This is a genomic window from Mesorhizobium helmanticense (assembly GCF_003034915.1).
GTDB classification, from domain to species: domain Bacteria; phylum Pseudomonadota; class Alphaproteobacteria; order Rhizobiales; family Rhizobiaceae; genus Mesorhizobium; species Mesorhizobium helmanticense.
The window spans coordinates 1-57,671 of record NZ_PZJX01000014.1 but is presented as its reverse complement, the minus strand read 5'-3'; the positions used below and the strand labels follow the sequence as shown (position 1 = coordinate 57,671).

The following is a 57,671-nucleotide window of genomic DNA, read 5'->3' as shown; positions in this document are numbered from 1 at the left end:
TGCTTGTTCATCAAACCCTTGGTCACGAAGAACATGACCTCCTTTTCGCGAGAAGTCAGTGTTTTGTAGAGGGCTGATAGCGTTGCCGCTTCCTGGTCGGTTTCCCACCTTATGCGGTCGTTCTCGAGTGCGCCGAAGACCGCATCAAGCATGTCCTGTTCACGGAACGGCTTGGTCAGAAAATCGATTGCCCCGGCTTTCATCGCGCGCACCGACATCGGGACATCGCCGTGGCCCGTCATAAAGACAATCGGCATTTGAATGTCCGACTTTGCAAGATGAGCCTGGAAATCGAGTCCGCTTACGCCGGGCAACCGGATATCGAGCACGAGGCAGCTTGGCGTTTCCGGCAGTTTGCCCTGTAGGAATTGGCTGGTGGAGGCGAACAGTTCGACATGCAGCCCCACAGATCTGAACAGGCCGCTCAGGGCATCCCGCACAGCGTCATCATCATCGATGACATAGACGGTCGACGCAAAAGCGGTCGACGCGGATGGGCCTGGATTGGAACCTGCTGTCACGATAGCAATACGCCTCTCACGATTCCGGCCGCGGATGGCACAGCGCCATCTTAGCATATTAATTTGGCAACGAGACCCGCCAGGGCAAGACGTAGGCGATCCTCGAAACCCACCTGGAATTCAACCGCACAGGTTGGCGGTAATCTTCCTGGAACGAACGCAAGTGCCGATTGGGAACGTGAGCGACTTTGCTCCAGGAGCATGGAGATGGCAGCGCTTGGATAACCACGAAGAGGTCATTCCGGCTTGTTTTCGCGTTACCAGTTTATCGCGTCGGCTATGCACCGGATCATGGCGCGGCGTCAGAGGCTTGTAGAAGACGCTGCCGCCGCCAAGCGGCCTCCCTGCCCAAGATTGCTGTGATCGCCAGAGCGCCGAAGGCGCCGCCGCCAATAGTTGATACCATCGTATGCGCCGCATAGCTGATGATATGATTCATTCAGACTGCCATTTAATGGAGCAGTTTTCCCACCCGTGTACCTTGGCCCGGCAAGCAGAGGAAAACTCTGAAGGCAGAGGAGCATGGTCCAATGCAGTTCGACTCATCGTCTGAATCCGAACGTGACGATCGGCGGCCGGGAGAGGATCGGCCCGTCCTCCCTCGACGCAAAGGCATAGCGCAAGCGATACAAGCCGACGGTCAGCACCGAACGTCCGAATTCGGCTCGTCATTGTTCGACCCATTCGACGCAAGGCGCGACGCTTATCCGATGGCGCCAGATTCCGGCATGATTTCGATCCCCCTCACTCATATGAATGTCGTTCTCTCGGTGTCCGCCGCAGCGATGCAACGACCGCTTCGCGGTGGTCTGATGATGCATGCAAATGCCGCGGCAGACCCTGATCCCGCGGCGGTACCCGCCTTGGCACAATGCACCGAAGCAGACCGAAACGCGATCGACGGGCTGAGTATCTCGGACACGCCCCGGGATCTCGGCCTTGCCGAACTGGTCCCGCAACGGCATTCCTCTGATCCGGTCGTCGAGCGTCTTTCCCGAGCGCTCGAGGCGGCTGAAGGCAGTCATGATGGATTTGGCGACCTCTATGCCGACGCAGTCCGCCTTGCTATCGTAACCCGCTTGCTCACGCTGCGCTCAAATCCAGACCCAGACCTGAGGGCACGCGCTACGGCCGCCCTGCCGAGATGGCGGTGGAAGCGGGTCGTCGAATACGTCGATTCACATCTCGATGAGACGATTACGCTCGCCGACATGGCAGCAGTGGCGGGGCTCAGCCGAATGTATTTCGCCGCACAGTTCCGGGCGGCCACCGGCATTCGCCCGCATGAATTCCTGCTGCGGCGACGTATTGACCGCGCCAAGCAGATGCTCATCGAGACCGACATGACACTGGTCGATGTGGCGCTGAGCGTGGGCTTTCAGAACCAAGCCCATTTCACCACCGTCTTCAGACGTTTCGTTGGCGAGACACCCTATCGCTGGCGTTGCGGCAATCGCACGGATGTTGCAGATCGCCCTTCCGACAGCGATCCCGCCTGTTGGCGCTCCCCGCCTCGTGGGTTGGATACGCGGCCCATTCAGCTGGCATCTCCGGGAGAGTTGCCACTCCGCAGCGCTGCCGGCGCAACATAGTCGACATCGCTGGCAACACCACAGCGATGGAAACATGTTGCTTGCCGGAATGCTCCTTGCCCCGGGAGGATTCTTCATCTCTCTGCAAAGGCATCTCCAATGACCAATGATATCCGTCCCTACAATGCCCCGGCCGGCGGATGGGGAGCGCTCAAGGCGCTGGGCGAACACCTTGTCGAGCAGGGAATCCCGATCAAGGGGGCGGTCACTCTGGGGCGCATGAACCAGCCGGAGGGATTTGATTGCCCCGGCTGCGCCTGGCCGGACCCCAAGCACACTTCATCCTTCGAGTTTTGCGAGAACGGGGGCAAGGCGGTTGCCTGGGAAGCTACGGCGAAACGCTGCACGCCGGAGTTTTTCGCTGCCCATACCGTTGCCGAGCTTTCAAGCTGGAGCGATTTCGATCTCGAGATGGTGGGGCGACTGACGCATCCGATGGCCTACGACGCCGCATCCGACCACTACGTGCCGGTCGGTTGGGACGAGGCCTTTGCAACCGTTGCCCGCCACCTCAACGGGTTGCCGGATCCCAACATGGCCGAGTTCTACACATCCGGCCGCACCTCGAACGAGGCAGCCTTCCTCTACCAGCTCTTCGTGCGCGAGTTCGGCACCAACAATTTCCCTGATTGCTCGAACATGTGCCACGAGGCTACCAGCGTCGGCCTGCCGCACTCGCTCGGCGTCGGCAAGGGTACCTGCCTGCTTTCCGATTTCGACAAGACGGACTGCATCTTCATCTTCGGACAGAATCCGGGCACGAACAGTCCTCGCATGATGACGAGCCTGCGCAACGCCTCGCGGCGCGGCGCAACCATCATGTCCTTCAATCCGTTCCGCGAGCGCGCCCTGGAGCGATTCCAGTCGCCCCAGAGTCCGGTCGAAATGGCAACGCTTACGTCGACGCCGATCAGCGCCAAACTTTATCAGGTGCGTGTCGGCGGCGATGTCGCGGTCGTCAAGGGACTCATGAAAGTTCTCATGGAGGCTGACGATGCGGCGCGCGCAGACGAACTGCCGGCTGTCCTCGACTGGGACTTCATCAAGGGCCATACGACGGGTATCGAAGCGCTCACCGCCGACCTGCGGGCGACGCGATGGGAGGACATCGTGTCTCAGTCGGGGCTCGCTCGCGACGACATCGAATACGCCGCTCGCGCCTATATGCAGGCCGAACGAGCGATCGTTGTCTATGGCATGGGCATCACGCAGCATCGGCGGGGCGCGCAAAGCGTGCAGCAGCTGGCCAACCTCACGCTGCTGCGCGGTCATATCGGCCGTGAGGGCGCCGGGCTTTGCCCCGTACGCGGCCATTCCAACGTCCAGGGCGATCGCACGGTCGGCATCACCGAAACGCCGACAAGGGAATTTCTCGATCGGCTTGAGCGCCGCTTCGGCTTCAAGCCGCCGTCCCAGCACGGCCACAACGTCGTGACCGCACTGGAGGCCATGAAAGACGGCAAGGTAAAAGTGTTCTTCGCCATAGGTGGCAACTTCGTGTCCGCCATCCCCGACTGGGAGGTGACACGCGCTGCCTTGCGCAAGCTCGACCTGACAGTCCAAGTGTCGACCAAGCTCAATCGCAGCCATCTGGTACACGGGCGCGACGCGCTGATCCTGCCTTGCCTCGGGCGCACCGAAATCGACGTCCAGGCAACAGGGCCGCAGTCGGTCACGGTCGAGGATTCGATGTCGATGGTGCACGCCTCGGCGGGCCGCAATGCTCCGGCGTCAGAGCACCTGAGGAGCGAACCTGCAATCGTCGCCGGCATTGCGCGGGCAACGCTGGGTGCACGTTCCGTCGTCGACTGGGAAAGCTTTGCCGCCGACTACGACCTTATCCGCGACGCGATCGAAGACGTGTTCCCGATCTTCCAGGGCTACAATGCCCGCATTCGCATCCCGGGCGGCTTCCATCTGACGTCAAACGCGCGCGAACGCATCTGGGCGACAGCTTCCGGCAAGGCGAATTTCCTTGTCTTCGACGGTCTCGGCGAGGATCCGCCCCAGGACGGTCTCGACGTATTATGGCTGACGACGGTGCGCAGTCATGATCAGTACAACACCACGATATATTCGATGTCCGACCGCTATCGCGGTGTCTTCGGTCAGCGCGACGTGGTCTTCCTCAACGAACAGGAGATGGAAAGGCGTGGTCTCCAGGCCGACGACCGCGTCGACTTGATCACTCAGTCCACCGACGGCGTTGAGCGCCGCCTGTCCAATTTCCGGATCGTCCCGTATGCGTTCCCGAATGGCAGCTGTGCTGCCTACTATCCCGAGGCAAACCCTCTCGTGCCGCTCTATTCGCACGATCCGATGAGCTTCACGCCCTCCTTCAAAGCAATTCCAATTCGCATTTCGCGCTCGTGTGCCGAGGCGGTTTGACCATCGGCGCGGTCGAACTCGCGTGCCTTCAGTCCTCACCATGGGCTTTTTCCTGCCGTTTCGATGCCGTGTGCTTCTCGTTGACGAACGTTCCTTCACGAAAGAGAGCGGGCTCAATCGCAATACTTTTCGAGGCGTTCGTTGTTCACTGGCATCTACGAGATTTACTGCGAAAGCAACCGGAGTGGCAAAATGATTTCCCATGACCAATGCCGATCTGCCCCCAGGAGGCTCCGCAGTAGCGACCTTGGAGTCGCGTCGCGCTGGGTCGCAGCCAAGTGGCTGGATGGGTTCCGTCGCGGCACCGATGGCGCGAGCGGCAGTGTCCAGTTGGCCCAGTTTGGGGTTTTGGAACCCTATCTTGCCGAAGCAATCGTGCTGGAGCGGGGAGCTGACTTCGTGTTCGCGAAATGGGGCGCGGCGCTAGGCACGCTTTGTGGGGGGGACCGTAGCGGTCACAAGCTGTCCGCGCTCCCTCAGCCCAGCCGCGGGCAGCTCCGCCGCCTGTGTGTGCGGGCCGCTGCGGAGCAGTTGCCGCAAGCGCGACACGCGACCTGGGCGCTCGATGGGCGGATTTGGCAGTGTGCCATGCTGGCGCTGCCGACGGCCGGCGACGAGCTCTCCGCCACGCGACTTCTCGTCGCCCTGTTCTTTGCCCCTCACCCAATGTTTGCCGCCCAACCTGTTCCGCGCGGCGAAGCGTTGCGTTGGAGGCGAAGCTCCCATGCACGCCGCGCACGCGCCATTCTGCCGAACTCCTGAGGCGCTCGTCCGCTCCTCCCGCGGGCGCCCGAACTGGCGGTGGGTCGCATCGGCGATCCCCGCCCTTTTTTGGCTTCTAGGACGGCTGGCGCGCCCGTCACGTTCGCCACCGGACCTGTCCGTGCGGGGCGAGAAAGGCAGGGGCGTTTCTGAAAGACGCCGAACCGCGAAATCGGGATTGTCGCAACGAGCTGCCTCCGCCAACGCCCCCGGCAACGGAGCCGGCCGCAGGATTTGCTACCGCATCGCCGGCCCTCATCTCGGTCATCGGCGCGTTCAATTGTTTGAAAAAACGGAAGGAAGAGACCCGTGCGCGCGATCATCAATGCCATCGCAATTGCCATCATTCTCGGCCTGTCGGGGGTCACCGTGGCGGATGCCGCCGACAATCCCAGGCCCGCGCCCAAGCCCGCGCATACCGTGGCGCGCAACGTCGTGCTCGTGCACGGAGCGTGGGCGGACGGATCGAGCTGGGCCGAGGTGATCCCGCTCCTTCAGGCAGCCGGCCTGAAAGTGACCGCGGTGCAGAATCCGCTGACGTCGCTGGCGGACTCGGTCGCGGAGACGCGCCGGGCGCTGGCGCTGCAGGATGGGCCGACCGTGCTGGTAGCGCATTCCTGGGGCGGCACCGTCATCAGCGAAGCGGGGACGGATCCCAAGATCACATCGCTGGTCTATGTGGCTGCGCGAGCGCCGGATGCCGGTGAGGATTTCGTCGCTCTCTCCGCAAAATTTCCCGCAGGACCCGTCCGGGCCGGCATCCAGGTGAATGATGGTTTCTCCAGATTGTCCGAAGAATCATTCCTGAAATACTTCGCGAACGGTGTCGCACCCAGGCAAGCGAAGGTCCTGTATGCGGTTCAGGAACCCACCGCGGCGACTATCTTCGGCGGACGAACCACCGAAGCTGCATGGCATTCCAAGCCATCGTTCTATGCGGTGTCGAAGCAGGACAAGACGATCAACCCTGACCTCGAACGGTTTCTCGCAAAACGCATGCACGCGACAACGGTGGAGATCGATGCGGGCCACCTGTCGCTGGTTTCCCATCCCAAGGAGGTCGCCGACCTCATTCTGGCTGCCGCGGGCCGATGACATTGGATTTGAAACCGCCCCGGCGAAGCGATGCGGACGGGCCTGACGGCCTGGGCGGGCCGTCCCGGCGACGACCCGCCCGCTGCCCGCTGCATCCACACGCTGGCAGGATTGGTCTCGCTCGCAGCACTGATGTGCCCAAACCGGTCCGTGCCCGGCAAACTGACGATGACTGACCAGTCGCGCCCGCCGGGGCGGATTGCGTCCAGCCATGAGCCTGGCGGCGTCACAGGGCAACGCTCGGTGCAGACGCTTTTTGGGCGCAAGCACCGGACATTCAAAGCAATGGGCGCAAAGCCATTTTGCAGACACTCACTAAAATCCGGCAACACGGCGACGTTCATCGCTCGAGCCGTTCCGACTAACGTCGCCAGGAAGGTCATCGGCTGAGACATGGGCATCGTTCGGTTCGCGCTGCGATTTCCGCACACGTTCTATGTGCTGGCTGCCTTGATTCTCTTTCTCGGCGCCGTCGCAAGTCGCGAGATGCGGTTGGACGTCTTTCCGGAAATCAACATTCCGGTGGTGACTGTAATCTGGAGCTATAGCGGCCTCAGCACGCCAGAAATGGAACAGCGCGTCACCACGTACAGCCAGTATGCGATCAGCTCCAACGTCAATGGCATCAAGAACATCGAGGCGCAGACCTTAGGGGGGCTGTCGGTCCAGAAGATCTATTTTCAACAGGATGTGAATCTCGACCTCGCAATCGCGCAGATCGTTTCGGCGACAAACGCCATTCGCGCCCTCCTGCCACCGGGAATCCAGGCACCGCTCGTGGTGCAGTTCAACGCCTCTAGCGTGCCGGTCCTGCAGATCAGCCTGAGCTCCGACACCCTCAACGAACAGCAGCTCTACGACTACGGCATCTATCGGATCCGCCAGCAACTGGCCCCGATCCCGGGTGTCACGCTGCCAACACCCGCGGGCGGAAAATATCGCCAGATCATGGTCGACCTCGACCCGTCGAAGCTCCTGGCCAAGGGCCTGACGCCGCTCGACGTCGTCAGCGCGGTCAACGCCCAGAACCTGACCTTGCCGTCGGGCACCGCCAAGATCGGCAACACACAGTATGTCGTGCGCACCAACGCCACGCCGGCAACCATCGACGAGCTCAACAATATTCCGGTCAAGGTCGTGAATGGCGCCACGGTGTTCGTCAAGGATGTCGGCCAGGTCCATGACGGATGGCTCGTTCAGCAGAACATCGTTCGCGAGAACGGCCGGCATTCGGTTCTGCTCAGCATCATCAAGAACGGCAATGCCTCGACGCTGGAGGTGGTCGATGCCGTTCGGGATGCCTTGAAGACGGCGCGTGCCGCGGCGCCTCCCGGCATGGAAATCAGAGAGCTCTTCGACCAGTCGGTGTTCGTCAAGCAATCGATCGCCGGCGTGCTGCGGGAGGGCGTGATCGCGGCCGCGCTCACCGCCTTGATGATCCTGCTGTTTCTCGGATCGTGGCGATCGACGCTGGTCGTCATGATCTCGATCCCGCTTGCGATCCTGTCGTCGGTCGTGGCGCTGTATTTCCTGGGCGAAACGCTCAACACGATGACGCTGGGGGGCCTGGCGCTGGCGATTGGCATCCTCGTCGACGATTCGACGGTGACGCTCGAGAACACCCATCGCCTGCTCACCGAGGAAGGACAGACGCTGCCGCAGGCGACACTGCATGGAGCCGCCGGCATCGCCGTGCCGACCCTGGTGTCGACGCTGGCGATAAGCTGCGTGTTCACATCGGTGGTCTTTCTGGAAGGTCCGGCAAAATATCTGTTCACGCCGCTCGGTCTTGCCGTCGTGTTCGCGATGCTCGCATCCTATGGACTTTCGAGGACGCTCACCCCAATCACCATCGGGTTGCTGCTAAAAAGAGAGCGCCACGACGCCTCGACGGGCTGGTTCGGCAGGTTTCACGCCAGGTTCGAACGTGGTTTCGAGGCCATGCGCCTGCACTATGCCGAGCTGCTGGCCGTACTCCTCAGGCGCCGGTTCATCGTTCCCGTCATTGCAGCCCTGGTGGTCGCATTGGGCGCTGTGCTGTCGACGCTCGTCGGTCGCGATTTCTTTCCCGCGATCGACGGCGGCCAGATCCAACTCCATGTGCGGGCCCCCGCGGGAACCCGGATCGAGGAGACGGAGAAGATCTTCCAGGCTGTCGAGGACAAGATCCGCGAAATCGTTCCCGATCGCGACCTGGAGCTTGTCGTCGACAATATCGGCCTGCCGGCGCGTGCCTACAATTTGGCGTTCACGGATGGATCGACTATCGGCGTGAATGATGGCGTGATCCAAGTCGCATTGAAAGACGGCCACGCGCCGACTGCCGACTATGTGCGCAAGTTGCGCGCCGCGCTGCCCAGCGCCTTTCCGGACGTTCTGTTCTACTTCCAATCGGCCGATATCGTCACGCAGATCCTCAATTTCGGACTGCCGGCACAGATCGATGTCCGTACGGTCGGCTATGACCGGGCTACCAATCTGCGGATCGCGATGGAACTGCGGCGCCGCATCGCAGCCATTCCCGGTGTAGTCGACGCACACCTGCAGCAGGAAGTCGACGCGCCGGCGTTCTATGCCGATATCGATCGCACGCGGGCCGCGCAGCTCGGCCTCGATGCCAGCACGATCGCCAACAACATCAATGTGAGCCTGAGTTCCTCCGAGCAGGTGTCGCCGAACTTCTGGACCGACCCGACCACGGGCATTCCCTACTATCTCGCCGTTCAGACGCCGGAAAACAAGATCGCGTCACTGAACGATCTCGGCAACACGCCCGTGTCCTCAACCATCAACACCGCCGGTGCACAGGTTCCTGGGCAGCTCAGCAACGTCGCGACGTTCAAGCGCGACAGTCTCCCGACCAACGCCAACCAGGCGAACGTCCAGCCGGTCTACGAAGTCTATGCAAGCGTCCAGGGCCGTGATCTGGGAAGTGTCTCCACTCAGATCAGCGCGGTCGTTGCCGACCTGCAGAAGCAGCTTTCGCCTGGAAACAACATCCAGGTCATAGGCCAGATCCAGAGCATGAACGACGCCTTCTGGGATCTCGGCGTCGGCATCCTGTTCGCCGCCGTGTTCGTCTATCTGCTGATGGTCGTGAACTATCAGAACTTCGGCGACCCCTTCGTCGTCATCCTTGCCTTGCCTGCGACCTTGTGCGGTATCGTGACGATGCTGTTCATCACGGGCACGACGCTCAACGTGCCTTCACTGATGGGAGCGATCATGGCGGTCGGGGTCGCTTCGGCCAACTCCATCCTGCTCGTGACCTTCGCCCGGGACCAGCAGTTGGCGGGCAAGTCCGCGTTCGACGCGGCGATCGAAGCCGGTCATACCCGGATCAGGCCCGTGCTCATGACCGCGGCCGCGATGATCGTCGGCATGGTCCCCATGGCGATCGGCGGAGCGGGCGAAGAGCAGAATGCCGCGCTGGCGCGCGCGGTCATCGGGGGACTTTTGTTTGCAACGCCCACGACGCTCCTCGTCGTGCCGTACCTGTTCGCGATGCTGCGCAGCGGACAGGACGGCAAGACGGCTCACGGCGTCTTCGACGAGGAAATCGCATGAAACCGAGGGACCATCTGGATCAGCCCGACGACACGGTGAGGGATGGCGCAACGGAGCGGCCGCCGCGGCGAGGCGGAGGCTGGCTGCTAGCATTGGGCGCGCTGACCCTGCTGACGACGGGACTGGCCTATGGCGTCCAGGGATACTATTCGCGCAACCGCGAGCTCGCGGCGGCCGCCGAACAGGCGCGTGACTTCGTCCCGCAGGTGCGTGTTGCGGCGGTAAGGCCGAGCGACGACATCGTGCAAGTCAGTCTGCCCGCCACCACAACGGCCTACGACGTCGCCGACATCTTCGCACGGGCCAGCGGCTATATCGAGACGCGTGCGGTCGATATCGGGGACAAGGTCAAGAAGGGACAGTTGCTGGCCAAGATTGCGGTGCCGGAACTCGATGACCAGATTTTGCAGGCCCAGGCAACCTTGGGACAGCTCCAGGCGGCGCTGCAACAGGCACAAGCCAATCTAGATCTTGCCAAGGTGACGTGGCAAAGGGACAAACCCCTGGTGGACCAGGGCTGGATCACCAAGCAGCAGGGTACGATCGACGTTCAAAGCCTCAAGGCACAGGAGGCGGCTGTCGGCGTTGCGCAGGCCAATGTGAATGCACAGCAGGACCAGCTGCGTGTGCTCGACCAGCAACAGGCCTACCAGCAGGTCGTCGCCCCGTTCGACGGCGTCATCACTCAACGCAATGTCGATATCGGCAGCCTGGTGCAGGCCGACACGACCAACAGCACTTTCCTGTTCGCCATCATGCAGGGGGATGTGATCCGTGCCCAGGTTTACGTCCCCCAGGACCAGGCCTTTGGACTGACCCCGGGGGTCAAGGCTGTGCTCCAGGTCCCCGAAATCCCCGGCCGTACCTTCCCGGGCACGGTGACGCGGATTGCCGATGCGCTGGCACCGGGCACGCGGACCTTGCTGACCGAAATCGACATTCCTAACCCTGACGGTGTCCTCACGCCCGGCACCTACTGCACGGTCGAACTCCAGATCCCGCGCAAGACGCCCAGCTTCTCCGTGTCGGCAGATGCGATCATCTTCAACGCCGATGGGTTGCAGGTTGCCGTGGTCGAGGGCGGCGTTGCGCATATTCGAAAGATATCGGTGGCGCGCGATCTCGGAACGGAGGTCGAGGTCCGTGACGGCGTCAAACAGGGCGACCTGGTGATCCTGAATCCGCCGGTCGAACTTGCCGAGGGCAGCAAGGTGCAGATCAGTCCTGCAGCCGTCGGAACACCCTAGTTCCGTTCACCCTGGTTCAGTTCAAGGGCGCTCGGCGTGAAAATCGCGACCATCGTCCTTGGCGCCATATATACGGGCCGAACGCCAGCACTCCATACTACATTATACATGCATGATACCTTGATATACTATGTATTACTTCTGATCGTTGCTAAATAACTGATGCAGGCCGAGAACAGCAGAGGCGAGACGAACATCGCAGCCCGAAGGTTCCCGAGTGCCTGTAGCCGGAATGCGCGGTGGACAAATGGCCGCCTTCCTCAACGAAAAGGAGATCTAATCATGCGTTCTATCCCTCTGAAGGCGGCGCTTGCCGCGATGATCGTCGCCATCCCACTCACCGGCGCCTTTGCCGCCTCGTCGCACGGCGGCCGCGATGGCGATCACGGCCGTAACGAAGGGCGTGGTAGCAGCGAATACGGCGACTTCTCGCAGAATGGATGGTTTGACGGTATCAACTCGTTCAAGGCCCATCCGACTGCGGGCAAGAACCTCCTCCAGCAGTTCATGGGTGAATGAGAAGGCCCTACCGTCTCGCCGCAGCCCCGCCGTCTCTCAGGGAACGGCGGGGTCTGCAGCATGAGGCCTACGCATGCCAAAGGCGCGCCTGCAGGAAAGCCTGGCTACCTGGAGTATTCCTCAAACCAGGCATGTTTTCGACTTCTCATGCCGCCGAACGAGATCATGAACATGCAGCGCCGCTGACAAACCTTTCGACCTGGCGGTTCGTTCGCATCGTCTGCCGGCATCGACTTGGCGCAACTGTTTTTGACCCAACCGTGCTTGGGACGACGAAGCGGAAAATGCTGCCGTGCGGAAGATTGGGCGTGGCCCACAGCCGGCCGCCGTGGGCCGTGACGATAGAGCGGCATATCCACAGTCCCAAACCCATGCCCTCGCATTTGGTCGTGAACAGGGGATCGAAGATGCGCTCGACAAGCGCCGGATCGAGCCCAGTGCCGGTGTCCTCGACCGCAACCTGCACATCGCCATTTTTGTCGAGCCGGGTGCTGATCCGCAGTCTTCGCTGTCGATCCTGCACCGTGCTCATCGCCTCGATGCCGTTCGCGATCAGGTTAGCAACCACCCGTTCCAATTGACCGTGATCGCCTCTGATCGGTTCCAGGTTCTCAGCGAGTTCGACCTCGACCGCGATGTGGTGAAGGCGCAGATCGAGGCTGACGAGATTGAGGAGGTCCTTGATCAAGTCGTTGATGTCGAGGTTAGCCGCCATGGGCGGGGATTTTCGGACCAGATCCCGAACACCTCTGACGACATCGGCGGCGCGAAGGGTATTGCCGATGATCCGTTCGATCGCCTGTGTCGCCTCATCGAGATCCATCGGATCTCTCTTCAACCACAGGAGAGCGGTTTCCGCATTGGTCAGAATGGCGGTAAGCGGCTGGTTCACTTCATGGGCGATGCACACCGCGCGATTGCTTAGTGTTGTCGATTGTTTGCCATACATGCGGTACGGGCTCCTGCGGCAAGAGGATGCGATCTGGTCGTTTTGCGATACCGAGGGCTGCAGAAGATCAATTCAGCCTGACCTTGCGAATGGACACCACAAGACTATTCCTCTGGGGCGGAGGAAGTCTGCCGGAGAGTTAGGTGCAATGAAGCTATGCAATATCCCAACATCATCACCCCCCTTCAGCGTGGCGATTGCCTGGAATTTCATGCCATGGATTATGCGCCCTATGAGCCATGACGCGAGTTTAGCGTTGCAAATAGCTGTAAATATTCACGGCCAAGACAGACCGTAAATAGGCACATGGAGGATCGCTCCAGACGCTTGGCGGTAGACATGAAAGAGGTTGAAGGCGAGACGCGACTGGTTTGCCGAGTTCAGTCGCTCGAACTCAGCTCTTCGAGAAATCGGCGCGCGGTAACGAGGTCTCGCGTTTCAAATCCCTCTGTAAATCGCTGATAGATGTCTTCGAGCATAGAGCGGGCGTCCTTGCCCCGGTCGTGCTCCTTCCACATGCGCGCCAGCGGGATTGCGGCTTTCAGCTGCCAGCTCAAGGCCGATTGCTTGTGGGCACAATCGAGCGAGCGAAGCAGTATACGCTCAGCCGTCGCAAGGTCAGGTCGCGGCTGCATCAGTAGGATTTCGCCTTGGGCCCGCAGCAAGTCGGGCAGCCACAATATCTCGCCAACCTGCTCAGCACGCGCCACAGCCTCGCCTATCGTGGCCAACGCTTCGTCCGACTGTCCGGAATGGGCCAGTCCTTCAGCCAAGGCGCGCCGCGTCGGCAGCGTCACGATCCGGTACTGATCGGCATCCATCGCCTTCAAGGCCGCCCGCAAGGTCGCAACGCCGGACGACGCTTCGCCGTGCGCGACCATGAGTTCACCTTTCAGCGCGAGGCCGACTGCGCGATAGGGAGCAAGGGAGTATTTGGTAGCCTGCTCGAATACGATTTCAGTATACTCCTGCGCTGCTCTAAAGTCGCCACTCCAGTGGAAAACAGGGACGAGATAGATGAGAGCAATGCAACTTGAGACTGGGTGATCGTGGCTCTGCGCCGTTTTGATTCCCTGACGTGCGACTTTGCAACCCTGATCCGCGAAGCCACACAGCCACAGGGACCTGGCGAGCGTCGCGAGCCCCGATACATGGTGGTCGTGGCCAAAGAAGCTCACCCTCCCCAGCCTGAAATCCGACGCCAGCTTCGAGCCTTGCTTGCAGTGTCGTAGCGCTGCCGCCTGATTGCCGGTCAGGTGATATGATCCACCTAACATCCATTCCGTCATTGCGTTTTCGATCGGACCTCCGCTGGCCTTGGCAACGGCAGCGTTCCGTTTGGCGGCCGCCAACGCGCCGCTGAAGTCCCCCTGGCGCATGAGGAAGATGTAGAGTCCGGAAAGCAGCTGGAGTTGATGCCTTCCATCCTGCAAAATCTCGGAGAGTTCCAGTCCGCGCTCGATCCCGGCCCTGACTTCCAGGCTGTTGCCGCGGGAGTACATGGATGACATCGCCAATGCTCCCTGGAGTTCCAGTTCCCATTGCGTCCCGTGATCCTCTTCCAGCAGCGCGCGCAGGGCTCGCCGGCACCATTGCTGACACTCATCCAGCAGGGAAAGTCCCAGAAATAGCGGGGCCGCATGGGCAGCCAGCTCAATGGCGAGGGACCGGTCATCCAAGCTCGAAAAACTCCATGCGAGCGCTTTGCGAACGTTATCGATGTGCGGAGCGTGAACGGCAACGTTGTGGCCATCAAAAGCCGACCCTTTGGCCATGCCCTGCTTGAGAAGGCCGGTGAAGTAGCCTGCGTGACGTCGTTCGGCGGCTACCGCTTGCCCGTCTTCGGCGAGCTTGGCCGCAGCATAAGCGCGTGTGGTATCTAGTAACCGGTAATGAGTAAGTCCGCTCGTCGGCTCGACCCGCATGAGTGACTTGTCGACCAGGCTGGCGATCGCGGAGGTCACCGTCTGTATCTTACCCCCCGCGTCCCCGACGACCGCATGCGCCGCCGCCAGCGTGAAATTGCCAACGAACACGGACAGCCTGCAGAGAACTCTCTGCTCGTCCGCCGGCAGGAGCCTGAAACTCCAGTCGAACATGGCCTGCAACGTTTGATGCCGAGGCAATGCACTGCGCCAGCCTGGCAGGAACATCCCGGCGCCGCTGTCCAGCAGTCCGGCGGTTCCTTGAATGCCGTGAGTACCCACACGACTGGCGACAAGCTCTATTGCCAAAGCGATCCCGTCTAGCCGACGGCAGATATTCGCAACAATTGGAGCATCGGTGTCGCTGAGCTGGGCATGGTGCCCACTCGCTGCTGCCCGCTCCATGAAGAGCCGAACGGCGGGCGAGGCCAGCGCTTGAACGGCGGATGGCGTTTCGTCAGGAGGACTGTCGAGAGGCATCAGCAACTGCACATGCTCGCCCTCAACACGCAACGCCTCGCGACTCGTCGCCAATATGTGCACCGACGGCGCTGCGTGAAGGAGGCGTACGCAGAGCGGGGCGACCGTCTCGATCACATGCTCGCAATTATCGAGAACGACGAGAATCCGCTTGTCAGCCAGGAAGGCGCGTATGTACGGCTCGTGATGCGGGCCTTGGACAAAGCAGCCGAGTGCCGAAGCCACGGCACTTGGTACGTCAGCCGGGTCGGTGAGCGATCCAAGGTCGACAAAGCAAACCGCATCGTCGCCAAATTCCCGGCGCAGTGCGTTGCCGACCGCCACAGCGACGGTCGTCTTGCCTATCCCACCTGGTCCGACCACACTGATAAAGCGCTGCGACAAAAGCAGCGTGCACATTGTGGCCACGGTCTCGGTGCGGCCGACGAGCAGTTGCAATGGCGTCGGGAAATTCGGGGATCGCGCGGGACTTGCAGAAACAGCAATTGACGCAGTGCCGCCGCCCGCGCCGGAACGCCGGACCGGTGCAACGAAGGTGTAGCCCCGGCCGGGAACATTGACGATGTAGCGGACATTATCCTTGCCGTCCCCCATCACCTTGCGAAGGGCGGCGATGTGCACGCGAAGATTGGCTTCCCCTACGAAGACGGCCGGCCAAACGAGATCGATCAGTTCTCGCCCGCTCACGACCTCGCCCGGTCGGCCGGTCAACGCAATCAGCACGTCGAGAGCGCGGCCGCCGATGGCAACAGGTTTGCCATCCCTGACCAGCATCCGCTCTGCCCCGATCAAGCGAAAGGGGCCGAAAGACAGGACTTCACCCGTCTCTGTCTGGTCGCTACTTGTGACGACAGCCGAACCGGTTCCCGGCACTCTGATGCTCAAAGATCCGGTCGGCCTTGTTTGCATCTTTTCACGACCTTTAGCTTGTCAAGACCCGCCATGCGGTGTCATGTCGAGCGGCGTCCGAAGGAAGTAGCGAACGAGAGCCACCAACCGGGGCTGCGCCGCGCGCCGCGAAGAAACTACAATTCGTAGGCGGCAATGGAATCCATGCGCAAGCCCTTGTTGAGGAGGCTTGGGACCGAGGTCCGTTCAAAGCTGAAAGGCGAGTCGAAGGTAAGAGATTTTCCTCGCGCAAATCCGTATTGCATTTGACGCTGGCAAGCCCTCTTTCTGATCGTCGCATTGGAAATGCTCCTGTGGCAGCTGGGAATGGACCGCCCGCTCAAACTCGCCGTAGCGCTTCATGCAACGGTTCCACGAAGGGCAGCGACTGGGCCATGAACGGAGCGAACGCCATTTCGGTCAGCCGCCATGCCGACAACGAAGGGCAAATCTCCTTCGGCCACGCTCCAGTCGAGAATGTCATGCACTCCGACATCGATGACCCCGCTCCAGGTTCCCTCGACAGCGATCGGGCAGAATGTCGTTCCACGCTCTGCCGGAGAGACAGAGCGCAAGGATAAAGGAAGTGTGTCCGAGCCTCCATTCTGGCTTGGTACAGATCCGTATCCAATCGGCGGGTTGGACTACCACTTAAGTCTATCCGCCATAACCCCGAGGCTGGTTATGGGAGCCGGTGCCGAGCGCAGCAGCTCGGCCATCCTGACCAGGTCTGCCAGGGATTGCGCGCGCATCCTTCTCATGACTTGAGCACGATAGATCTTAACCGTGGATTCTACCACGCCAATCCTTCCGGCAACCTGCTTGTTCATCAATCCTGCCGTCACGAGATCCATCACCTCGCGTTCGCGCTCGCTTAGCGTCTGAAATCGGGCGAAGGTCTCGATCGCCTGCCGATCGCTATCGAGGCGCATGCCGTCCAGCTCGATGGCCCTTGTGACGGCATCCAGCATTTCCTGTTCGCGAAACGGCTTCGTCAGAAAGTCGACTGCACCTGCCTTCATGGCCTTCACCGCCATCGGAACGTCGGCGTGGCCGGTCATGAATATGATTGGAATACGGACGCCGGCTGCGACAAGGCGGGCCTGAAAGTCGAGACCGCTGATGCCGGGCAGACGAATATCCAGCACGAAACAGCCCGCAAGGTCCGGCAGTTCCATATTCAACAGCTCGGTCGGAGACGAAAATGCCCGGCTCTGCAAACCGACGGATTCCAACAAATCGACCAGCCCTTCGCGCATCGAAAGATCGTCCTCGACGATGAAGACAAACGCATCTTGGGTAGCCCGAGCATAAATGGGAGCAGCCACCGGACGAGCGTATGACTGCGTCGGCCGCAGCAGCAAGCGTTCATATTTCCGGCTCATCAGATCACTTGTCATCGCTATTCCCCTCGGGATGAGGCCAAAACGGCCAGGGCGACCGCCGCAAGCAGGGCTGAAGCATCGAAGGGCTTTCGAAAGAAGCCATGATGACTCTCAGCAGCAGCGCGCCTTTGGTCTGTGGCTTCATGGCGCGCCGTAATGAAAATGACGGGCAAGTCCGGGCGCACATTTCGCGCTCGCCGGCGAAGCTCGAAGCCGTCGACAACTGGCATGCCGATATCGGCAATCAGGCAATCTATCTTACGCAACACGTCGTGTTCGAGGAGAGACTGAGGAGATGAGAACAAACGAACCGAGTGTCCCGCCGACTCCAGGAGGTCCTCGATCGACTCGAGGACCCGAACGTCGTCATCGACAACCGCGATCGTTGATTTCCGTGCAGCGTTCATTTCGAAGATGTTCCCGCGCGCCGAGAATGGGTTACTGGTACTTGCAGCCTTTCGGCGATCCTCACGAGATCGGCCAGCGATGCAGCCTGCATCTTGTGCATGATCTTGCTGCGGTGGATTTGCAGCGTCACCTCACTGATCCCAAGTTCCGCAGCCGCCTGCTTGTTGAGCAGACCGCTGACGACCAGCGGCAGAACCTGCCGTTCGCGGGAGGTCAGGGAGGAAAGGCGGCGCTTTAGCGTCATAAGCTCGGCCCGCTCCAGGCGGGCGTCGCAATCCCGATCGATGGCCGTGTGGATGGACTTGATCAACTCGGTTTCGCTGAACGGTTTGGTGAGGAAGTCCACGGCGCCGCGCTGGATGGCACGTACAGAAGATGGAATATCGCCGTGTCCTGTGATGAAGACGATAGGCGGATGTTGATCGTGGTCGGTCTGTTTCTGGAATTCCAGCCCGTTGATATCAGGGAGTTCGATATCGAGGATCAGGCAACCGGGCAGGTCCGGTCGGGGAAAAGCCAGATAATCGGCAATCGAGTTGAAGGCGACGGACGCCAGGCTTCTTGCCGCCAGAAGTTCGCTCAGCGCCTCGCATATGCGCTGGTCGTCATCAACGATGAAAACGATGCAGTCGTCCTGGGTCATGCCGCGTCGCCCGATTGGATCGGCAGCGTAAACGAGAACATCGTTCCCCTTGGCTCGATGTTCTCTGCCCAAAGCCGGCCGTCGTGTGACTCCAGTATCGAGCGACAGATTGCCAGGCCCATGCCCATCCCCCCCGCCTTCGTCGTGAAGAACGGATCGAAAATTCGCTCTGGTTCGGCAATTCCGTCGCCGTTGTCGCGGACGTCGACCAGGATAGCATTCTCTCCATGGCGGCGGGATCCAAACTTCAGTGATTTCGACACGTCGATTGTCGACTTCATTGCGTCGATCCCGTTGCGGACCAGATTGACCAACACCTGCTGCATCTGTACGCGGTCCGCGAGCACCGGCGGCAGGGCCGCATCGAGATCCGTTTCAACGAAGATGCCCTGCGAGATTATTTCATCGAACATCAGCTGACGCACCTCGCTGATCACCTCGTTGAGATTGATTGAAGTTCTGGACGAAGCGGTCTGTTTGAACAGTGCTCGTATTCGGCTGACGACCTCGGCCGCTGCCATGGAATCGCGAACCATTCGCTCCGCGGTAATGCGTGCCCGCTGCAGGTTTGGAGGATCCGCCGACAGCCAGCGTTGGCAGGCGTGACTGTTGGTGATGACAGCCGCCAAGGGCTGATTGACCTCATGCGCGATCGAGGCCGACAGCTCGGCGAGGCTGGCAAGCTGCGAAGCGCGCGAAAGCTTGTCCTGCGTCGCGCGAACGATGTCATGGGCTCTCATCTCGTCATCGATGTCGATGATGACGCCATACCATTTCACGATGCGGCCATCGTCGTCCCGTAGCGGCTGGGCGCGATTATCAACCCAGCGATAGATGCCATCGCCCCGGCGGTTGCGGTACCGCATGGCGAAAGGCTCCCCGGTCTTCAATGAGTGGATCAGGCTTCTCTTCACAGCCTCCAAGTCATCGGGATGCATAAGGCGTCCAAGTGCCCCGTCCAGCTTGGTACCCTCCTTGGGCTCGCTGTGGTCGATCTTGCGGCCATAGTAGGCTTCCAACTGCTTGTTGATGTAGGCTGGTTCACCCTCGGGAGTGACGGACCAGACGAGTGTCGGTATGGTGTCGACAAGCTGCTGGAGTTCATACTGTCTGGCTCGCAGCGCCTCCTCGGCCAGCTTGCGATCGTCGATATCGGTGTTACTCCCGAACCAATGGATCACAATGCCGGAGGCATCGAGCACTGGTTCGCCTTGGAAAAGGAACCAGCGGTATTGGCCATCGAAGCGGCGCAGCCGTGCCTCGATCTCGCCCGGCGCACCCGTTGCCAGGAGAGATCGCCAGTATTCGACAAGCCGGTCCCGATCGTCCGAGTGTATGGCGGCAATCCAACCCCAGTCGCTTGCCTGCTCCTGAGACAGGCCCGTGTATTCGAGCCATCTCCGGCTTAGGAATTCGGTGGACCCGTCTGGGTGGGCGGACCAGACCAGTGTCGGAAGAGCGTCGATCAGCCGCTGGAGCTGAAGCTCTTTGGCCTCCAAAGCCTGTTCCGCTCTCTTGAGGTCATCGATGTCGGTGAACAGGCCGTACCAGCGTATGACTTTGCCATCCTCGTCGAAAATTGGTTCGAGGCGCGCATGGAACCAGCGGTATACGCCATCGTGTCGCCGCATGCGGTACGCGCGGTCCATTGGCTCGCCGGTTTGAATGCAACGCTGTCGCGCTGCCGCAACGCTGTCGCGTTCGTCGGGATGAATGATGCTGAGAAAGCCCAGCCCACTCAGTTCGAGGAGGTCCAGTCCAAAATAATCCCTTTGCGTCTTGTTGGCGTAGTCTTGATTGCCTTCGGAGTCAGCGGTTGCGATCATCCCCGGGATGTTGTCGAGTATTGACCGGACGCTGTGCTCGCTCGCGCGCAGAGCTTCCTCCTGGACCTTCTGGTCATCGATATCGAGCAAGATTCCATACCACCCGTTGAACTTGCCGTTCCGATCGTGCCTGGGGCAGGCCGCGACACGGAACCAGCGATAGGTGCCATCGTGGCGACGAAGCCGGTACGCGCCATGAAATTCCTGGCCATTCTCCAGGCATTGCGACATGAGGCCTGCAGTTCGGTCGAAGTCCTCCGGATGAATAACCTGCCGACAATGGAGATTACCGGTGTCGCCGGTGCCGAGATAATCCCGAAGGCTCGTGTTCACCTTGGCCAACCGGCCTTCCGTGTCGACGATCCATGCCAGTCCGGGAATGCGCTCCACGGATTCACGCGCGTCACACACGGCGCGATCCAACGCAGCCTTTTGAATAAGAAAGCCGGTCACGATCGCAATTGCGGCAAGGAAGGCCAAACGCATGTAAGTATGGCGTACGGTGATTTCTTCCTGTTCGCCGACCAGCCAGAACACCAACAAGCCGACGCCGGAAATGGCTATGGCCAAGCCATATGTCCGCAGCGGCGACATTGCTTTCATTTTCGGATACTCCCGACGCGGCTCCTGCTGCCGCGCGAGCGACCTCAGGGCCTCGCCCCACAAGAAGGCAACATGATCGGTCCCCCGAGATGTCGGACTTCCACCGCACTATATCAGAATAGAATGCCGCCCAGGCATAATGGAAAGACGTGATGGACAGCCGGTCGCCCGCCGCTGCCGTTGCACCGTGAACTGAGCGGACGGCAGCGGGTGACGCTCAAATATGTGTATCCCCGGCGCACCGGCCGACTGACACCGGTCTGCCGAGCATCCCCTCGGGACCGACAGGCCCGGACTGGACATGCAGCGTCCATCGACAGGTACACGCTGCAACCTCAGGACTGATAACCGCAAGGAAGGACCAGTGGCCGCAAAGCAGACAAAGCCGTTCCACAAGCCAGCCTGTATGCTGCTGTCGAACCTGATCGAAGGCGGCCCAAGGTCACGATGTGACCGTCTGCGATGTACGGCTTCCAAGGTCGAAGCCGCCGATTTTCCGCGGTAGCGGTTGCCGGTGAAATAAGACGAGGAGACTACAATGAACTGCAATCGAGCGCTGCTGCAGATTTCATCGATTGGCGCCGGCGTTTTCGTGTCGATCTGTCTCGCCAGTACCGTAGCGACCGCCACAGCCAAAAACCAGGACACCGCGGCAAGCGTCGTTGCCGACCAAGTGCGAAGCCAAGGCTTCCCTTGCAAAAATCCGAGTTCTGCGGAGCGCATTGAGGCCGAGTCCGCCCCCAATCAGACCGTCTACCTGCTCACGTGCGAGGACATGACCTACCGGGTGCTCTTGATTCCAGATCAGGCAGCTGAAGTGGCCAAAGTTGACTGAAGCCCAATGCGGGGCCTGGCGAGGAGACACTTCCATGCGAAATGGTCGGTCTTTCTCGAAAGAAACTGCGCCGTCCCGCAAGTAACCGCCACAGCCTTGCAAACAAAACACAACCCGGAAGCGGCCAGTACCAGCTTAAGTAAATCGGTTCGATCGGAAGTCCATCAGCGAGGCTAGCGCATCCGATCGGCCATACGCCGGATAGACGGTTCCGCACGGGGAACACGCCACGGCGCCAGGACCAAGGCCTCGCACGGATCGCGACCATGTCAACTTTCAATATCCTCCGCAGACACCGCGCCGTGCTGCTTTTCTCCGCCGTCATCGTAGCGCCGCTCGCTGCTGGAGCTGTCCTGGATGCGGGTTGGGCCGATACGCAAGCAGGCCCGTTTCCGGTTGCCTCCGCCATGCCCGCTTCGGTCACCTCCTATGCTCCGATCGTTGCGGCCGACAAGCCGGCGGTTGTGACGATCACGTCGATCGTGAAAACTTCATCGGCGCCCGATGATCAAATTCAGCCCTCAGACAGCGGTCTGTCGTCCGATGAGCGGTTGCCTCAATTCTTCGGTAATCGGGGAATCCCGGCACCCAAGACACCACCGCAAGGAGCGACGCAACTGGCAGAGGCCCTCGGTTCCGGCTTCATCATCAGCTCGGACGGCATCATCGTCACCAACAACCACGTCATCGACGGAGCTTCCGCTATCAAGGTGACGCTTGACAATGGGACCGAGCTGCCGGCGACCCTTGTCGGCCATGACGCAAAGTCGGACCTTGCGGTCCTCAAAGTAAAGGCTGGGAAGCTCCTTCCCACTGTTGCCTGGGGTAATTCCGACGGACTGAGGGCAGGCGACCCGATTCTGGCAATTGGCAATCCGTTCGGCATCGGAACGACAGTCACTGCGGGAATCGTTTCCGCCCGCGGGCGCGATCTCAACAGTGGTCCCTACGACGATTTCCTTCAGATCGACGCGCCGATCAACCACGGCAACTCGGGTGGACCTCTTGTCGACACCAGCGGCGCTGTCGTGGGTATCAACACCGCGATCTACTCGCCCAATGGCGGCAGCGTCGGCGTCGGATTTGCGATCCCTTCCAATGAGGCCAAACTGATCGTCGCCAAGCTGGTGAAGAACGGTTCGATCGAACATGGGCTGCTCGGCATCGAGATGCAGCCGATTACAACGGACCTCGCCAACGCCCTCGGTCTGCCGACGCCTGAAGGTGCTTTGGTCGCTCATGTCGGCGATGGATCGCCCGCCGCTCATGCGGGCATCGAGACCGGCGACGTCATCACCGGATTTGCCGGTCAAACCATCAAGGAGCCCAAGACCCTGTCTCGAGCCGTGGCGGATCTCTCGCCGGGAAAAAGGGAGACGCTGTCAGTTTGGCGCAATGGGAAGACAGTTGCGTTGTCGGTGGTCGTCGGCGGCAATGAAGACAGCGTCAAACAGGTGGCCGCAGTCAACTCTTCCCAGCCGGTGCATTCCAGTTTTCCAACACTCGGCCTGGCGCTTGGTGACCTCGATCAAACCGTCCGCCAGGCCCTGAATGTGCCTTCGCAGGTGCATGGTGCCATGGTCGAGGGTGTCGATCCAGACCAGCCGGCCGCCACCTCCGGCATCGAATTGGGCGACATCATCGTCTCGGTCAATCGCGTGCCGGTACAGACTGCCAAGGAGGCGAGCCAGGCCATCAGCGCCGCAACAAAATCCAGCAAGAAGTCGGTGCTGCTGCTGATCAAGCGCGGCGAACAGCAGACCTTCATCGCCGTGCCATACGGCAATGGTTGACATGAAACATAAGGCGCCCGCCAATTGCGCCAGAAGCCAGATCTCCGATCAAGGGTAGAGAAGGTGAGAGCCAGCACAAAATCTCGATCGAAGAGCGCTGGCTTCACCGGGGGCGAGTTTCACGAACTGCCAGATTCCCAGCCAGACCGGGCTTTTCAGGGCCTATCCGAGGCTCCGCTGGTAAGCACTCGGCGTCAGGCCGGTCGCCTTGCGAAAAGCGGCCGTGAATGAGCTGGTTTCGCTGTATCCGATAGTCAATCCGATGTCGGTCACCGAATGAGCGCGCGTGGCGAGGAGACCTTTGGCATGCTCGATTCGACGGCTGGTGAGGTACCGATGCGGAGGCATCCCAAAAGACAGCTTGAAGGCGCGGCAAAAATAGCATGGGCTCAACCTGGCAAGCTGCGCGAGAGTGGCGAGCGGTACCAGTTCGCCCAAATGCGCCTCGATATGCGCCGTGACTATCCGCTGCTGCCAAGCTGCAAGCCCGCCTCGAAGCTGGGGTTCGGCTCTCGGCGTCCCCTCGTGGAAACGGATCAGCTCATGAGCCAGGACGATACCCAGTGCTTCCAGGTAGTACCGATTCTCCGGGGTTGGACTTTCGAGCGACCTCATGAGTTTGAGGGCCGTGCCTAAAAGCGTCGCGTCCTCAAAGAAAAGCTTCGCCGCGAACGCCACATCTGTCATGCCGGCGTTGAAAGGAACTTGCAGCTTGGCAGGATCGAGATAGACAAACATGAGACGCGCAAACGTCCGCGGCGCATGCCATTCAAGATATTCGCGACCGGCGGGCACCAAGGTCAGCCGGCGGCCAAAATCCCGCAGTTTCGATCGGGGTAAACCTTCGACGAAGGTATCACCGTCTTGCCGCGTGCCCTGCTCGTAGACCACCAGCAAGTGCATGGGCGCGCGAAACCGGAATTCGAATTTGTCACGACCGGCGGCTTGGACCACCTCGGCAACGATCCCATCCGAAATCGCCGTGCGATTGCTCACGGCGTCGGCTGAGGATATCTCGACACGGTAATCGGCAGCCTCGGCGCTCCGGCGTCGGAACTGCGCATGCGCCACGGAGTTGGTGCGTTGTGCCTTTCCTCCGTTGAACGGAGCACGCCAATCCGCCGACAGGAATGATCCCGTTTGCTCCGGTCGCCGAGCATTGGCCGCGAAGGCAGCAATCGCGAGTGTATCGATGTCACTGGAGGCCGGATTCATCAACATGGCTTGGCGCACATCCTTCGGGTTATCCCAATCGGATGTTAGCGTAAGGCACCGGCTATGATTTATCCCATTCTACATCCGTCGGTGGGTATAGAGTATTGGTTTGAACTACTCATACCTTGGTTTGTGATTGGGCGTCACAATCGATAGTAATGGTATTTGTGCCGCACGGACCAATTGGCTGCTTCTTCAATTGCGGCCGATCCCAGGTGACTGGTCGATTTGGCGCTACTGGATGTCACGCCTTGATGATCTTGAACGAGGTTCCCTGCATGGCTTGGGCTTTTGACGTTTCGCGCGAAATCCGCAAGCTGGATGCAAAGCCGGCAAGAATGACGAAGCACCGGCGGCAAAAAGCACTAGGTTGCAGGTCGGCGCTGCGGTCGGTGGTTTCGATCCCATTTCCGTCCACCATCGTGGCAGCGCTCCAACTCGTGCCAGATTGATCCTGCGGGCCCCTCCCCTCCCTCGCCCGCTGATCGATTGTGAAGGCGCTCTTCCCCCCGGGAGCGTTTCTCGCCGTTCGAGTTCTTGGGCCGATGACATGCTGTCATCGGCCCATTTTTCCTCCTGCCTCCCGAGCAGAACCGGTTCACGGTCACCGAAGCGTTGCCGGCGTCGGCACCCTTGGCGATGCATCTTGCTTGCGGCGCGATGCATCGCGCGATTTCACAAGGATCCGACGTCGCAACTGGCGCTCGACCGCCTCATCGCGACGTCCTGGACAGGAAGGAATGGACAGCGCTGTCGGCGTTCGCCAAGCTTTGTCACAGCTGGGGCCAACTCAAGTCGACGGCGTGGTCAAGGCAGCCTCAACCGCAATCACCGCGTCGTGTGAGGCCTTGTCAATCAAAACCCGTTAATGCCCGAAAACAGGCCGGAATCGGCCGAGGGATACTCGTCCCCGTTGTTATCGGGCTGCGATACGGGCTTCTTGGCCGATCTGGTTGTCGGTACTTGAACGTGCCTCGGCAACAATGAGTGGTTGCTGTTCGTTTCTCGTTCGACATGATCGAACTTCGCCTGCGTGTGTCCAGGAGGCGAACCTGCTGCAGCGGCCCAAGCGGTCGACAGGAGGACTGCCGCGACTGCAGCCGCGATTGAGAGAGAGCTCATGTGTTTCACCTGTTGTTCTGTTGCTCAGCCGGAGAAACTCGAATTGGCGACAGAATTGTCGCTCATGCCGGCGGTGTTTATATAGGTTTCGAAACACGTCTTGAGGCACTATACGAAACTCATCCAACGTGGCTGCAATTGTTTATCTTCATAGCCTTGGAGTATAATTCCGCTAGCAAGAGGCTATGCGGCGCGTAAGACCAGGCGTTCCTCTCACGATTGGTCCGCATGGCGGCCTCGCCTCCCGCGAAGGACCCTGGTCATGTTGATACACAACGCGGGCGCGGTCAGTCGAAGATCGGCTTTCCGATCGCGTTCGAAAAGATGTTGCCGAGATAGAAGTGAAGCTGTGCACGCACGCCGATGTCGCGGCCCGAGCTCTCATTGATGGGAATGATCGCCTCCACCCCGAGTTGGGCGTACTCGCCCACCCAGATGACGCCAGGATTGATCGTGCCCGTGGTCTCTCCAGCCGACGGCCCGTTCAGCGGCGTCTGCATCGCAAATTCCACCAGCGGCACCAAACCCTCGGCGAAGCGATGAGCATTCCCCTTGCCTACGGAATGCGAATTGGTGAGCAGGCTGTATTCCAGGGCAAAGCCCCATTGCAGGATGTCTGGGTTGTCGACCGAGGTGGCACCGGTCACGGTGGTGGATTCGGTTGGCAGTGCGACACCGAGGGTCGCGGTGACATTGACCGGGCGCAGCCATGCCATCGAGTCCGACAGATCGCCGAAGCCCTTGCCCACGTAAACGGTCGGCGTCAGCGTGGAGAACGACTTGGCAATGTCGGACGACCCGGTACCGCCCAGCGCCAGAGTGCCGCCTGCCGAGAGCACGAACTCGTGCTCGGCGCTGGAATAGAGTTCGTACTGTGTGCCAAGCACCAGATTGTCGAAGCCCGCCCGTGTGCTCCCCTGATCGATCATGCGGTAGTTCGCGGTGAACGAGACCGACCAATCCGGGGTGATGAGCTTGCTGTAGGAGAAAGGAAAGTCGACCTCGCGCGAAGCGGTGTCAGGCAACTGCGTCAATTGGGGAAAATTGATGAAGTCGGCCGGGGTGGGAACGACGGTCGCCAGGGTGGAGGGAAAGAAACGGTCCCCAACGTAGGACGCCGACGCTTCCGAACTTGCAACGAGAGAGAATAAGAAGCTGGGCACCGTCAGGTGCCAGGCCCGGTTAGCCATAACACTCTCCTACCGAAAAATTCACCCTTCAGGCCAGGCGCTCACAATTGAAGGCGACGGTGATCAGGATTGGGCCTCGATCACCTCGAAGCGCCCGATGCCGAGCGCTTCGTCGTCCATGGGTTTTCGCTACAGCCACTGGCTGCAGGAATTGCGGACGATCATCCCCTTGGCCCCTCACGCATCGGACCGTCCGCCAGGGGCGCGGATGACACGGGAGCGGTTCAATCTGGGCATCGTCTTTCTCTACAAACCAAAGCAAGGCGATCAACGCATCCGAATAGATGGCGAGGCAGATCAAAAACGATCTGGCGCCTGCGTCCGTGGTCCAGCCCGCGAGCACGGCGAAAAGACAGGGCGGTGCCATCAGGGCGAAGAGTTCGAACCAGCGCGACTTACCGAGACACCCGCGCCATGACAACGCATCGACGATCGGCGAGTCGAGCGGGCCTATGCCGGCAGCAACTGCGGAGGACTTGTAGGGTCGCATCGACTTCCTGGACGCCATGCATTGAAATCCTCGTGGTCGAGCGTCGAGTGTTGCGCTCAAGCAAGGAAATATCTTTCGCAAACGCCGCTCTGGTTCGAGTTTCGCCCGTTGCGTTCCCTGTCTTCAATCGGCTTCCAAGCAAAGCCGACGTGTCGAGCGCTGATCGCGCGCGGCTCTAGCAGTGTTCGCCGTTCTTGCCATGAGTACCCGTCCTACCTACTCGATAAGACGCCATAAGTAGCCGTTTCACCAATTGGCTTACCCAGCCATACCAATGGATGATTCAAGTCGATGGCAAAACCTATGCATGCTTCCAGAAGGAGAAGGAGCAACGAATGAAATGCCTAAGCTGCGTGCGTGAGGTGAAAATACCTCATCAGTACTACTTTTGCTCTCTGGAATGTTTCGACGAGACAACCCGCAACACCAAATGGAGGATGCTGAGCGATGGACTTCCGCCTACTGGTTTTCCTGCTGGTGGCCAGCCCCGCACTGGCTCAGGACCACACTTCCCACGTTCCGGCTGGCCCTCCCGAGGGCAACTACGGCCAGGGGCACGAGAAGTGGCACGACATCTACATGGGGATGCGTAACACGCTGGGTGGCTCATGCTGCCACGGCGGCGACTGTCGGCCAACGGTCGCCAAGTTCGAGGGTGGAAAGTGGTGGGGTAAACTCAACGGAGTATGGACGCCGATCGAGCCGTCCAGAAGGGTGCCTGAACACCCCTACTCATGGAACGAAACAGCCCACATTTGCGCGGCTGGGAAAAACGTCTACTGCTTCATACCCTCTGACAACGGGACCTGAACCTCCCCCGCTGAGCCGCGAACCAAGCTCATCGTACTGTCTCGCGTCGGCGGATCGGACGAGCCGCGCAGGTCTGCCCCCGGACCGCGCGCAGTGACTTGACGCCGGGCAATCTATGAGAACATGACCGGGGCAATCACCACCAATCACCGCTTGGAGCCTGTTCCATCCCGAGGAATCGGGACGGGCCCTATCTCAATGTTTGACCATGATCTTATCCTGAAACCGGTTACCACTGTCGGGATCGTGGTCTAGCCGGCTGGGGGCGTCGTTTCGGAGAAGAGTTCGCCTTGCTCGGGTTCAATAGGCGGTGTTTTTGCGCCTCGCAAGCCACCCAGGAATTTGCCGAGCCGCTCAAGATACAGGTAGACCACCGGCGTCGTGTAGAGCGTGAGAACTTGCGACAGCACCAAGCCACCCACGATCGTGTAGCCGAGCGGCTGGCGGATTTCCGATCCGGCGCCGGTGCCCAGCATCAACGGCACGCCGCCCAGCATCGCCGCCATGGTGGTCATCAGGATCGGCCTGAAACGTATGGTGCAAGCCCGGTAGATCGCCTCCTGCGGACTCACACCTTCGTTCCTCTCGACCTGGAGCGCAAAGTCGACAAGCATGATGCCGTTCTTCTTGACGATGCCGATCAGCAGGATAACGCCGATCAGCGCTATCACGCTGAAGTCCATATGGACCGCCATCAGCAACAACAAGGCGCCGATAGCGGCTGAAGGCAGCGTCGACAGAATGGTAATCGGATGGATCAGGCTCTCATAGAGCACTCCGAGGATGATGTAGATCACCACCAGCGACACTCCGATCAGGATTGGTGTGCCTGACAGCGCCGACTGAAAGGCTTGCGCATTGCCCTGGAGGCTGGTCGCAAGCGAAGCGGGCTTTCCGGCATCGCGTTCGAACTGCTGGATAGCGGCGACCGCATTTCCGAGCGCCGCCCCGGGTTTTAGATTGAAGGAGATCGTGACCGCCGGAAACATGCCCTGATGATTGATCACGATCGGCGCGGCCTTCGTCACGCTGGTCACCAGGGCGCTCAACGGCACCTGCTGCCCTGTCGAGGAATTCAGATAGATATCCTTGAGCGCTTCGGGACCGTACTGGAATTCCGGGCTGACCTCGAGAACGACGTGATACTGGTTGAGCTGTGTGAACATCGTGGAGACGATGCGCTGGCCGAAGGCATCGTCGAGCGTGTTGTCGATCGTCGATGGAAGGATACCGAAACTCGATGCGACTTCGCGATTGACGGTCACGTCGAGCAGTGGTCCGGCATTCTCCTGATCGGTGGCCACGTCAACGATTCCTGGTATTCCTCTAAGCTTGTCGAGGAAGATCGGCGCCCAATGGTTGAGCTCGTTGGAATCGGCATCGGCCAGAGTATATTGATACTGCGTCTTCGAAACCCGACCGCCGACAGTGATGTCCTGCGCCGCTTGCATGTAAAGCGCTATGCCTTGGGTCTTGGCGAGTTGGGATGACAGCCGGCTGATCACCTGATCGGCGCTGACATCACGCTGGTTGTTGGGCTTCAAGGCAATGTACATCGTCCCTCGATTGAGTGTGCTCCCGCCAGTTGCTCCTATCGAGGCTCCGACTGACGCTACCGCCGGATCCTTCAGCACAACGTCGGTTATCGCCTGCTGGCGCTCGGCCATAGCCGGGAACGAGATATCCTGATCGGCCTCTGTGACGCCGATAATCAGGCCGGTGTCTTGTTGCGGGAAAAAGCCCTTCGGGATGACAACGTAGAGATAGCCGGTGACGGCAATCGTTCCGAGCATGACGAGCAGCGTAATGAAAGTGTGCCGCAGGACGATCTTTAGGCCCCGCTCATACAATCCAAGCAGCGCGTCGAAGCCGCTTTCGCAAATATTGTAGAGCCGCCCGTGCCTGACGTTGGCCTCATTCTTGAGCAGACGCGCACACATCATTGGCGTCAGCGTGAGCGAGATCACCAGCGACAGGATCAGTGAGACGCTCACCGTCACGGCGAATTCCTGGAAGAGTTCGCCGACATAGCCTCCCATCAGAAATAGTGGAATGAATACGGCGATAAGCGACAGCGTAATCGAAATGATGGTGAAGCCGATCTCGCTCGAGCCCTTCAGCGCAGCCTCCATGGGGGTAAGGCCTTCTTCGACGTGGCGGACGATGTTCTCGATCACGACGACTGCATCATCGACGACGAAGCCGACTGCGATCGACAAGGCCATGAGCGACAGATTGTCGAGGCTGTAACCAAGCGCATAGAGCACGGCAAAGGTGCCGACGAGCGAAAGGGGCACGGTTACTGCGGGAATGACTGTGGCCCAGAAATTGCGCAGGAACAGGAAGATCACCATCACCACCAGAGCGACGGTCAGCATCAACGTGAACTGAACGTCCGCGACCGAGGCACGGATGGTTTGTGTGCGGTCCGAAACGACCGATACCTTGACGCCGGGCGGGATCGAGGCTTGCAGTTGGGGCAACAGAGCCTGGATGCGGCCGACCGTCTCGATCACATTGGCACCGGGCAGGCGTCGGATGGCCAGCAAGATAGCGGGCTTCTTGTCGAACCAGGCTGCTACAAAGTGGTTCTCCGGCCCGTCGATCGCGATGCCGATGTCGCGGATGCGGACAGGCGAGCCATTGCGATAGGCGACGATAATATCGTTGTAGGGGTCAGGCTTGAGCAGTTGATCGTTGGTGTTGAGCGTGAAGGTTTGACGCGGGCTATTGAGCGTGCCCTTCGCAATATCAACATTGGCCTCGCCAAGCACGTTGCGAACATCTTCAAGCCCAATGCCGCGGGCCGCGGCGGCTTGCGGATTGATCTGCACACGGATCGCCGGCTTCTGCTGGCCGCCAATGCCGACAAGACCGACACCGGAGATTTGCGAGATCTTCGGCAGCAGGATGTTTTCCGCATAGGCATCGACCGTCGTCAGCGGCAGGGTGTCGGATGTCAGTGCGAGCACCAGGATCGGCGTATCGGCCGGATTAACCTTGCGGATGGTCGGCGGATAGGGGATGCCCAGCGGCAGATCGGGGCTGGCGGCGTTGATTGCCGACAGCACGTCAACCGCTGCACTGTCGACGCTCCGGCTGAGGTCGAACTGAACGGTGAGCTGTGTGCTGCCAAGCGCGCTGGTCGAAGTCAGCTGGGTCACGCCGGGGAGCTGGCTTATCTGTTGCTCAAGCGGGGTGGCTACCGACGACGCCATGGTTTCCGGATCGGCGCCGGGCAACTGCGCTGATACCTGAATCGTAGGAAAGTTGACATTCGGCAAGGATGCGACCGGCAGAAGCTGATAGGTAGCGAGCCCACACAGCAGCAGACCCACCATCAGCAGGCCTGTCGCGATCGGCCGGTGAATAAAAGGGGCCGAGATGTTCACGGGATTGCTTGCTGCACTGCGCTTTGCAGGGCGGCTTCATCAGCGGCTTTGCCCTGGAGCACTTGGACGGGGGTGCCCTGCGCGAGCCTGTACTGTCCGTCGACCACGACAGTTTCGTTCGCCTTGAGACCCGAATCGATGAGAGCTTGTCCCCCGGTCAGCTGTGCGACAGTGACAGGCCGCATCTGCGCGGTTCCGTCAGGTGCGATCACGTAAACATAGGAGCCATTCGGACCTTGCTGCACCGCCGACCCGGCGATCGTCAGCCCCCCTTTGCGGGTATCAACAAGCAACCGCGCATTCACGAGCGCACCCGGCCAGAGTTGCTTCCCAGCGTTCGGAAACGTGGCCCGGAGGCGGATCGTACCCGTCGTCTGGACGATCTGGTTGTCGACAAGCAGGAGTTTGCCTTCGTCGAGCTTGGTCTTGTCGTCCTGGCTGTACGCAAAGACCGTAAGCGGCCCCTTGGCCATCTGCTGCTGGATTTGAGGGAAGGTTTCCTCGGGCAGCGTGAAGATCAACGAGATCGGTTGGACCTGTGCAACGTCGACCAGACCAAAAGTATCGGTCGGATGAATGATGTTGCCTTCGTCGATCTGCCGGATACCCGTTACACCGTCGATCGGCGAGGTCAGGCGGGTGTAGCTCAGATTGATCTGAGCGGCCTGTAACAGAGCCTCGTCTGCCTTGATTGTCGCCTGGAGCTGGATGACCTGAGCCTTCTGCGTGGCCACCAGCTGGGAAGTGGCAAAGCCTTTCGCCAGCAGTGGCATGTAGCGATCCAGATTTGCCTGCGCGTTGACGAGTTGCGCCTTGTCGCGATCACGGGTCGCGGTAATCTGGTCGATTTGTGCCTGATAGGGATCCGGGTCGATCTGCGCCAGCAGATCGCCCTTTTTCACTGTCTGACCTTGCGTGAATGCGATCTTCGTAATCGGTCCTGAAATCAGGCTGTGCACCACCACGTTGTTGTAGGCGATCACCGTTCCCACTCCGCGAAGGTAGATAGGCACGTCGTGACTGGCCACTTTTCCGGCAACGACCGGAACCGCCGGCGCAGGAACAGAGGCCGCCGCAGGCTCGGAAGGATCGTAGACATGCTTGGCTGCGAACCCAACGCCGCCGATCAAGATCAGCAGCGCGGCAACAATGACGGGTCGCTTGCGCATCGAGGGCTCCTACAAAGACGGGATCGCTTTTTTCAGCAACCGGAAGCCGACAACGTGTCTGTGCCTGTCACACCCGTGCTACCGCAGGTTGGAACCGTTACCAGTGGACTTGTCACCGGATCGGCTAAATCGGGTGCCGGAATGCTAATTATCGGGCTCACTCCCAAATTGCTGAGTTCCGAAGACCCCAGCGGAATCCCAACCGGGGTCCCAAGACCCGTGGACGATGTGCCAGTGGTGGTGGACAGTATCGATGTGGTGCCGGGAGGCGACGCGCTCGACGCCGTCGAGCCGCAGGTGTCCAATGCTGTTGAAGGCATCGGGTTCACAGACGACGTCCCACTCATGGTCGTGGTTCCGTCAACGCCTCCGCCATCGAAAGTGGAGAGGGCGGAGGTCGTTCCGGCAACTTCGGAAGGTGACGCCAGAACACCAGGCGCCAGGACATTGGTACACCCGGAATTGCTCGTGCCTATGGAGCCAGATGTCGTTGGCGAGCCAGGCGTGGTCAAGCCACCAGGATCGAGTTCGACCGCGCCCAGAGGAATACCAACCGGATTGAGGGGCGAACCAACGGCAGAGAGGGGCGAAGTCATTCCTATTGCGGGCGTGCTGACCTGCGCCAGGCTCGGTCCGCTGAACAACAGAGCGGCTACAATTGCGGTCAGCAAGAATGGCATCGCAACATCATTGTCATTTCGCATTGGAACTACCGTCGTTTCGTGTGTCCAGGTGAGGCATGCGTAAAGGAACGTCGTTGGGCCGTTCGAACGCATTTCGACCGGTCAGATCGGAGAGGATGCCAGATGGAGGGGAAGCGCTCTTCCGTAAAGGCGGCTGGATTTCCCTATTCGCACGCCGACCCCGAGCATTTGACGGTTCCTCGTCATTGGACTGTCCCGGCGATGGTGACGAGGCCGAGAAAAACCCGGGCGGCACTTCCAATGAAGTGCAACGATGCGAGGCAATCTTCGTTGTTCGGTAGCGATTTCGTGTTGGCGGGTCCGAGAACCGCATCCGCAAGGTGAAGTCTCCGCTACAAACCAATGTATGAGCCATTCAGACTTATGCTGCGCTCTCGTATACCTTTGTGGGATGGATCGCATGATCGCCAACACTCTAACCTAAACAGAAGGAGAGACAGCCAATTGCCCGAATAACGCATGGGTCGAAAAGAGCCCGTGACCGCTAGTTCCTGAGTGGCAAGCTGGCTTCCGCCGAAGCCTGTGAGCGGCCTCGCGGGCCGACTGCGGTCGCTACAGGCGAAATCGTCAACATCGGGAAACGTCTCAGGTCAGTTCGCATGAGAGAGGCGCCCGATGTCCCAGACCGCCAGGATCAGTGTACTCCGCCAAGCCAGCGGCGGGCCCAGGATGCCGCCGGCAAGCGCCCCTATCGGTAAGACATTTGCGATCGCTCGCGCTCCGAACCGCACTATCTCCATAACCGCCGACAGCCGCCCTGGTGAAGGCGATCATGGCCAAGAAGCTCCTGGAGGCCCGCTGCCCGCGGACGAGCAGCCCGAGGCGACCGTCGCAAGCGAGCACGCGGGCGGACCAGGCGATTCAGATACTGGTCACCGGAACCGCCGGCCAGCCGTCTTCATCATCGGTTTCATTGTCCTGGCTGCTCTTGTCCTCGGCGGGTCCTACTACTGGTACGCGAACCTCAACTTGGTGAGCACGGATGACGCCTATGTCGATGGGCGGGTTGTCACCATCGCGCCGCAGGTTTCGGGCCTCGTCGTGTCGCTGGACGTGACTGACAACCAATATGTCCACAGGGGTGATCCGCTGATCCATATCGATGCGCGCTCCTACATGAGCGAGCGGAACCAGGCGCAGGGGACCCTGGACAGCGCCAAGGCGCAAGCTGCGGGGGAACGGCTGGCGACCGAGATCGCCCGCAAGAATTTTCCGGCCCTGTTCCAACAGGCCCAGGCTCAATTGTTGACGGCACAGGCCAATTTGACAAAGGCCCAGGCCGACTATGACCGGCAGAGCACTCTGCCGAAAGCCGCGACAACGCAGCAGGAGGTCGATGCCGCGTTGGCGGCGCTGCGCCAAAGCAAAGCGCAAGTCATGCAGGCCGAAGCCCAGGTTCAGCTGAGTTCACCGGTCGATCAGCACATCGGCCAGAGCGATGCGCAGGTCGAACAGCAGAACGGTCAAGTCGAGCAGGCTCAAGCGCAGCTTGATCAAGCCGAACTCAACCTCTCCTGGACGGTCGTGACGGCGCCGCAGGATGGCTGGATAACCCGGCGCAACGTGGAAATGGGCAACTACGTCACGCCTGGGCAGCAGATTTTCTCGATCGTTTCGCCGGAGGTGTGGATCACGGCCAACTTCAAGGAAAACCAGCTTGATGGTCTGCGGCCCGGCCAGAGCGTAAAGATCGACGTGGATGCCTATCCTCGGCTCGACCTGCATGGCCATGTCGACAGTGTCCAGATGGGGTCCGGCTCGAAGTTCACCGCCTTCCCACCCGAAAACGCCACCGGCAATTTCGTAAAGATCGTCCAACGCGTGCCGGTCAAGATTGTCATCGACAGCGGGCTCGATCCCAAGCTTCCGCTGCCGCTCGGCATATCGGTGGTTCCGACGGTATCGGTTCGATGAGCAGCGCTCCAGCCGAGGTCGGCGCGACCTGGAAGCCCCGCTACAATCCCTGGCTCATCGCGGTTTCGGTGACCCTTGCCGCTTTCATGGAAGTCCTCGACACGACGATTGTCAATGTTGCCTTGCCGCACATCGCCGGCAGTCTATCGGCGAGCAATGACGAGGCGACCTGGGCGCTCACCTCCTACCTGGTGGCAAACGGGATCGTGCTGACCATTTCTGGCTGGCTGAGCGATCTCTTCGGGCGCAAACGCTATTTCCTGATCTGCATCACCATGTTCACGGTCTTCTCGTTCTTGTGCGGGACGGCGACCAGTCTGGGCGAACTGATCGTCTTCCGGCTGCTGCAGGGCTTCTTTGGCGGCGGCCTGCAACCGAACCAGCAGTCGATCATCCTGGACACGTTCCCGCCGGCCAGGCGCGCGGCCGCATTCGGCGTGACGGCGATCGCTACGATCGTCGCACCGGTCCTCGGCCCGACGCTGGGCGGCATCATCACCGATCAGTCGACCTGGCGCTGGATCTTCTTCATCAACATACCCGTGGGCATCCTCGCCGTTTTTTTGAACGCGATCCTCGTCGAAGATCCGCCTTGGGTGAAGAACAGGAAGAGCCGGGGGCTCGACTACATTGGCCTGTCACTCATCACGCTTGGTCTCGGATCCTTGCAGATTATGATGGACCGCGGCACGGACGACGATTGGTTCGGTTCGCCCTTCATCATGTTGATGGCGCTGCTCGCCTTCCTGGGAATCGCGGGCGCGATCGGCTGGCTGCTGATTGCCAAGAAACCGATCGTCAATCTGGACGTGTTCAAGGACAGGAATTTCACCGCCGGCTGCGCAATGATCGCGGCGATGGGCAGTATCCTCTACGCTAGTGCCGTCGTGATCCCGCAGCTCGCGCAGCAGGTTCTCGGCTATACCGCAACCTGGGCGGGACTCATTCTTTCTCCAGGCGGCATCGTCGTCATCGTCCTCATTCCATTGGTTGGACGTCTCATGACAATCGTCCAGACGCGGTTCGTCGTGGCTGCCGGTTTTTTGGTGATGGGCTTTGCGCTCTTCTTCTCGAGCCATCTGGCACCGAACATCGATTTCCCGACACTCGTGCTGATGCGCAGCTTGCAGGCGGCCGCGCTGGCATTTTTGTTCGTGCCCATCAGCACGACCACCTATCTCAGTTTGCCACGCGAACTCAGCGGCGACGGGGCTGCCCTCTTTTCCATGGTTCGCAACGTGTCCGGTTCGATAGGTATTTCCGTCGCAACCTCGCTCGTCACCGAGCGGAGCCAGATCCGGCAATCCTACCTGTCGGAATGGGCCTCACCTTTTCATCAACCCTACAACGCGTTGGTTGATCAATACGAACGTGCGTTGACGGCAACGGGGCATGCCGCGGGATCAGTCCATGGAATGGCGGTTGGAAAGGTCTACCAAGACTTCCAGACGCAAGTTGCCGTCCTCGCCTATTCGGACGTCTTTCTGTTCTTCTCCTTTGTCGCCTTCCTCGCCGTTCCATTTTGCCTCCTGCTATCCGGTAAGAAGGCAGCCGATGGCGAGGGCGCCAGCCACGCGGATTGATCATGGGCCAAAATTTGCGCGCTGTTGCAGCGATTTCAGTCATGTTCGCGCTGGCAGGTTGCACTGTCGGACCGGACTTCGTTCGGCCTGATCCGGGCTTGCCGAAACGCTGGTTTGCGGACGGCGCGGCAGCTGCGCCGGCGGACTCCGAGGGGTCCAGCGCGACGGTTCTCGAGCCCGTCGATCCCGCTTGGTGGCAGGCCTTTCGAGACGCGACCCTTACCTCGCTCATGCAGCGCGTCGCCGACGCCAACCTCGATGTGAAGACCGCGACCGTCCGGCTCGCAGAAAGCCGTTTTCAGCGCGCCGCCGTGGCCTCCGCCCAACTGCCTGGCCTGAATGGCAGTGCCAGATACCAACATCAGAATCTTAGCGATGTGAGTGCCAAAGGCAGCCTGATCGAAGGTCTCCTTGGTTCGCCGAGCATTTCTTCCGCAAAGCCGGCCGATCTGTTTGCCGGCGGTTTCGATGCTTCGTGGGAACTCGATCTTTGGGGGCATGTCCGCCGCCAGGTCGAAGCTGCGGATGCGCAGGTTCAGTTTTCCGAGGAACAGCGGCGTGACGCGCTCGTCTCGAGCCTCGCTGAAATCGCACGCGACTACATCCAGCTGCGCGGCACGCAAACCCTGATCAGGATCGCCAACCACAATCTGAAGATCCAGCAGGACATTTTGCAGCTGACGCAGACGCGGCAGCTGCAAGGCTTGACGACCAGTCTGGACGTCGAGAACGCCGCCGCGCAGGTCGAAGCCATCCGTGCCCAACTGCCCAGCCTGCAACAACAGGAAGCGCAGCAGATCAACGCCGTGAGCTTTCTGCTCGACCTGCCGCCCGATGCACTGCGCGGCGAACTCGCCACCGGCAAACAGGTCGTGCCGATGCCTGCCCGGGTTCCGGCCGGCATTCCTTCCGATCTCGCGCGGCGGCGCCCGGACATTCGCGCCGCGGAAGCGCAGCTTCACGCGGCCACCGCCGACATCGGCGTGGCAGTGGCCGAATTCTATCCATCCATCCAGCTGAATGGATCGCTGGGCTTCGACGCCCTCAAGGTCGGGAGCCTGTTGACGGCCAGGGCGATCACCACCAATCTCGGCCCGAGCATTTCGATACCGATTTTCCAAGGTGGCCGGCTGAAGGCGACACTGGAGCTTCGCAAGGCCCAGCAGGTCGAGGCGGCGATCGCCTACCACAGGACGGTGCTGCGAGCCTGGCACGAAGTTGTCGATGCCCTCATCGACTACCGCACCGAACGGCAGCGACGCGCCCGACTGGCAAGGCAGGTCGAGCATCTGCGACAGGCCTTGTCGCTGGCTCGTGAGCGCTACAATGACGGAGTGACCGAGTTCACCACCGTGCTCGACACCGCACGCACACTGCTGCAGGCCGAGCAGGATCACGCACAGAGCACGACCAACATCTCGATCGACCTCGTCCAATTGTATAAAGCGCTCGGTGGCGGGTGGGAATTGACGTATCCAAACGCGCCGCCCGAGCCACCGATCAGCGCTCAACGACCTTCGAAGGCAAGGAAACCGACATGACCATATCGAGGTTTCTTGTGGCACGCAGTGCTGAAAGCCGGCGCTAGATCACTTCCTGGGCCTCATCACGGCGTTGGAAATCGGTCAAGCCCCTATCGGCTGACTTGACCTTGCACCATGGGGACTGCACCGCCATCGGGGGGAAACCGCTTCGATCCGAATCACTCCAGTCGGCGAGGTTGGATCACGGGCAAGAGTGCCACATTCCACTGGGCCCATCGTAACTCTGATTTACGGCATCGAACGAGCAGTAAGCAGCATCGGTGTCGTAGTTCCACCAAGGCTGAAAGTGATATTCCCCATCGCTGAAAATGACCTTGTGGTGCGGGTGATGCTGGCGGCTGCCAATGCCGCCACCGCTAAAGTCGCTAAAGTGTACGGCATGACCGTCACTGCCGTTGCCGTGCGCCATGGAGACCGTCGCCGTGCCGGTCGCCAGCATCACGCCCAAAGTAATCTTCGCCAATGTTGTTGCTGATTTTCTCACGATACACTCCTGAGGATTGAGAATCCAAATATTATTTGGACATCACTTATATTGGCGATGTATTCCGTTCTCGAAATAGCGCCTATGTTTGATAGATATATATCATCATTTACGGCTATGACTCGTTGGGTGCACGGTGGCATCGGCAGTACGAAACGAATTCCAGCCGGGCCGCAGGTCGGTAGACGTGCCAGGCAAATCCTTAGGTGTTCGAATCCGGCCCCCACTCGCGCCGTGGGGTCCGGATTCGAAGAGGCCGTGGTAGATCACGGACAATATGGGTAAAGGCCGAGATACCCTTCGTATGGATACGGATACGGGTAGCCGCAGTAGCCGTCGTCATAGTAATCGCTGCCGAAACCGCGGCCCCTTCTGAACCTGTGACCGTCTCGGACATGGACGCCATGGACGTGCGCCTCACCGCCCAAGCCTGCGATACGACCGCCACCAGCAACGCCTACGCCGTGCTCACCGCCAAAGCCGCCGCCGCCAAAATGGCTGCCGCCAAAGCCCCCGAAATGGCCGCCGCCACCCATGATTGCGGAATGGCCGCCGAAGCCGCCGCCGCCAAAGCCGCCGCCGTGACCACCGCCACCGCCGTGCGCCATCGACATCGTCGCCGAGCCGGTTGCCAGCACAGCGCCCAGAGCAATCGTCGCCAAGACTGTTGTTACCTTCTTCATAATAAACTCCTGTAGTTGAAGCTTTCCAAGTCTTCGAAAGCTGCATTTAATGTATATACAGGAGGTGCTTTTAAGTATAATATGCTTGTTTGGTGCATATATATCTTATGGCTACACACATTACGTTTTGATCGCATGGCAGTGCCGGCAATCCGCCCTACGGGGCAGGCAGCGCTTCGGCCCTGGCGGGTGCGAAGTACGCAGCTCCGCGAATGCTAGCCATGTCGTGGCAGCTCACACGGGCGGCTGGAATTGCTTAAAGCCCGCTGCCTCGCCTCATTGCTTTTTGCGATTTTCTCGGAACCAGCCGGGCGCAGCCGTGTTGCTCAGCGCCGATTGCGCTCCGGTCCGGCCGTCCTGTCATTCGGCGCCGTCGTCCATCTATTGCACACTGACAACGGTCTGGATTTCATCCCGTCTGGCATAGACAACCTTCACCGCATTTTGCAGTTTTTCGAAGGCGCGCATCTCAATCTGGCGCACACGTTCGCGCGAAACGCCGAATTCGTTGGAGAGGTCCTCCAAACTCCTCGGGTCATCCGCAAGCCGACGCGCCTCGAGGATACGCCGTTCGCGCGCGTTGAGCACGCCAAGCGAATCGATCAGCGCCCTGCGCCGGTTGGAGGCTTCCTCGAACTGAACGAGCCTGTACTCCTGGTTGTCCTCGCTCTCGACCAGCAGATCTTGCCATTCGCTTTCGGGCAGACCTCGCAGGGGCGCGTTGAGCGACGTGTCACCGCCCATGCGGCTGTTCATGTAGATAACTTCCTTCTCCGTCACGCCAAGGTCGCTTGCAATGAGTTCCACCTGATCTGGACGCAGGTCACCGTCGTCCAGTGCCGAGAGGCGAGCCTTGAGCCGCCGCAAATTGAAGAACAACTTTCTTTGATTGGGTGTCGTACCGATCTTCACCAGCGACCAGGAGCGCAGGACATATTCGCGAATGGACGCCTTGATCCACCAGATCGCATAGGTCGCCAAACGAAAGCCGCGCTCCGGTTCGAAGCGATTGACCGCCTTGATCAGACCGATGTTGCCCTCTGATATCACCTCCGACATCGGCAGCCCGTATCCGCGATAGCGCGTGGCAACCTTGGCGACGAGGCGAAGATGCGACACCACCAGTTGGTGAGCGGCCTCCGCATCGTTGTCCTCGCGCCAGCGTTTCGCCAGCGTTTGTTCCTGCCCTGGCGTCAGCATGGGGAAATGTCTGATCGCGTCGAGATAACGGTGAAGCCCGCTTTCGCTCGAAAAGTTTGTTGTTACTGCGCGTGCCATCAAGCACTCCTTGTCTACGTTGCGGGAGATCAGTTGTCTCTCGACGCCCATAGACCTTCGATGTTGGCTTCTCTGTTCGACGCTACCCCTGTTTGCCGCGCTCTTCGCTTGAAGGGCGAAGGTGCACCCAGGAGCCGCTAGCGCGTGCCATGAAGCACAGAATCGATACAGCTGATCATGGCCTGGCTATCCAACGGCTTGCGGAAGAAGCCGATGGCGCCCGTTTCCCGAGCGCGTTTGCGGACGCGTTCCTCGGGAAAGGCGGTGATCAAGATGGTTGGTATGTGATAGCCATGTTCGATCAAATGATCCTGCAGCTCTATTCCTGTCATTCCGGGCATCTGGATATCGCAGATCAAGCATGACGTATCTTCCAGTCTAGATGATCTCAGGAAATCCTCGGCCGATTCGAATGCAAATGCGATGAAACCTAACGATCTAACGAGGCTTGCGGTTGCAAGTCGAACGGACTCATCGTCGTCGATGATCGAGATCATCGCGTTACGGGTCAATTCACTAATCCTCCGTGCTTGCCGATGGCCCAAGCATTGCTGTTTCAACGGCTGTTTCTCGGCGAGATATTGCGCCTGCGCCCGTGGAAGCGGAAGTTATACAGAGGTGTAACAAAGTTATTTCCCGGGAGCGTCTATTCCCAGGGCGCCGGCCATCTTGACCAGGTCGGCTAGAGTTCTGGCGCCCATCTTCTTCATGAGGCGCCCGCGGTGGATTTTCACCGTGATTTCACTGAGTTGCATCTCGCCGGCGATTTGCTTGTTCATCAATCCAGTCGCGACAAATGCCATCACCTCGCGCTCCCGAGGGGTCAGGGTGCGCAGAAGGCTCTGCAGATCCGAGAGCGCCCGATCTCTCTCTCGCCGCTGCCTGTCGCGCTCCAAAGCGCCGGCGACTGCATCCAGAATATCCTGATCTCGGAAGGGCTTGGTGAGAAAATCGACCGCGCCGGCCTTCATGGCGCGCACCGACATCGGAATGTCGCCATGTCCGGTCATGAAAATTATCGGCAGGTGAATGCCTGCCTTGCTCAACTGCGTTTGAAATTCGAGTCCGCTCACCTCCGGCAGCCTGATATCGAGTACAAGGCAGCTTGGACCGTCGGGAAGCCGACTGTTCAGCAGTTCGGGAGCAGAACCGAAAAGCTCGACGCGCGTACCAACTGACCGGAAGAGGCTGCTTAAAGCTTCACGTAGCGACGGATCGTCGTCCACGACCAGAACAGTTGGAGGCACGGCGCCGTTGTTGCCTTGTGACTGGGAGGGAGAGACGGGGCGTCGGATCATGACCCGGCATCCTTTTCGACGCGTGGCAGGGAAAATTGGAATATCGCGCCGCCGCCTGGATTAGGCACGATCCATACATCGCCTCCATGTGACTCAACGATCGACCGGCAGATCGATAGCCCCATGCCTATTCCGTCCGCCTTGGTGGTGAAGAAGGTCTTGAACAACTGACGCGCATTATCGGGATCGATGCCTGGTCCAGAATCCCGGATCCTCACATTTGCCTGGTTCGATTCATCGATCGACGTCGTAACGAGAATTTCGCGTAAGTCGCTGTTACCGGAGGCCATTGCCTGAATCCCGTTGATCAGCAGATTGATCAGGACCTGTTGAAGCTGGATACGGTCACCAAGCGCGGGCAGCGGCCGGTTGGCTAGGTCCAGTTTCAGGGTGATGTGATTTGCAATGAGCTCATGCTGCACCAACACGAGGGATTCGTTGACGATCTCGTTCACGTCGACAAGGGCCATCTGGATGTCACCCTTCTTGGACAACGCCCGGATGCGATGGACGATATCGCTGGCGCGTTGGGCGTCAGCGATGCTCCGCTTGACCGCGCTGCGGACCTCATCCAGATCGGGCTTGTCTCGATCGATCCATCGCAGGCACGCCTCGCCGTTCATAACGATGCCGGCTAGCGGCTGATTCACCTCGTGCGCGATCGAGGCCGTCAATTCACCCAATGTGGTGAGGCGTGTCACATGGGCGAGTTCAGCCTGGGCCTTCAGGACCTCGGTTTCGGCTCGCCTGCGCTGTGATATGTCCGTATTCGTTTCGAGAACCGCCAACGGTTTGCCATCGGCATCCTTCTTCAGCGACCAGCGGCTGGAAACGACAACGACGGATCCGTCCCGCTTCGTGTGCAGGAGTTCACCTTCCCAGCGGTCGGAGCTGAGCAGTTGCCGATTGATCTCGTTCAGCTTGGCTGGAAAGACTGTCTGCAGAAGCTGATGGGTGGACTTCCCCGCCGCGTGTTCGGCGGACCAGCCGTAAATGGCTTCAGCACCACGATTCCAATAAGTGATCAGATCGCCCATGCTGCGTACGAAAATTGCATCATGCGTCAAATCGAGCAATTGGGCCTTTTCAGAGAGATCGTTCGAGGTCGACTGGTTCTTAAGGACAAGAAGGGTGGTAATGGCGATGGCCGCGATGCTCATCAGGCAGCGGCTGAACGCGCCTCCACTGGCTTCTTCTCCGTGAACAAACCAGAAGCTCAATGAGGTGAGGGCTATACAGGCGAACGAGCACAAGACAATGCCACGCCTACGGAAGGTGGTACCTGCGAGCAGAATAACGACCACATAGAGGACCGCGACAGCTCCAGAAAATGGATCAATCGTATCGACAACGAATATCCCGGCCGCCAGAAGGATGGCTAGAGGCGCCACCAGCCGCGAATTGCCGGATGCTGGCGGAGATAATCTGTGCCGCATAAGGTCTCTGCTCAGTTCCTGGTCGACGCTTGCGCTGCTGATCGACTCTCTGTGGCGCGCCGTCCAACCTAGGCAACAGAATCCTTTCCGCTTGTTCGAAATTGCGGTCGTCAGTGCCTGATTGCACCTTTGTCACTGCAACACCTCCAAATCCCCAGGGATCGAGCGCGCCATCAACGGCACAGGCTTGAGAGCGAGCCTAAGGTCCGGCGGAAAACACGCAAGTCAGAGCCGGTCAAGGCAACAACGCACAAGTCCTGGCAACAACGAGAGCGGTATGACGAAACAGGATTATGTCCGGTTCAACGCCCCTGGGCGGAACCCACCGCTCGCCTTCTTGCATCTACATCCGGGCGGCGTTTCTCCACTGAACTGAAAGAGGAACTCATGGCACATGCGATTGAACGGTCCCGCAGTCTCGGCTCAACCTTCCCGGAGTTGCGTGCAAAATGCTGGCTTTTTATAATGCTTGGCATCGCGCTGCTGAGCCTGGGCTTTCTGGGATTCGCGAACCTGTTCGCCGCTCCGGTGCTATCCGTCTTCTATATTGGCGTGTTGATGTCGGTCGCCGGCATCGCGCAGGTCGTGCACGCTTTCAATATTCAGGGATGGAGATCGTTTGCATCCTGGCTGTTGAGCGGCGTCGCCTATGCAATCGCCGGCATCGCCGCGCTCCACAATCCACTGCTTGCAGTCTCGGTTTACACGCTCGTGCTGGCAATCACACTCATTGCGGCAGGCATTCTGCGGTTCTGGGTAGGCCTCCAGTCCAGGCACCATCTGGCCTGGGGCTGGGTTGCGTTTTCAGGGGCAGTCACGCTTCTTGCGGGCCTTGTCATCCTCTTCGGACGGCCACTCAATACTCTGGCGGCGCCAGGCGCGATTCTGGCAATCGACCTGACCATGCAAGGTGCGACGCTCCTGGCATTCGGCTTTGGCCTGAAGAGCAGCACGTTGTCGTGGATGTGAAAATGGAAACAGGCGGGCGCGATAGCCAGAGCATTTCCATTTGCTGCAAGCCGCCCGAGACGATCGCGAGCAGCGTTCCTCCGCATCGCTCCACCTGACAGCCACGATCATCGTGCGATTCAGCTATTGCGTGCGTCAACAAGAAAGACCTCGTCAGCGCCCGATCGCTACCGTGTGTCTTGCGCGCCAGGCGGACACTCATGCGGTCCGCGTCCCAACCAATTGGCGGCGTCGAAAAGCCCCCGCAGCAAGGAAAGAAACAAAATGAGCATAGTCACCGACAAGATATCCCGTCGAGCCATGCTGGCTGCGACAGCAGCCGGCGGCTTGCTCACGACGGCGACACTGGCCCAGGCGCAGAAAAGTGACCCGATAGCCAACGGCCGCGGCGGCACCAACCCTGGTCCGATGAATCCTTCCCGAATAGCTCAGAATCCGGACCTGATGGTGCCACCGAGTACGGATGCGGGTGAGCTGCCGAACCTGCGTTTCTCGTTTGACGATACCCACATCCGACTGTCTGGTGGCGGCTGGACCCGGCAGGTGACCGTGCGCGAGCTCGGTGTCTCCAAGGACATCGCCGGCGTGATCATGCGCCTGAATGCCGGCGGCGTGCGTGAGTTGCATTGGCACAAGGCCGCCGAGTGGGCCTATGTTCTGTACGGGAGAGCACGCATCACGGCGGTCGATGCCGATGGCCGTAATTTCGTCGACGACGTCGGCGCCGGCGACCTGTGGTATTTCCCGTCGGGCATTCCGCACTCGATCCAGGGCCTTGATCCAGACGGGACGGAATTCTTGTTGGTGTTCGATGACGGCGACTTCGACGAGGACAACACCTTCCTCTTGAGCGACTTTCTGAAGCACACGCCTCCCGAGGTGCTCGCCAAGAATTTCGGCGTTCCGGCGTCGAGCTTTGCGGGCGTCCCCGATCCCAGCGAGCTTTACATGTTTCCCGCGCCGGTTCCGGGGCCGCTCAGCGCGGACAAGATCGCGGGCGCGGTTGAAGTCCCGCACGCTTTCAGCCACCGCATGATGGCACAGGCTCCGATCAAGATGAAACATGGAACTGCGCGAATTACCGACAGCAGCGTGTTCCCGGCTTCCAGAACAATCGCGGCGGCCCTGGTTGAGGTCGAGCCGGGAGCGATGCGCGAGTTGCATTGGCATCCCAATACGAACGAATGGCAGTACTATATTCAGGGTCAGGCCCGCATGGGGGTGTTCGCGGCGTCGGGCGCGGCCCGCACATTCGACTTCCAGGCCAACGACGTCGGCTACGTACCCTTCGCCATGGGCCACTATATCGAGAACACAGGCAACACGACGCTGCGATATTTGGAGGTGTTCAAGAGCGACCACTTCGCCGACGTGTCACTGAATCAGTGGCTTGCCCTCACACCGCCGGAGTTGGTCCGCGCCAGTTTGCGCGTCGACTCGCAGTTTCTGCACGCCTTGCGCAAGGAGAAGTCGCCGGTCGTGCCGGCTTAGCATCGCGCAGCCGGGTGCGCGAGCCGGTGACGCTGCCCTCGCTTCTCTTGCAGTTCTTGTTGTCGTTCCGAGCCCGCTGCTCGGACGCGAAGCATACACCAGGATGCTCACGACGGCGCGAGGGAGCGCAGTGATGCCCGCCAGGTCGGATGGACTGCCAGACCGCGATTTGCTTTTGCCGGGTCGTCGATCGACGAGCGCCAGGGTGGCGCAATGCGCCGTCCTCCTGGCGCCGATCGTTTTGACTGCATGCCAGCCAGCGGTTCTCGATCCACAAGGGACGGTCGGGATTGCAGAGAAAACGATCCTGATAGATTCGCTCGCCATCATGCTCGCCATCGTGGTGCCGACGATCGTCGCCACCTTTATCTTCGCCTGGTGGTTTCGAGCCTCCAACACAAGAGCGACCTACCTGCCGAATTGGGAGTATTCGGGCCGTATCGAGCTCATCGTCTGGTCCATTCCCCTCCTAGTGATCATGCTCCTAGGCGGAGTGGCCTGGATCGGATCCCATGAACTCGATCCCGCGAAACCGTTGATATCAAACACGCCACCGCTGGAGGTCCAGGTGGTCGCATTGGATTGGAAGTGGCTCTTTATCTACCCAGGCCAGCGTATAGCGAGCGTGAACCATCTTGTCGTTCCTGCCGGCACTCCCATTCATTTCTCACTGACATCCGCGAGCGTGATGAATGCGTTCTTCGTACCGCGGCTCGGCAGCATGATCTACACGATGAACGGCATGACAACGCAGTTGAACCTGCGCGCGGACGCTCCGGGCACCTTCCACGGCCTTTCGAGCCACTATAGTGGCGATGGTTTCTCGGACATGCATTTCGAGGTAGAGGCGGTGTCTGCGCAGCGGTTCGCTGCCTGGATTGATGCCACGCGCGGCATGGGGCCAAGCCTCGATGCCAAGAGCTACGCTGCCTTGGCCAGGCAAAGCGTGAACACCACTCCTTTCACCTTCCGTGCGGCCGATCCTGGCCTCTTCCAGCAGATCGTCACACAGCAACTGCCGCCTGGACCTGGCCCGCAGACCGGCCGGCCCAATCCGAGCGTATCCCCACAGACGGAGGACTAGGATGTTGGGCAAACTCAGCTGGGCAGCTATTCCCCTCGACCAGCCGATCCCACTGTTCACGGCCGCCCTGGTGGGTGTGGTGATTGTCGGCGTCCTCGCATGGGTCACGCTGAAGGGCTGGCTTCCGTACCTTTGGCGCGAGTGGATCACCAGCGTGGACCACAAGCTGATCGGGATCATGTACATCCTGCTCGCTATGGTGATGCTGCTGCGCGGCTTTGCCGACGCGATCATGATGCGGTCGCAACAGGCGCTGGCGTTCCGCTCCGAAGGCTACTTGCCACCCGAGCACTACGACCAGATTTTCTCCGCCCACGGCACGCTGATGATCTTCTTTGTCGCAATGCCCTTCGTGATCGGGCTGATGAACTTCGTCATGCCGTTGCAGCTTGGGGTCCGCGACGTGGCGTTCCCGACCCTCAACTCGGTCAGCTTTTGGCTCACCGCCACCGGCGCGTTGCTCGTCAATATTTCGCTGGTCGTGGGCGAGTTCGCGCGCACCGGGTGGCTGCCGTATCCTCCCCTGTCGGAGATAGCCTACTCGCCCGGCGTCGGCGTCGACTATTATCTTTGGTCGCTCCAGATATCCGGTGTGGGAACCTTGCTCACCGGCGTCAACTTCGTCACGACGGTCCTGAAGATTCGTGCACCTGGTATGACCTTGATGCGAATGCCGATGTTCTGCTGGACGACGCTCGCCTCCAACCTGCTGATCGTCGCGGCATTTCCCATCCTAACGGCGACTTTGGCGATGCTGCTGCTGGATCGCTACGTCGGTTTTCACTTCTTCACCAATGAAGCCGGCGGCAACGTGATGATGTTCATGAACCTGATCTGGGCGTGGGGACATCCTGAAGTTTACATCCTGATCCTGCCCGCCTTCGGCATATTTTCGGAAGTGATCTCGACCTTTTCCCGCAAGCCGCTGTTCGGCTATCGGTCGATGGTCATGGCGACGATGGCCATATGCGTACTTTCCTTCACTGTGTGGTTGCACCACTTCTTCACCATGGGGGCCGGCGCCGACGTCAACGCGATTTTCGGTATCGCTTCGATGATTATCGCGGTGCCCACGGGCGTAAAGGTCTTCAACTGGCTCTTCACCATGTATGGTGGCCGGGTCGTCTATTCCCAACCGATATTGTGGTCGATCGCCTTCATGGTCACATTCGTCATCGGCGGGATGACTGGCGTCCTGCTGGCGGTGCCCCCGGTGGACTTCGTCCTGCACAACAGCCTTTTCCTTGTGGCCCATTTCCACAACGTCATCATCGGAGGCGTGCTCTTCGGTGCCTTCGCCGGCTACACCTACTGGTTTCCGAAAGCCTTCGGCTTCCGGCTGCACGAAGGGCTTGGCAAAGCATCGTTCTGGTGCTGGATCGTGGGCTTCTACGTCGCCTTCATGCCGCTTTATGTCGTAGGCCTGATGGGTATGACGCGTCGCATGCAGCACTACGATGTTCCCGAATGGCGTCCCTGGCTGCTGATCGCGGCCGGCGGCGCGGCCATCATCCTGGTCGGAATAATCCTGCAGATCGCGCAACTCGCCATCAGCATTCGCCGGCGTAAGGAACTTCGCGACGAGACCGGCGACCCCTGGAATGGACGCTCGCTCGAGTGGGCGACACCCTCTCCGCCACCATCCTTCAATTTCGCGGTGCTCCCGAGCGTCGAGGGCGACGAGGCTTACTGGGGCATGAAGCAGCGCGCGCGCCAGCAGGCCATGCCGGGCGAGGAACCTCCCTATGCGGACATCGAAATGCCGAGGAACAGTCCAACGGGCTTCATCTGCGCCTTCTTCGCCACCTTCATGGGATTCGCACTGATCTGGCATATCTGGTGGATCGTGGTCCTGGCTGCGGTGGGCGCGTTCGCAACCTTTGTTGTCTTCGCCTGGCGGGATGAAGTCGAGTATGTGATTCCAGCTGACGTGGTAGCACGCATCGATCGGGCCAACCGAACCGCGCGCGGTGAGACATTCGCCCTATCGGGGACGCCGTCATGAGCGCGTTCGACGCGGCCGTCGGCCGGGACGGCCCGAACCACGTCGGGCGTGCCCAGGGCTCGCCGGATATTCAACACAGCGCGAAGCATGCGGCCTATGCGCTGGCGTCGAAGCGTATCATCGCAGGCTACGGCTTCTGGATTTTCCTGCTGAGCGACATCGTCATGTTCTCCGCCTTCTTCGCGGCCTACGCGGTGCTGGTTGACGCGACGGCCGGCGGGCCGAGCGGGCGGGAACTGTTCGACCTCGGCAATGTCAGCATCGAGACGGCCTGCCTTCTCCTGTCGAGCTTCACTTGCGGCCTCGCAGGCATCGGCGCCCGGACGCGCAACGGATTCTGGTTCCATGGCGCGATGGCCGCAACCTTCATACTGGGGGCTGCATTCCTTGGCATCGAGATCCGCGAGTTCATGGGCATGATTGCGCTCGGGGCAGGCCCAACGCGGAGCGCGTTCCTGTCGGCCTTCTTTACGCTGGTTGGCTGCCATGGCCTGCATGTGGCCATCGGCTTGTTATGGCTGCTCACGATGATGGCGCAGGTGTTCGCAAAGGGCTACCGGCCCGACATTCTGCGGCGCCTGCTTTGCTTCAGCCTGTTCTGGCATGCCCTTGATATCATTTGGGTCGGATTGTTCACAATGGTGTATCTGATGGGAGTCACCCAATGAGCCACGCCGAGCAGGACGAAGACTCGCACTACGTCGACACCGCGCCGGGTGACGAGAGCCTCGACGGATACGAGGCTGCCGAAGAAATCAGGACTTACCTAATCGGGCTAGGGCTCGCAACGCTGCTTACCCTGGTGTCTTTCTTTATCACTCGCACCGCGCTGGTTTGGGAACCGAGCATTCCTGTCGCGCTGGCCGTCCTCGCGATCGCGCAGATGGGCGTTCACCTCGTCTTTTTCCTCCACATCACCACCGGCCCCGACAACGTCAACAACGTCTTGGCGCTTGCCTTTGGTGTGTTGATCGTTCTCCTAGTCATCGTCGGATCGCTCTGGATCATGGCACATATGAACCACAATATGATGCCCATCGATCAGATCATGCAGATGCAAAGTTGACCCAAAGCGAGGCGGACGCGATCTATCGCGGCAGAGGTGCCCGTGCGCGTAGATTCAAAGCTCAGCCAATGCGTAGCACATTTTCCTATGTTTCGTGGCGCAACCAGTGGAGCAGATTCGCTTACACAATCGCCGGCGTTGCCGCGTTCCACAATCCACAGCTTGCAGCCCTCGGCTTACACGCATGGTTCTTTCCCGGTCAGATGCCTCATGATGATGACCGGGTCGGGCGCCTCAACGTATGCAACGAAGTTCGAAGTCGACGTCAGGCGATTCAACGCGGTCACCACAACCACCGTCCCGGCACGATATCACGGGTTCGGACGGCCCGTGATTGAGATCGTGTCACGCCATCTTTTCTCCGCCCACTCAAATCTGGTGCCGTCAACCCAGAGGCAGTGGGGCAGAACCGCGATCTTGCGAGCAACCGCCACTTTCGCTTTCTTCATGCCGATCCGCGTTGACGATCAATCGCAGGTTCTGTTCGCTGCTGCGCAGGGTTTGCTCGGCCGCTTTCTGTTCTCTGGCCTAAGGTTCCCATCCCTTTGGGCTGTTAGAGCTGATCCAGAAGTTGACATGCTGCGATAAGATCTCGCGTTCCAAATCCTTCAGTAAATCGCTGGTAAACACTTCCTAGCAGCGATCTGGCCTCCTGATTTCTACCCAAATCCCTCCACATTTGGGCAAGGGGAATTGCTGCCTTTAGTTCCCAACTGAAGGCGGATTGCTCTCGCGCGCAAGAAATTGACCTCAGAAGAAATTTCTCGGCAGAAGCAAGGTCCGGCTGCGGCATCATCAACTCGATCTCGCCTTGAGTTCGTAGCAACTCTGGCCGCCAGCATTGTTCGTTAACCAAATCGGCGCGTGACAACGCTACTTCAAGCACTTGCCGCGCTTCTTCGCCTCGTGCTGAAGCTGCCAACGCTTTTGCCAACACACAGGACGTCGAAGAAGCTATTATGCTATAGTGGCTGGAAAGCATGGTTGAGTAGCCTTGCTGGAGCATCTCCAACCCCGTCGAATCGTCCCCATTTACAAGCAGGAACTCGCCCTTCTGTGCACGGGCGATGGCCTGAAAGGCAGGGAGAGAATACTTGGATGCATGTGATAGCGCGCTCTCAATCGGCTCGGCCGCCATCTTATATGCGCCGCACCAAAAGAAGACGGGGATCGTCCAGACTAAGGCAAAGCAGTAGGAAGCATGATGGCTGTAGGCGCGCATGTGTTCTATTGTCTCATGGGCGGATTCGAGAGCTTGATCGGGAAAACCTCGCAGCCACAGGGATCGCGTCAAGGCCAGCCGCGCACGCGCTTCGCTAGCTAGGTCCAATTTCAAAGACGAGGCGGGAAACGCCTGCAACAGGAAGCCATTCTTGCAATGACGCAGCGCAGCCGCCTGATTGCCAGTCGCGTGATATGAGGCGCCAAGCAACCACTCTGAAAGAATTTTTTCGGCGGGGTCGCCCGTTCGCTGAGCGATAGCGGCGCTTTCCTTCGCTGTAGCAATCGCGCCTTGGAAATCACCATTGCGAACGAGATAGACATTGAAATCGGCGAGCAGATCGAATTGACGACGTTCGTCGTGTAAAGTCTCTGACAGATGCAATGCGCGTTTGAACGCGTCCCTGACCTCGTTGACGCTTCCAGGAGTGTAGAGCGCCGATCGCGCCAGTGCGTAATATAATTGTAGCTCTAGTGATGTCCCACGATCTCTTTCAGGTAGCCCAGATATCGCTTGACGACACCATCTCTGGCATTCTCCAAATTGGGAAATTTCCAGAAATATTGACGCGGCATTGGCGGCAAGCTCGCGTCCGATGGCGGGATCGCCCCGATCGGAAAAACTCCACTCAAGCGCCTTGCGGATATTGCCTAGATGAGGAGTGTACTTGGCCGGCTCCCTGCCATCAAAACCTTGTCCTGCAAAGTGCGATTTGAGGAAACTGTCGAAGTAGAGGGCGTGGCGCCCGGCTATTGCCCTTTCCTCGTCGCCAACCTTGAGCTTGGAAGAGGCGTATGCGCGCGTCGTATCCAGAAGTCGGTAGTAGACAAGGCCGCTAATCGATGAGATTGAAATCAGAGATTTGTCGGCTAAGCTTGCAATGGTGGTCGCTAGTTTCTTTCTGTCATTGTCCACAACACCCGCAACCGCATAGGCTGCCTCGAGGGGGAATTGACCGATAAAAATTGAGAGTGTGCAGAGCGTCTTTTGCTCGCTTCCCGACAACAGGTTGAAACTCCAGTCAAGCATCGCCTGCAACGTTTGGTGCCTCGACGTGGCACCTCGCCGACCTTGCAATTGTAATGGATCCGACTCATTGAGGAGGCTGGCCACTCCTCTAATGCCATACGTTCCCACTCGGCTTGCAGCGATCTCGATCGCCAACGCAATCCCATCAAGCCGTCGGCAGATGTCAGCTACAATGGGGGCATCGCTGTCCTGAAGGCCGTCCAAATGCCCCCCGGCAGCAGCCTTTTCCATAAAAAGTTGCACTGCCGGCGAAGCGAGAGCCGAAGCCGCAGACGGCGCGGCGTCAGGCGGCCAAGCAAGCGGCGGGAGCAAATGGACGTTCTCTAACTCGAGGCGAAGTGCTTCTCTGCTCGTTGCCAAAATATGAATGGACGGCGCCCCAGCGACTATGTGTTTTGTCAGCGGCGCGACTGTCTCCATAACATGCTCGCAGCTGTCCAGCATGAGCAGGGCACGCTTGTCCGCGAGAAACGCGGGTATAGCGTGATCTGGTACAAGACCTTGCACAGAACATCCAATAGCGGCGGCAACAGCACTCGCAGCGTCGGCTTTGTCATCCAGGGAACCAAGATCGACAAAGAAAACCATTTCGTTTCCAAAGTCAGACAGAAGCGCGTGGGCAACCGCTATCGTGACCGTGGTCTTTCCAATGCCGCCCGGCCCCACAACACTTACCAAGCGGTTTGATTGCACCTGCGCGATCAACTCTGCCAACGTTTCGGCGCGGCCAGCAATTGACCGCAACGGTGCAGGCAAGTTCTTTGATTGCGGCAGCCCGGCTTCACTGTAAATAGAGCTAGTGCCGCTATGGGGTGAGCGCAAAGGAGCAACGAACGCGTATCCTCGACCAGGTACGGTAATAAGAAAGCGATTTCCGTCTCGAGCGTCGCCCAGGACCTTACGAAGAGCGGCGATGTGGACGCGGAGATTGGCCTCTTCGACCGTCACATCCGGCCACACGATATCAATCAATTTACGCCCGCTCACGATCTCCGTGGGCCGATCGGTTAATGCGATCAGAATGTCGAGCGCTCGGCCACCAATTGCGATTGGCTCGCCATCTCTCGTAAGCAATCGTTTGATTGGTGTCAGCACGAAGCGGTCAAAGGCAATTGTCGAGGTGCCAGATTCGCTGTCGTTTGCCATGATCAAAGCCCTTGGCCTAGCCGGAGCTCGTCTCGTACATTACCCTAATCCGCTATATGAAAGACGTTAAGTCAAGGCGTTGTGGGGGCGCCAGTCGATGCCAGACTGCCGTGTTCACTAGATCGGCGCTTTGTGCCGCCCAGGCTTTCGCACCCTCGATCGTTTTGAAATCACTCAACGACCGCGTAACCGTGCTGGGATCCGTCCTCGCTACCATCTCGCTGAGAGAAGATCCCGGGCCAAGTTCCAGAAAGCGGGTGGTCCCTGGCGGTACGCGCCTTCATGCGATCAGTGGTGTCGAGGGCGCGGCGCACGAATACGCCACGCTCGTCGAGGTCCCTGACCTCTCTGGGCACCCGCCGGTAGTAATGGAAATGGTCGCCCCTCAGTTGCAGGAAGCGGTTAGGATCATGTGCTCCGCGTCGTCTTCCCACGGCCTCTAGAGAATAGGGAAATTCTATAAAAAATACAAAGACTTAGCGGAGGAGCCGATGGTACCGTTGGCTGGGATCGAACCAGCGACCTCCGGATCCACAATCCGGCGCTCTAACCATCTGAGCTACAACGGCACATTTGCCTGAGCGGATCGAGGTTCATTCTCCAGGATACGCTCTGTCGTTCGGCGATGCGTCCATACGGGCTATCGGAGTTTAATTCAAGCTCTTGGCAGCGCATGGCCCCGAAAATCGGATCGATTTTCGCTGGGGAACATGCGCAAACCCAAAGTTCTACAGCGTCCAAGGGAGGCGCGGCGCTGTAGCAAAGATTGCTGGCCACCTTCGCCGGGCAAAGAAAAAGGCCGGCGGGAGGAGGTGCCGGCCTTTTCCTGTTACGAGCCAGCGGGAGGAGGTGCTGGCTGGTCACCCCGGAGAGCAGAGGGAGGAGGTTCCACCCACCGGGTATTCACTTTCACCAATTCTATCGCATATCTATTTGTCTGACGAAATGCGACGTTTTGATGCATCTTCGAGTTGTGCGCAAATATTAGGCGGCCTTGATGTTCTTTACGGCCTTCTCGAAGGCGGTCTTGATCGGCTTGGAGACGTCCTCGGCCGCCTTGGAGGCGACGGTCTGGAAGTCCTTGGCCTGCTCGACGGTCGTTTCGACGTGCTTGCGCAGGAATGCAGTCTGCAGCTCGACGACTTCCGAAAGCGACTTCGCGCCGATCAGAGCCTCGAGGTGCGAAAAGCCGGCTTCGGCATTGGCGCGCAAAGCAGCGATGGTCTTGAGCGACAGGTCGCTGGAAACGGTCTTGGCGGTCTCGAAGGTCGACTCAAGAGCCTTCTGGGTCTCCTCGGCGCCGGTCTTCAGCTTGGCATAGGCCTCTTTCGACTGCTCAACGCCCTTTTCGGCGAAAGCGCGGATCTGGTCGGTGGCCTTGGACGCGTCGAAGCTCGGGAATTCAACGTTTTCAATCGTCTCGGCAGTTTTGGTCTTGGACATTTTCCATCCTTTGTCGTAGCGGCGGCCTTGAAGGAAAGCCGTCTCGTTCATGTATGATGGCAATATAAAGGCAAATTTTGTGCATTGCAATATCTTTGTTGCAGCGCAACATAAAATCCTACCGGCGTTAACCAAGCGCCCAGAGATTCCGACTGCTGCACGCAATGGCTTGTAGACCTTCGCGCCGTCGGCTTTTATTAACAAAGCGTTAACTGCAAATGCCCGTTCCGTGAGGGTTCGCCCAGAGGGTCCGCCAAGCGCATGCCGTCCGAAAACTACTCCTTCCTCGACGTCGCTGTGCTCGACGCGGTCCGGCAGCGCTTTGCCGCCGGCGACGCGATCGCCGTTCTGTCGGTCGACCTCGAACAGGTGATCTGGGCCAACGGACCGGGAGCGGCCGTGTTCGGCTACCCGGACATCGAGGCCATCATCGGCAGTTCGGCAGGGCTGCCGATGATCGCCAGGCGCCAGATCATGGCGACAAGCGGCTTTCCGGAGATCGGCCGCGACCGCGCCATTACGGTCCGGCTGGCCACCGGCCTGACCAGCCGCGCGATTGGCTTCCTGGCCACCGCCATCACCATGCCGGACGGCGAGAATGCGATCATGCTGGCGGTACCGGCAGCGCAAGCCGGCTCACGCAACGCCGCCGAGATTGCCGATCGGGCGATCAGTGGCTTTACCGAGGATGGTCACTTCATCGCCTTTGTCGACGCCAAGGGCGGCATCGAGGCTGCTTCGGATGGTTTTTCGGCGCTTGGCATCCTGCCCGAGACGCTGGCAGCACTCGTGGCCGATGTAACGAACGAGAGCGAGCGCATCGTCAAGCGCCTCGTTCCAGGCGGCACCATCTCCTATCCGGCCGGCCTCGCCCGACTGACGGACGAGCGGCACCTGCTGGTGGTGATCGACGAGGACAAGCTCGACAGCGAAGCTCCTGGTGCCGAGGACCCGGCGGAGACCGAAGCCGGCGCCGATGCGTCGACGGAGGCCGTACCGCCAATTGTCGAAGAAATCCAGGCCGCGGCTGAGCATGACATTGCCGATGCGACCGAACAAAGCCCGCAGGCCGGCGATAGCGATCGGCCGGCGGCCGGCGGAACGCCGGCGCAGCATGACCATTGGTATTTCAGCGCCAGTGAAGATGAGACGCGAGAGCCAGCAGGGCCGGAAGCGCCTCTTCTTGGCGAAGCACCCGCCGGGGCGGATGGTCCAGCACAACGCAGCGCGCAAGACACCGCCGAACCCGCCTCCCCCGCCGGGCGCCCCATGCGGGGTATCGACCGCACTGCAGCGCCGCTGCGCTTCGTCTGGCGCACCGACGCCGAGGGCAAGTTCAGCGCCCTTTCACCCGAATTCGCCGAGATCGTCGGCAAGCCCGCCGCCGATGTGATCGGCAGGCGCTTCAGGGACGTCGCGGCCGCCTTTGGCCTCGATGCATCTGGCGAGATCGCCGGCTTGCTCGAGCGGCGCGACACCTGGTCCGGCCGTTCGGTGCTGTGGCCGATTGCCGGCACCGATCTCAAGATACCCGTCGATCTGGCGGCGCTGCCCGTCTATGACCGCAGCCGCGCCTTCGAAGGCTTCCGCGGTTTCGGCGTCGCCCGCACCAGTGATGCGGCGGTCGATCCGGAGGCGATCGGGATGGCGCTTGTCCCCAATGACCAGGTGTCGGCAGCGGTCGAGTCCAAGATCACCGGGCCTGAGATCCCCGAGACTGCGCCGGAAGCACCAAAGGAACCCGATCCGTTCAAGGGCGAGGTCCCGGCGCTGACCATCGTGCCAAAGCCGGAGCGTCGCTTTGCCGACAAGGTGATCCGGCTGGCGGAGCACAGGCAGCCCGCCAACGACAAGGGCCTGTCGACCCTTGAACGCAGCGCGTTCCGCGAGATCGGCGAACGGCTCAGGAAGGAGAATATTCCGGTCGAGCCGGCCGATGTCGAAAAGCCGGCGGAACCGATGGTGGAACCGGCCGAAACCAATAGCGAAGACGAGAAGGATGTCGCAAGGCTCGACGGCGAGCAACCGGACGAGGCCGTGCAGGAACAACCGAAGGCTGTCCAGGAGCAGCCGGCCGGCCAATCAACCGTGTCCAACATCACGGGCTCGCTGCTTAATTACGCCGACCGGGACCATGTCGCCGACAATAGCGACGACGCACCTGTCTCCGAGCCGGACAGATCGAAAGCGCGGGAGATCGCCCAACCGACCGAAGCGGACAGTGGATCGATCGCCAGCGAAGTACCACCGAGCGCCGGGGCCACGGAAGACGACGACAGCATGACGGCCGATGATTTCCGTGATGCGGAGGACAGCGAGGATTGGGCGCGCGCCAATAGCGACGAAACCCGTTCGTCGACCGATGACATTGGCGATGCCGGTGACATGGAGCCAGCGCCCGTCGACAGGCCGCGTCTCCAGGCGCCGCCGCTCAAGCTCGAAGGGTTCGTGCCGTCGGCTTTTTCAGCCGCAGACGAC

Annotated in this window: 38 protein-coding genes, 1 tRNA gene and 1 pseudogene (1 of these 40 running past the window's edge); 18 read left to right on the top strand and 22 right to left on the bottom strand. The window is 59.9% G+C overall.

What is annotated here, in order from left to right; all coding sequences use genetic code 11:
- Positions 1 to 521, bottom strand: the 5' portion of a protein-coding gene (locus C9427_RS06685) for a response regulator transcription factor (protein WP_245437006.1). It extends 139 nt beyond the left edge of the window; only the first 521 of its 660 coding nucleotides appear in the window; the start codon lies at positions 519 to 521; the stop codon falls past the left edge of the window.
- Between the two features lie 530 nt (positions 522 to 1,051).
- On the opposite strand from C9427_RS06685, the gene C9427_RS06680 reads away from it, so the two are divergent.
- From C9427_RS06680 to C9427_RS06645, 6 genes are all read left to right on the top strand, one after another.
- Positions 1,052 to 2,113 carry a helix-turn-helix transcriptional regulator gene (locus C9427_RS06680; protein WP_245437005.1) on the top strand — a complete coding sequence of 354 codons (1,062 nt, stop codon included), beginning with the start codon at positions 1,052 to 1,054 and terminating at the stop codon, positions 2,111 to 2,113.
- A 99-nt stretch (positions 2,114 to 2,212) separates the two neighbouring features.
- Complete coding sequence (locus C9427_RS06675; RefSeq protein ID WP_107648345.1) at positions 2,213 to 4,501, top strand: FdhF/YdeP family oxidoreductase; 2,289 nt, start codon at positions 2,213 to 2,215, stop codon at positions 4,499 to 4,501.
- A 1,131-nt stretch (positions 4,502 to 5,632) separates the two neighbouring features.
- Positions 5,633 to 6,358: an alpha/beta fold hydrolase gene (locus C9427_RS06665; RefSeq protein WP_245437015.1), complete on the top strand. Its 726-nt coding sequence runs from the start codon at positions 5,633 to 5,635 to the stop codon at positions 6,356 to 6,358.
- 393 nt (positions 6,359 to 6,751) lie between these two features.
- Positions 6,752 to 9,925 (top strand): efflux RND transporter permease subunit, encoded by a 3,174-nt coding sequence (locus C9427_RS06655; RefSeq protein ID WP_107648342.1) that lies wholly within the window; start codon positions 6,752 to 6,754, stop codon positions 9,923 to 9,925.
- Between the two features lie 92 nt (positions 9,926 to 10,017).
- Positions 10,018 to 11,172: an efflux RND transporter periplasmic adaptor subunit gene (locus C9427_RS06650; RefSeq protein ID WP_245437004.1), complete on the top strand. Its 1,155-nt coding sequence runs from the start codon at positions 10,018 to 10,020 to the stop codon at positions 11,170 to 11,172.
- Positions 11,173 to 11,454: 282 nt separating this feature from the next.
- Positions 11,455 to 11,691, top strand: coding sequence for a hypothetical protein (locus C9427_RS06645; RefSeq protein ID WP_107648340.1), 237 nt, complete (start codon positions 11,455 to 11,457; stop codon positions 11,689 to 11,691).
- 163 nt (positions 11,692 to 11,854) lie between these two features.
- Here C9427_RS06645 and C9427_RS06640 read toward each other — a convergent pair whose 3' ends face one another.
- The 6 genes from C9427_RS06640 to C9427_RS06615 form a co-directional block, all read right to left on the bottom strand.
- Positions 11,855 to 12,640 (bottom strand): sensor histidine kinase, encoded by a 786-nt coding sequence (locus C9427_RS06640; RefSeq protein WP_107648339.1) that lies wholly within the window; start codon positions 12,638 to 12,640, stop codon positions 11,855 to 11,857.
- A 380-nt stretch (positions 12,641 to 13,020) separates the two neighbouring features.
- A complete protein-coding gene (locus C9427_RS06635; RefSeq protein WP_167434273.1) occupies positions 13,021 to 15,930 on the bottom strand; it encodes an ATP-binding protein in 2,910 nt (969 codons plus the stop codon).
- 647 nt (positions 15,931 to 16,577) lie between these two features.
- Positions 16,578 to 17,333: a response regulator transcription factor gene (locus tag C9427_RS06630; RefSeq protein WP_245437003.1), complete on the bottom strand. Its 756-nt coding sequence runs from the start codon at positions 17,331 to 17,333 to the stop codon at positions 16,578 to 16,580.
- A gap of 2 nt (positions 17,334 to 17,335) precedes the next feature.
- On the bottom strand, positions 17,336 to 17,725 hold the full coding sequence (locus C9427_RS06625) for a response regulator (RefSeq protein WP_107648337.1): 390 nt from the start codon (positions 17,723 to 17,725) through the stop codon (positions 17,336 to 17,338).
- A complete protein-coding gene (locus C9427_RS06620; RefSeq protein ID WP_107648336.1) occupies positions 17,722 to 18,369 on the bottom strand; it encodes a response regulator transcription factor in 648 nt (215 codons plus the stop codon). Before C9427_RS06620 ends, C9427_RS06625 begins: the two co-directional genes overlap by 4 nt.
- Entirely contained in the window at positions 18,366 to 20,798 is a 2,433-nt protein-coding gene (locus C9427_RS06615) for a PAS domain-containing protein (protein WP_107648335.1), read from the bottom strand. The genes C9427_RS06620 and C9427_RS06615 overlap by 4 nt, the downstream gene beginning before the upstream one ends.
- A 538-nt stretch (positions 20,799 to 21,336) precedes the next feature.
- On the opposite strand from C9427_RS06615, the gene C9427_RS06610 reads away from it, so the two are divergent.
- Positions 21,337 to 21,633, top strand: coding sequence for a hypothetical protein (locus tag C9427_RS06610; RefSeq protein WP_107648334.1), 297 nt, complete (start codon positions 21,337 to 21,339; stop codon positions 21,631 to 21,633).
- A gap of 266 nt (positions 21,634 to 21,899) precedes the next feature.
- Positions 21,900 to 23,426 carry a Do family serine endopeptidase gene (locus tag C9427_RS06605; protein ID WP_107648333.1) on the top strand — a complete coding sequence of 509 codons (1,527 nt, stop codon included), beginning with the start codon at positions 21,900 to 21,902 and terminating at the stop codon, positions 23,424 to 23,426.
- 162 nt (positions 23,427 to 23,588) lie between these two features.
- On the opposite strand, the gene C9427_RS06600 is transcribed toward C9427_RS06605, so the two are convergent.
- From C9427_RS06600 to C9427_RS06575, 6 genes are all read right to left on the bottom strand, one after another.
- Entirely contained in the window at positions 23,589 to 24,647 is a 1,059-nt protein-coding gene (locus C9427_RS06600; protein ID WP_107648332.1) for a helix-turn-helix domain-containing protein, read from the bottom strand.
- 238 nt (positions 24,648 to 24,885) lie between these two features.
- Positions 24,886 to 25,062 (bottom strand): hypothetical protein, encoded by a 177-nt coding sequence (locus C9427_RS34045; protein ID WP_167434272.1) that lies wholly within the window; start codon positions 25,060 to 25,062, stop codon positions 24,886 to 24,888.
- Between the two features lie 988 nt (positions 25,063 to 26,050).
- Entirely contained in the window at positions 26,051 to 26,953 is a 903-nt protein-coding gene (locus C9427_RS06595; protein WP_107648331.1) for a hypothetical protein, read from the bottom strand.
- A gap of 28 nt (positions 26,954 to 26,981) precedes the next feature.
- Positions 26,982 to 27,461, bottom strand: coding sequence for a hypothetical protein (locus tag C9427_RS06590; RefSeq protein WP_107648330.1), 480 nt, complete (start codon positions 27,459 to 27,461; stop codon positions 26,982 to 26,984).
- Between the two features lie 1,043 nt (positions 27,462 to 28,504).
- Entirely contained in the window at positions 28,505 to 31,645 is a 3,141-nt protein-coding gene (locus C9427_RS06580; protein WP_107648328.1) for an efflux RND transporter permease subunit, read from the bottom strand.
- Positions 31,642 to 32,814 (bottom strand): efflux RND transporter periplasmic adaptor subunit, encoded by a 1,173-nt coding sequence (locus tag C9427_RS06575; protein WP_107648327.1) that lies wholly within the window; start codon positions 32,812 to 32,814, stop codon positions 31,642 to 31,644. Before C9427_RS06575 ends, C9427_RS06580 begins: the two co-directional genes overlap by 4 nt.
- A 1,319-nt stretch (positions 32,815 to 34,133) precedes the next feature.
- On the opposite strand from C9427_RS06575, the gene C9427_RS06570 reads away from it, so the two are divergent.
- The 3 genes from C9427_RS06570 to C9427_RS06560 are packed head-to-tail and all read left to right on the top strand — an operon-like array spanning position 34,134 to position 38,556.
- Complete coding sequence (locus C9427_RS06570) at positions 34,134 to 35,432, top strand: HlyD family secretion protein (RefSeq protein ID WP_245437002.1); 1,299 nt, start codon at positions 34,134 to 34,136, stop codon at positions 35,430 to 35,432.
- On the top strand, positions 35,429 to 37,015 hold the full coding sequence (locus C9427_RS06565; protein WP_107648325.1) for a DHA2 family efflux MFS transporter permease subunit: 1,587 nt from the start codon (positions 35,429 to 35,431) through the stop codon (positions 37,013 to 37,015). Before C9427_RS06570 ends, C9427_RS06565 begins: the two co-directional genes overlap by 4 nt.
- Positions 37,016 to 37,056: 41 nt before the next feature.
- Entirely contained in the window at positions 37,057 to 38,556 is a 1,500-nt protein-coding gene (locus C9427_RS06560) for an efflux transporter outer membrane subunit (RefSeq protein WP_245437000.1), read from the top strand.
- Positions 38,557 to 38,740: 184 nt separating this feature from the next.
- On the opposite strand, the gene C9427_RS06555 is transcribed toward C9427_RS06560, so the two are convergent.
- From C9427_RS06555 to C9427_RS06530, 6 genes are all read right to left on the bottom strand, one after another.
- Positions 38,741 to 39,043: a hypothetical protein gene (locus tag C9427_RS06555; protein ID WP_146172512.1), complete on the bottom strand. Its 303-nt coding sequence runs from the start codon at positions 39,041 to 39,043 to the stop codon at positions 38,741 to 38,743.
- A 266-nt stretch (positions 39,044 to 39,309) separates the two neighbouring features.
- Positions 39,310 to 39,726, bottom strand: a complete 417-nt coding sequence (locus tag C9427_RS06550) for a hypothetical protein (RefSeq protein ID WP_146172511.1) — start codon at positions 39,724 to 39,726, stop codon at positions 39,310 to 39,312.
- Positions 39,727 to 40,107: 381 nt separating this feature from the next.
- Positions 40,108 to 41,004, bottom strand: a complete 897-nt coding sequence (rpoH, locus tag C9427_RS06545; protein WP_107648321.1) for an RNA polymerase sigma factor RpoH — start codon at positions 41,002 to 41,004, stop codon at positions 40,108 to 40,110.
- Between the two features lie 137 nt (positions 41,005 to 41,141).
- Positions 41,142 to 41,516 (bottom strand): response regulator transcription factor, encoded by a 375-nt coding sequence (locus tag C9427_RS06540; RefSeq protein WP_245436999.1) that lies wholly within the window; start codon positions 41,514 to 41,516, stop codon positions 41,142 to 41,144.
- 117 nt (positions 41,517 to 41,633) lie between these two features.
- Positions 41,634 to 42,302, bottom strand: a complete 669-nt coding sequence (locus C9427_RS06535) for a response regulator transcription factor (RefSeq protein WP_107648319.1) — start codon at positions 42,300 to 42,302, stop codon at positions 41,634 to 41,636.
- On the bottom strand, positions 42,299 to 43,738 hold the full coding sequence (locus C9427_RS06530; RefSeq protein WP_107648318.1) for a sensor histidine kinase: 1,440 nt from the start codon (positions 43,736 to 43,738) through the stop codon (positions 42,299 to 42,301). Before C9427_RS06530 ends, C9427_RS06535 begins: the two co-directional genes overlap by 4 nt.
- A gap of 387 nt (positions 43,739 to 44,125) precedes the next feature.
- Between C9427_RS06530 and C9427_RS06525 the strand changes: the two genes are divergently transcribed.
- The 6 genes from C9427_RS06525 (at position 44,126) to cyoD (ending at position 50,353) form a co-directional block, all read left to right on the top strand.
- Complete coding sequence (locus tag C9427_RS06525; RefSeq protein ID WP_107648317.1) at positions 44,126 to 44,707, top strand: HdeD family acid-resistance protein; 582 nt, start codon at positions 44,126 to 44,128, stop codon at positions 44,705 to 44,707.
- Positions 44,708 to 44,971: 264 nt separating this feature from the next.
- Positions 44,972 to 46,198 carry an oxalate decarboxylase family bicupin gene (locus C9427_RS06520; RefSeq protein WP_280954149.1) on the top strand — a complete coding sequence of 409 codons (1,227 nt, stop codon included), beginning with the start codon at positions 44,972 to 44,974 and terminating at the stop codon, positions 46,196 to 46,198.
- Positions 46,199 to 46,331: 133 nt separating this feature from the next.
- Positions 46,332 to 47,282 (top strand): ubiquinol oxidase subunit II, encoded by a 951-nt coding sequence (gene cyoA / locus C9427_RS06515; protein WP_107648405.1) that lies wholly within the window; start codon positions 46,332 to 46,334, stop codon positions 47,280 to 47,282.
- 1 nt (position 47,283) lies between these two features.
- Complete coding sequence (gene cyoB, locus C9427_RS06510; protein WP_107648315.1) at positions 47,284 to 49,287, top strand: cytochrome o ubiquinol oxidase subunit I; 2,004 nt, start codon at positions 47,284 to 47,286, stop codon at positions 49,285 to 49,287.
- The gene (locus C9427_RS06505) at positions 49,284 to 49,955 is read left to right on the top strand and encodes a cytochrome (ubi)quinol oxidase subunit III (protein WP_107648314.1); all 672 of its coding nucleotides are present in this window, start codon (positions 49,284 to 49,286) and stop codon (positions 49,953 to 49,955) included. Before cyoB ends, C9427_RS06505 begins: the two co-directional genes overlap by 4 nt.
- Positions 49,952 to 50,353 carry a cytochrome o ubiquinol oxidase subunit IV gene (gene cyoD, locus C9427_RS06500; RefSeq protein WP_107648313.1) on the top strand — a complete coding sequence of 134 codons (402 nt, stop codon included), beginning with the start codon at positions 49,952 to 49,954 and terminating at the stop codon, positions 50,351 to 50,353. Before C9427_RS06505 ends, cyoD begins: the two co-directional genes overlap by 4 nt.
- 553 nt (positions 50,354 to 50,906) lie before the next feature.
- On the opposite strand, the gene C9427_RS06495 is transcribed toward cyoD, so the two are convergent.
- From C9427_RS06495 to C9427_RS06480, 3 genes are all read right to left on the bottom strand, one after another.
- A complete protein-coding gene (locus C9427_RS06495) occupies positions 50,907 to 53,750 on the bottom strand; it encodes an ATP-binding protein (RefSeq protein WP_107648312.1) in 2,844 nt (947 codons plus the stop codon).
- 492 nt (positions 53,751 to 54,242) lie between these two features.
- A tRNA-His gene (locus C9427_RS06485) sits at positions 54,243 to 54,319 on the bottom strand.
- 415 nt (positions 54,320 to 54,734) lie between these two features.
- Complete coding sequence (locus C9427_RS06480) at positions 54,735 to 55,193, bottom strand: phasin (RefSeq protein ID WP_107648404.1); 459 nt, start codon at positions 55,191 to 55,193, stop codon at positions 54,735 to 54,737.
- A gap of 261 nt (positions 55,194 to 55,454) precedes the next feature.
- On the opposite strand from C9427_RS06480, the pseudogene C9427_RS06475 reads away from it, so the two are divergent.
- A pseudogene (locus C9427_RS06475) lies at positions 55,455 to 57,671 on the top strand (PAS domain-containing sensor histidine kinase); the annotation flags it as partial.

Bases quoted from the DNA above. Each gene is read 5' to 3' on its own strand.
- C9427_RS06680 (WP_245437005.1), top strand. From the start codon at position 1,052: ATGCAGTTCGACTCATCGTCTGAATCCGAACGTGACGATCGGCGGCCG.
- C9427_RS06675 (WP_107648345.1), top strand. From the start codon at position 2,213: ATGACCAATGATATCCGTCCCTACAATGCCCCGGCCGGCGGATGGGGA.
- C9427_RS06655 (WP_107648342.1), top strand. From the start codon at position 6,752: ATGGGCATCGTTCGGTTCGCGCTGCGATTTCCGCACACGTTCTATGTG.
- C9427_RS06645 (WP_107648340.1), top strand. From the start codon at position 11,455: ATGCGTTCTATCCCTCTGAAGGCGGCGCTTGCCGCGATGATCGTCGCC.
- C9427_RS06640 (WP_107648339.1), bottom strand. From the start codon at position 12,640: ATGTATGGCAAACAATCGACAACACTAAGCAATCGCGCGGTGTGCATC.
- C9427_RS06630 (WP_245437003.1), bottom strand. From the start codon at position 17,333: ATGACAAGTGATCTGATGAGCCGGAAATATGAACGCTTGCTGCTGCGG.
- C9427_RS06625 (WP_107648337.1), bottom strand. From the start codon at position 17,725: ATGAACGCTGCACGGAAATCAACGATCGCGGTTGTCGATGACGACGTT.
- C9427_RS06620 (WP_107648336.1), bottom strand. From the start codon at position 18,369: ATGACCCAGGACGACTGCATCGTTTTCATCGTTGATGACGACCAGCGC.
- C9427_RS06615 (WP_107648335.1), bottom strand. From the start codon at position 20,798: ATGAAAGCAATGTCGCCGCTGCGGACATATGGCTTGGCCATAGCCATT.
- C9427_RS06610 (WP_107648334.1), top strand. From the start codon at position 21,337: ATGAACTGCAATCGAGCGCTGCTGCAGATTTCATCGATTGGCGCCGGC.
- C9427_RS06605 (WP_107648333.1), top strand. From the start codon at position 21,900: ATGTCAACTTTCAATATCCTCCGCAGACACCGCGCCGTGCTGCTTTTC.
- C9427_RS06600 (WP_107648332.1), bottom strand. From the start codon at position 24,647: ATGTTGATGAATCCGGCCTCCAGTGACATCGATACACTCGCGATTGCT.
- C9427_RS34045 (WP_167434272.1), bottom strand. From the start codon at position 25,062: ATGGTGGACGGAAATGGGATCGAAACCACCGACCGCAGCGCCGACCTG.
- C9427_RS06595 (WP_107648331.1), bottom strand. From the start codon at position 26,953: ATGGCTAACCGGGCCTGGCACCTGACGGTGCCCAGCTTCTTATTCTCT.
- C9427_RS06590 (WP_107648330.1), bottom strand. From the start codon at position 27,461: ATGGCGTCCAGGAAGTCGATGCGACCCTACAAGTCCTCCGCAGTTGCT.
- C9427_RS06575 (WP_107648327.1), bottom strand. From the start codon at position 32,814: ATGCGCAAGCGACCCGTCATTGTTGCCGCGCTGCTGATCTTGATCGGC.
- C9427_RS06570 (WP_245437002.1), top strand. From the start codon at position 34,134: ATGTCCCAGACCGCCAGGATCAGTGTACTCCGCCAAGCCAGCGGCGGG.
- C9427_RS06565 (WP_107648325.1), top strand. From the start codon at position 35,429: ATGAGCAGCGCTCCAGCCGAGGTCGGCGCGACCTGGAAGCCCCGCTAC.
- C9427_RS06560 (WP_245437000.1), top strand. From the start codon at position 37,057: ATGTTCGCGCTGGCAGGTTGCACTGTCGGACCGGACTTCGTTCGGCCT.
- C9427_RS06550 (WP_146172511.1), bottom strand. From the start codon at position 39,726: ATGAAGAAGGTAACAACAGTCTTGGCGACGATTGCTCTGGGCGCTGTG.
- rpoH (WP_107648321.1), bottom strand. From the start codon at position 41,004: ATGGCACGCGCAGTAACAACAAACTTTTCGAGCGAAAGCGGGCTTCAC.
- C9427_RS06535 (WP_107648319.1), bottom strand. From the start codon at position 42,302: ATGATCCGACGCCCCGTCTCTCCCTCCCAGTCACAAGGCAACAACGGC.
- C9427_RS06530 (WP_107648318.1), bottom strand. From the start codon at position 43,738: ATGCGGCACAGATTATCTCCGCCAGCATCCGGCAATTCGCGGCTGGTG.
- C9427_RS06525 (WP_107648317.1), top strand. From the start codon at position 44,126: ATGGCACATGCGATTGAACGGTCCCGCAGTCTCGGCTCAACCTTCCCG.
- C9427_RS06520 (WP_280954149.1), top strand. From the start codon at position 44,972: ATGAGCATAGTCACCGACAAGATATCCCGTCGAGCCATGCTGGCTGCG.
- cyoA (WP_107648405.1), top strand. From the start codon at position 46,332: ATGCCCGCCAGGTCGGATGGACTGCCAGACCGCGATTTGCTTTTGCCG.
- cyoB (WP_107648315.1), top strand. From the start codon at position 47,284: ATGTTGGGCAAACTCAGCTGGGCAGCTATTCCCCTCGACCAGCCGATC.
- C9427_RS06505 (WP_107648314.1), top strand. From the start codon at position 49,284: ATGAGCGCGTTCGACGCGGCCGTCGGCCGGGACGGCCCGAACCACGTC.
- cyoD (WP_107648313.1), top strand. From the start codon at position 49,952: ATGAGCCACGCCGAGCAGGACGAAGACTCGCACTACGTCGACACCGCG.
- C9427_RS06495 (WP_107648312.1), bottom strand. From the start codon at position 53,750: ATGGCAAACGACAGCGAATCTGGCACCTCGACAATTGCCTTTGACCGC.
- C9427_RS06480 (WP_107648404.1), bottom strand. From the start codon at position 55,193: ATGTCCAAGACCAAAACTGCCGAGACGATTGAAAACGTTGAATTCCCG.